At 73.7% G+C, this 54,592-nt stretch carries 60 protein-coding genes and 1 riboswitch; of the genes, 39 read left to right on the top strand and 21 right to left on the bottom strand.

Translation table 11 applies throughout. The features are described from left to right. Window positions 1-160 precede the first annotated feature (160 nt). Together rpsT and ACZ6O2_RS20655 are read right to left on the bottom strand one after the other, a co-directional pair. The gene (gene rpsT / locus ACZ6O2_RS20660; protein WP_091104033.1) at window positions 161-427 is read right to left on the bottom strand and encodes a 30S ribosomal protein S20; all 267 of its coding nucleotides are present in this window, start codon (window positions 425-427) and stop codon (window positions 161-163) included. Window positions 428-794: 367 nt separating this feature from the next. Continuing rightward, entirely contained in the window at window positions 795-2,006 is a 1,212-nt protein-coding gene (locus ACZ6O2_RS20655) for a phosphotransferase family protein (RefSeq protein WP_466023942.1), read from the bottom strand. Between ACZ6O2_RS20655 and ACZ6O2_RS20650 the strand changes: the two genes are divergently transcribed. From ACZ6O2_RS20650 to ACZ6O2_RS20615, 8 genes are all read left to right on the top strand, one after another. After that, window positions 1,888-2,424 (top strand): DUF4240 domain-containing protein, encoded by a 537-nt coding sequence (locus tag ACZ6O2_RS20650; protein WP_357460400.1) that lies wholly within the window; start codon window positions 1,888-1,890, stop codon window positions 2,422-2,424. The genes ACZ6O2_RS20655 and ACZ6O2_RS20650 overlap by 119 nt on opposite strands. Before the next feature lie 178 nt (window positions 2,425-2,602). Next, window positions 2,603-4,480, top strand: a complete 1,878-nt coding sequence (gene lepA, locus ACZ6O2_RS20645) for a translation elongation factor 4 (protein WP_350710822.1) — start codon at window positions 2,603-2,605, stop codon at window positions 4,478-4,480. Window positions 4,481-4,810: 330 nt separating this feature from the next. After that, a complete protein-coding gene (locus ACZ6O2_RS20640; protein ID WP_466023941.1) occupies window positions 4,811-5,098 on the top strand; it encodes a GlsB/YeaQ/YmgE family stress response membrane protein in 288 nt (95 codons plus the stop codon). A 359-nt stretch (window positions 5,099-5,457) separates the two neighbouring features. Next, window positions 5,458-5,745: a GlsB/YeaQ/YmgE family stress response membrane protein gene (locus ACZ6O2_RS20635; protein WP_466023940.1), complete on the top strand. Its 288-nt coding sequence runs from the start codon at window positions 5,458-5,460 to the stop codon at window positions 5,743-5,745. A gap of 215 nt (window positions 5,746-5,960) precedes the next feature. Further along, a complete protein-coding gene (locus ACZ6O2_RS20630) occupies window positions 5,961-7,250 on the top strand; it encodes a sugar ABC transporter substrate-binding protein (RefSeq protein WP_393269331.1) in 1,290 nt (429 codons plus the stop codon). Beyond that, window positions 7,247-8,233 (top strand): carbohydrate ABC transporter permease, encoded by a 987-nt coding sequence (locus tag ACZ6O2_RS20625; RefSeq protein WP_350710815.1) that lies wholly within the window; start codon window positions 7,247-7,249, stop codon window positions 8,231-8,233. Before ACZ6O2_RS20630 ends, ACZ6O2_RS20625 begins: the two co-directional genes overlap by 4 nt. A gap of 23 nt (window positions 8,234-8,256) precedes the next feature. After that, entirely contained in the window at window positions 8,257-9,087 is an 831-nt protein-coding gene (locus ACZ6O2_RS20620) for a carbohydrate ABC transporter permease (protein WP_350710906.1), read from the top strand. A gap of 102 nt (window positions 9,088-9,189) precedes the next feature. Beyond that, window positions 9,190-9,831, top strand: coding sequence for an MOSC domain-containing protein (locus ACZ6O2_RS20615; protein ID WP_466023939.1), 642 nt, complete (start codon window positions 9,190-9,192; stop codon window positions 9,829-9,831). 133 nt (window positions 9,832-9,964) lie between these two features. Here ACZ6O2_RS20615 and ACZ6O2_RS20610 read toward each other — a convergent pair whose 3' ends face one another. The 3 genes from ACZ6O2_RS20610 to ACZ6O2_RS20600 form a co-directional block, all read right to left on the bottom strand. Next, window positions 9,965-10,900 (bottom strand): phytanoyl-CoA dioxygenase family protein, encoded by a 936-nt coding sequence (locus ACZ6O2_RS20610; protein ID WP_466023968.1) that lies wholly within the window; start codon window positions 10,898-10,900, stop codon window positions 9,965-9,967. Between the two features lie 188 nt (window positions 10,901-11,088). Then, complete coding sequence (locus tag ACZ6O2_RS20605; RefSeq protein WP_466023938.1) at window positions 11,089-11,952, bottom strand: hypothetical protein; 864 nt, start codon at window positions 11,950-11,952, stop codon at window positions 11,089-11,091. A 233-nt stretch (window positions 11,953-12,185) separates the two neighbouring features. After that, complete coding sequence (locus ACZ6O2_RS20600) at window positions 12,186-12,989, bottom strand: enoyl-CoA hydratase family protein (protein WP_466023937.1); 804 nt, start codon at window positions 12,987-12,989, stop codon at window positions 12,186-12,188. 19 nt (window positions 12,990-13,008) lie between these two features. Between ACZ6O2_RS20600 and hemW the strand changes: the two genes are divergently transcribed. Further along, the gene (hemW, locus tag ACZ6O2_RS20595) at window positions 13,009-14,232 is read left to right on the top strand and encodes a radical SAM family heme chaperone HemW (protein ID WP_466023967.1); all 1,224 of its coding nucleotides are present in this window, start codon (window positions 13,009-13,011) and stop codon (window positions 14,230-14,232) included. 95 nt (window positions 14,233-14,327) lie between these two features. Here hemW and ACZ6O2_RS20590 read toward each other — a convergent pair whose 3' ends face one another. Beyond that, complete coding sequence (locus ACZ6O2_RS20590) at window positions 14,328-15,008, bottom strand: DUF4870 domain-containing protein (protein WP_466023936.1); 681 nt, start codon at window positions 15,006-15,008, stop codon at window positions 14,328-14,330. A gap of 245 nt (window positions 15,009-15,253) precedes the next feature. On the opposite strand from ACZ6O2_RS20590, the gene hrcA reads away from it, so the two are divergent. The 3 genes from hrcA (at window position 15,254) to ACZ6O2_RS20575 (ending at window position 18,326) form a co-directional block, all read left to right on the top strand. Continuing rightward, on the top strand, window positions 15,254-16,276 hold the full coding sequence (hrcA, locus tag ACZ6O2_RS20585) for a heat-inducible transcriptional repressor HrcA (RefSeq protein ID WP_350710805.1): 1,023 nt from the start codon (window positions 15,254-15,256) through the stop codon (window positions 16,274-16,276). Window positions 16,277-16,349: 73 nt separating this feature from the next. Beyond that, window positions 16,350-17,495 (top strand): molecular chaperone DnaJ, encoded by a 1,146-nt coding sequence (gene dnaJ, locus ACZ6O2_RS20580; RefSeq protein WP_466023966.1) that lies wholly within the window; start codon window positions 16,350-16,352, stop codon window positions 17,493-17,495. A gap of 96 nt (window positions 17,496-17,591) precedes the next feature. Next, complete coding sequence (locus tag ACZ6O2_RS20575) at window positions 17,592-18,326, top strand: 16S rRNA (uracil(1498)-N(3))-methyltransferase (RefSeq protein WP_466023935.1); 735 nt, start codon at window positions 17,592-17,594, stop codon at window positions 18,324-18,326. A gap of 3 nt (window positions 18,327-18,329) precedes the next feature. On the opposite strand, the gene ACZ6O2_RS20570 is transcribed toward ACZ6O2_RS20575, so the two are convergent. Then, on the bottom strand, window positions 18,330-19,091 hold the full coding sequence (locus tag ACZ6O2_RS20570; RefSeq protein WP_466023934.1) for an SDR family NAD(P)-dependent oxidoreductase: 762 nt from the start codon (window positions 19,089-19,091) through the stop codon (window positions 18,330-18,332). 94 nt (window positions 19,092-19,185) lie between these two features. Here ACZ6O2_RS20570 and ACZ6O2_RS20565 point away from each other — a divergent pair, with 94 nt between their 5' ends. From ACZ6O2_RS20565 to ACZ6O2_RS20530, 8 genes are all read left to right on the top strand, one after another. Beyond that, the gene (locus tag ACZ6O2_RS20565; RefSeq protein WP_350710800.1) at window positions 19,186-19,545 is read left to right on the top strand and encodes a histidine triad nucleotide-binding protein; all 360 of its coding nucleotides are present in this window, start codon (window positions 19,186-19,188) and stop codon (window positions 19,543-19,545) included. After that, a complete protein-coding gene (locus ACZ6O2_RS20560; RefSeq protein ID WP_466023933.1) occupies window positions 19,542-20,918 on the top strand; it encodes a serine hydrolase domain-containing protein in 1,377 nt (458 codons plus the stop codon). The genes ACZ6O2_RS20565 and ACZ6O2_RS20560 overlap by 4 nt, the downstream gene beginning before the upstream one ends. A gap of 308 nt (window positions 20,919-21,226) precedes the next feature. Beyond that, window positions 21,227-22,285 (top strand): PhoH family protein, encoded by a 1,059-nt coding sequence (locus ACZ6O2_RS20555; RefSeq protein WP_350710796.1) that lies wholly within the window; start codon window positions 21,227-21,229, stop codon window positions 22,283-22,285. 18 nt (window positions 22,286-22,303) lie between these two features. After that, entirely contained in the window at window positions 22,304-22,774 is a 471-nt protein-coding gene (gene ybeY, locus ACZ6O2_RS20550) for an rRNA maturation RNase YbeY (protein ID WP_350710794.1), read from the top strand. After that, on the top strand, window positions 22,750-24,162 hold the full coding sequence (locus ACZ6O2_RS20545) for a hemolysin family protein (protein ID WP_466023965.1): 1,413 nt from the start codon (window positions 22,750-22,752) through the stop codon (window positions 24,160-24,162). Before ybeY ends, ACZ6O2_RS20545 begins: the two co-directional genes overlap by 25 nt. Next, a complete protein-coding gene (locus ACZ6O2_RS20540; RefSeq protein ID WP_350710790.1) occupies window positions 24,155-24,541 on the top strand; it encodes a cytidine deaminase in 387 nt (128 codons plus the stop codon). Before ACZ6O2_RS20545 ends, ACZ6O2_RS20540 begins: the two co-directional genes overlap by 8 nt. A gap of 40 nt (window positions 24,542-24,581) precedes the next feature. Further along, complete coding sequence (era, locus tag ACZ6O2_RS20535; protein ID WP_350710789.1) at window positions 24,582-25,478, top strand: GTPase Era; 897 nt, start codon at window positions 24,582-24,584, stop codon at window positions 25,476-25,478. A gap of 168 nt (window positions 25,479-25,646) precedes the next feature. After that, window positions 25,647-26,831: an acyltransferase family protein gene (locus ACZ6O2_RS20530; RefSeq protein ID WP_466023932.1), complete on the top strand. Its 1,185-nt coding sequence runs from the start codon at window positions 25,647-25,649 to the stop codon at window positions 26,829-26,831. Here ACZ6O2_RS20530 and ACZ6O2_RS20525 read toward each other — a convergent pair. Next, complete coding sequence (locus tag ACZ6O2_RS20525; RefSeq protein ID WP_350710785.1) at window positions 26,818-27,648, bottom strand: DUF4097 family beta strand repeat-containing protein; 831 nt, start codon at window positions 27,646-27,648, stop codon at window positions 26,818-26,820. The two genes, ACZ6O2_RS20530 and ACZ6O2_RS20525, sit on opposite strands and share 14 nt — an antisense overlap. A 101-nt stretch (window positions 27,649-27,749) precedes the next feature. Here ACZ6O2_RS20525 and recO point away from each other — a divergent pair, with 101 nt between their 5' ends. The 5 genes from recO (at window position 27,750) to ACZ6O2_RS20500 (ending at window position 30,989) form a co-directional block, all read left to right on the top strand. Further along, the gene (gene recO, locus ACZ6O2_RS20520) at window positions 27,750-28,592 is read left to right on the top strand and encodes a DNA repair protein RecO (protein ID WP_350710784.1); all 843 of its coding nucleotides are present in this window, start codon (window positions 27,750-27,752) and stop codon (window positions 28,590-28,592) included. An 8-nt stretch (window positions 28,593-28,600) separates the two neighbouring features. After that, window positions 28,601-29,401, top strand: coding sequence for an isoprenyl transferase (locus tag ACZ6O2_RS20515; RefSeq protein WP_466023964.1), 801 nt, complete (start codon window positions 28,601-28,603; stop codon window positions 29,399-29,401). Window positions 29,402-29,465: 64 nt separating this feature from the next. Beyond that, on the top strand, window positions 29,466-29,651 hold the full coding sequence (locus tag ACZ6O2_RS20510) for a hypothetical protein (protein ID WP_350710782.1): 186 nt from the start codon (window positions 29,466-29,468) through the stop codon (window positions 29,649-29,651). Window positions 29,652-29,935: 284 nt separating this feature from the next. Next, window positions 29,936-30,157, top strand: a complete 222-nt coding sequence (locus ACZ6O2_RS20505) for a thioredoxin reductase (RefSeq protein WP_350710780.1) — start codon at window positions 29,936-29,938, stop codon at window positions 30,155-30,157. Between the two features lie 70 nt (window positions 30,158-30,227). Then, on the top strand, window positions 30,228-30,989 hold the full coding sequence (locus ACZ6O2_RS20500) for a pirin family protein (RefSeq protein ID WP_350710778.1): 762 nt from the start codon (window positions 30,228-30,230) through the stop codon (window positions 30,987-30,989). Window positions 30,990-31,030: 41 nt separating this feature from the next. Here ACZ6O2_RS20500 and gndA read toward each other — a convergent pair whose 3' ends face one another. After that, a complete protein-coding gene (gndA, locus tag ACZ6O2_RS20495; RefSeq protein ID WP_466023931.1) occupies window positions 31,031-32,470 on the bottom strand; it encodes an NADP-dependent phosphogluconate dehydrogenase in 1,440 nt (479 codons plus the stop codon). 403 nt (window positions 32,471-32,873) lie between these two features. On the opposite strand from gndA, the gene ACZ6O2_RS20490 reads away from it, so the two are divergent. After that, a complete protein-coding gene (locus ACZ6O2_RS20490; RefSeq protein WP_350710774.1) occupies window positions 32,874-33,110 on the top strand; it encodes a hypothetical protein in 237 nt (78 codons plus the stop codon). Window positions 33,111-33,255: 145 nt separating this feature from the next. On the opposite strand, the gene ACZ6O2_RS20485 is transcribed toward ACZ6O2_RS20490, so the two are convergent. Next, the gene (locus ACZ6O2_RS20485; protein ID WP_466023930.1) at window positions 33,256-33,951 is read right to left on the bottom strand and encodes a hypothetical protein; all 696 of its coding nucleotides are present in this window, start codon (window positions 33,949-33,951) and stop codon (window positions 33,256-33,258) included. A 156-nt stretch (window positions 33,952-34,107) separates the two neighbouring features. Here ACZ6O2_RS20485 and ACZ6O2_RS20480 point away from each other — a divergent pair, with 156 nt between their 5' ends. Both ACZ6O2_RS20480 and ACZ6O2_RS20475 read left to right on the top strand, forming a co-directional pair. Then, a complete protein-coding gene (locus ACZ6O2_RS20480; protein WP_350710770.1) occupies window positions 34,108-35,310 on the top strand; it encodes a sensor histidine kinase in 1,203 nt (400 codons plus the stop codon). Continuing rightward, the gene (locus ACZ6O2_RS20475) at window positions 35,307-35,966 is read left to right on the top strand and encodes a response regulator (RefSeq protein ID WP_466023929.1); all 660 of its coding nucleotides are present in this window, start codon (window positions 35,307-35,309) and stop codon (window positions 35,964-35,966) included. Before ACZ6O2_RS20480 ends, ACZ6O2_RS20475 begins: the two co-directional genes overlap by 4 nt. Before the next feature lie 55 nt (window positions 35,967-36,021). On the opposite strand, the gene ACZ6O2_RS20470 is transcribed toward ACZ6O2_RS20475, so the two are convergent. The 3 genes from ACZ6O2_RS20470 to ACZ6O2_RS20460 all read right to left on the bottom strand — a co-directional run bounded on the left by ACZ6O2_RS20470 (window position 36,022) and on the right by ACZ6O2_RS20460 (window position 39,033). Beyond that, window positions 36,022-36,822: an energy-coupling factor transporter transmembrane component T family protein gene (locus ACZ6O2_RS20470; RefSeq protein ID WP_466023928.1), complete on the bottom strand. Its 801-nt coding sequence runs from the start codon at window positions 36,820-36,822 to the stop codon at window positions 36,022-36,024. A gap of 94 nt (window positions 36,823-36,916) precedes the next feature. After that, window positions 36,917-38,332 carry an ABC transporter ATP-binding protein gene (locus tag ACZ6O2_RS20465; RefSeq protein WP_466023927.1) on the bottom strand — a complete coding sequence of 472 codons (1,416 nt, stop codon included), beginning with the start codon at window positions 38,330-38,332 and terminating at the stop codon, window positions 36,917-36,919. A gap of 110 nt (window positions 38,333-38,442) precedes the next feature. Further along, window positions 38,443-39,033, bottom strand: a complete 591-nt coding sequence (locus tag ACZ6O2_RS20460) for an ECF transporter S component (RefSeq protein WP_350710764.1) — start codon at window positions 39,031-39,033, stop codon at window positions 38,443-38,445. Between the two features lie 72 nt (window positions 39,034-39,105). After that, window positions 39,106-39,211: riboswitch (TPP riboswitch) on the bottom strand. A gap of 131 nt (window positions 39,212-39,342) precedes the next feature. Here ACZ6O2_RS20460 and ACZ6O2_RS20455 point away from each other — a divergent pair. The 7 genes from ACZ6O2_RS20455 to ACZ6O2_RS20425 all read left to right on the top strand — a co-directional run bounded on the left by ACZ6O2_RS20455 (window position 39,343) and on the right by ACZ6O2_RS20425 (window position 46,096). Further along, window positions 39,343-39,606, top strand: coding sequence for a hypothetical protein (locus tag ACZ6O2_RS20455; RefSeq protein ID WP_466023926.1), 264 nt, complete (start codon window positions 39,343-39,345; stop codon window positions 39,604-39,606). 201 nt (window positions 39,607-39,807) lie between these two features. Continuing rightward, window positions 39,808-40,806, top strand: a complete 999-nt coding sequence (locus tag ACZ6O2_RS20450; protein WP_466023963.1) for a permease — start codon at window positions 39,808-39,810, stop codon at window positions 40,804-40,806. After that, on the top strand, window positions 40,803-41,531 hold the full coding sequence (locus tag ACZ6O2_RS20445) for a TIGR03943 family putative permease subunit (RefSeq protein ID WP_466023925.1): 729 nt from the start codon (window positions 40,803-40,805) through the stop codon (window positions 41,529-41,531). Before ACZ6O2_RS20450 ends, ACZ6O2_RS20445 begins: the two co-directional genes overlap by 4 nt. Before the next feature lie 29 nt (window positions 41,532-41,560). Then, complete coding sequence (locus ACZ6O2_RS20440) at window positions 41,561-42,391, top strand: alpha/beta fold hydrolase (protein WP_466023924.1); 831 nt, start codon at window positions 41,561-41,563, stop codon at window positions 42,389-42,391. Window positions 42,392-42,456: 65 nt separating this feature from the next. Beyond that, window positions 42,457-43,206: a sugar isomerase domain-containing protein gene (locus tag ACZ6O2_RS20435; RefSeq protein WP_466023923.1), complete on the top strand. Its 750-nt coding sequence runs from the start codon at window positions 42,457-42,459 to the stop codon at window positions 43,204-43,206. Window positions 43,207-43,363: 157 nt separating this feature from the next. After that, window positions 43,364-43,867 (top strand): DUF6328 family protein, encoded by a 504-nt coding sequence (locus ACZ6O2_RS20430; RefSeq protein ID WP_466023922.1) that lies wholly within the window; start codon window positions 43,364-43,366, stop codon window positions 43,865-43,867. Between the two features lie 114 nt (window positions 43,868-43,981). Continuing rightward, window positions 43,982-46,096, top strand: a complete 2,115-nt coding sequence (locus tag ACZ6O2_RS20425; RefSeq protein WP_466023921.1) for an acyl-CoA dehydrogenase family protein — start codon at window positions 43,982-43,984, stop codon at window positions 46,094-46,096. Window positions 46,097-46,142: 46 nt separating this feature from the next. Here ACZ6O2_RS20425 and ACZ6O2_RS20420 read toward each other — a convergent pair whose 3' ends face one another. The 8 genes from ACZ6O2_RS20420 to ACZ6O2_RS20385 all read right to left on the bottom strand — a co-directional run bounded on the left by ACZ6O2_RS20420 (window position 46,143) and on the right by ACZ6O2_RS20385 (window position 50,661). Beyond that, entirely contained in the window at window positions 46,143-46,310 is a 168-nt protein-coding gene (locus ACZ6O2_RS20420; RefSeq protein ID WP_350710753.1) for a hypothetical protein, read from the bottom strand. A gap of 9 nt (window positions 46,311-46,319) precedes the next feature. Beyond that, window positions 46,320-46,925, bottom strand: a complete 606-nt coding sequence (locus ACZ6O2_RS20415; RefSeq protein ID WP_350710751.1) for a hypothetical protein — start codon at window positions 46,923-46,925, stop codon at window positions 46,320-46,322. Between the two features lie 100 nt (window positions 46,926-47,025). Then, complete coding sequence (locus ACZ6O2_RS20410; protein WP_350710749.1) at window positions 47,026-47,418, bottom strand: Fur family transcriptional regulator; 393 nt, start codon at window positions 47,416-47,418, stop codon at window positions 47,026-47,028. Next, window positions 47,415-47,714: an ArsR/SmtB family transcription factor gene (locus tag ACZ6O2_RS20405; protein ID WP_350710747.1), complete on the bottom strand. Its 300-nt coding sequence runs from the start codon at window positions 47,712-47,714 to the stop codon at window positions 47,415-47,417. Before ACZ6O2_RS20405 ends, ACZ6O2_RS20410 begins: the two co-directional genes overlap by 4 nt. Window positions 47,715-47,757: 43 nt before the next feature. Further along, window positions 47,758-48,624, bottom strand: coding sequence for a metal ABC transporter permease (locus tag ACZ6O2_RS20400; protein WP_350710745.1), 867 nt, complete (start codon window positions 48,622-48,624; stop codon window positions 47,758-47,760). Between the two features lies 1 nt (window position 48,625). Then, a complete protein-coding gene (locus ACZ6O2_RS20395) occupies window positions 48,626-49,387 on the bottom strand; it encodes a metal ABC transporter ATP-binding protein (protein WP_466023920.1) in 762 nt (253 codons plus the stop codon). Then, window positions 49,384-50,349, bottom strand: a complete 966-nt coding sequence (locus ACZ6O2_RS20390) for a metal ABC transporter substrate-binding protein (protein ID WP_466023919.1) — start codon at window positions 50,347-50,349, stop codon at window positions 49,384-49,386. The genes ACZ6O2_RS20395 and ACZ6O2_RS20390 overlap by 4 nt, the downstream gene beginning before the upstream one ends. 54 nt (window positions 50,350-50,403) lie before the next feature. Beyond that, a complete protein-coding gene (locus ACZ6O2_RS20385; protein ID WP_350710740.1) occupies window positions 50,404-50,661 on the bottom strand; it encodes a hypothetical protein in 258 nt (85 codons plus the stop codon). A gap of 26 nt (window positions 50,662-50,687) precedes the next feature. Between ACZ6O2_RS20385 and ACZ6O2_RS20380 the strand changes: the two genes are divergently transcribed. The 4 genes from ACZ6O2_RS20380 (at window position 50,688) to dusB (ending at window position 54,361) form a co-directional block, all read left to right on the top strand. Further along, window positions 50,688-51,029: an antibiotic biosynthesis monooxygenase family protein gene (locus ACZ6O2_RS20380; RefSeq protein ID WP_350710738.1), complete on the top strand. Its 342-nt coding sequence runs from the start codon at window positions 50,688-50,690 to the stop codon at window positions 51,027-51,029. A gap of 126 nt (window positions 51,030-51,155) precedes the next feature. Beyond that, the gene (locus ACZ6O2_RS20375) at window positions 51,156-51,629 is read left to right on the top strand and encodes an Rv0361 family membrane protein (protein ID WP_350710893.1); all 474 of its coding nucleotides are present in this window, start codon (window positions 51,156-51,158) and stop codon (window positions 51,627-51,629) included. 116 nt (window positions 51,630-51,745) lie between these two features. Further along, the gene (locus tag ACZ6O2_RS20370) at window positions 51,746-53,125 is read left to right on the top strand and encodes a glycine--tRNA ligase (protein ID WP_350710736.1); all 1,380 of its coding nucleotides are present in this window, start codon (window positions 51,746-51,748) and stop codon (window positions 53,123-53,125) included. 63 nt (window positions 53,126-53,188) lie between these two features. Continuing rightward, window positions 53,189-54,361 carry a tRNA dihydrouridine synthase DusB gene (dusB, locus tag ACZ6O2_RS20365; protein ID WP_350710734.1) on the top strand — a complete coding sequence of 391 codons (1,173 nt, stop codon included), beginning with the start codon at window positions 53,189-53,191 and terminating at the stop codon, window positions 54,359-54,361. Window positions 54,362-54,592 lie beyond the last annotated feature (231 nt).

Raw genomic sequence — 54,592 nt, 5'->3', positions numbered from 1 at the left:
CGCTCAGCCGTGATCATCGGCATGCTCAGCCGTGATCCTCGGCACGCCGGAAGCCCGGCCGGTTTCTCCCGGCCGGGTGGCGGTGCGGAACGCAGAAGGGCAGACAGCCGGAAGCCCCGGGGAGTGCCCGGGGCTTCCGGTCAGGTCTGAGGTCGCCGCGTCAGGCGGAGAGCGACACCACGCGCTTGGCGATCGCGGACTTGCGGTTCGCGGCCTGGTTCGAGTGGATCACGCCCTTGCTGACCGCCTTGTCCAGCTTGCGCGAGGCGTCGCGCATGAGGATGGTGGCCTTCTCGACGTCACCAGCCTCCGCGGCCTCGTGGAACTTCCGGACGGCGGTCTTCAGCGACGACTTGACCGACTTGTTACGCAGCCGGCGCTTCTCGTTCTGCCGGTTGCGCTTGATCTGGGACTTGATGTTCGCCACGCGACAGCCTCGTCTTGATAGCTCGGGTTGGTCTGCTTTTGCGCGCGACGAGCAGGCGTCATCGCTGCGCGAAAAGCCAGGTTACCAGGTCGCCCGGGACGAGCCAAAACGGCTCCGCCCAGGCCCTGGTGGGGCGGCTCCGCTCGGGCACGGGCTCGGGCACGGGCCGCTCGGGCACGGGCTCGGGCACGGGCCGCTCGGGCACGGGCTCGGGCACGGGCCGCTCGGGCACGGGCCGGACAGGCCGCTCGGGCACAGGCCGACAGGCCGGTCGGGAGCCGGACACCGGCCGGGCACGGGCAGCCGGGGCGGGGAGTCCGGCCGGCGTGTGCGGAGAGGCCCGGGTGCCGGCCGAGGGCACCGGGGGTCAGGCCCAGCCCTGCCGGCGGGCGAGCCAGGCGAGTGACTGCTCGCCGCTCCACCGCTGGTGCGCCGGCAGGTGCGGCGACGCCGTCGCGGGCGCCGAGGCGGCCGTGGTGAGGAAGTAGCCGGACAGGGCGGCCAGCGTGACGTCCAGTGCGTCCGGGGGCGCGCCCGCCGCCGCCGGATGCCGGGCGAAGAGCGCGTCGGCGTCCAGGCCGTCGGCGTACGCGGTGAGGAGCAGGCTGGCCAGGTCGAACCAGGCGGGACCGTGGCAGAGCCAGGTCCAGTCGCAGAGCCAGGCCCGGCCGGTCCCGTCGATCAGCACGTTGTCCAGCCGGAGGTCGCCGTGGATCAGGCCGCTCGCCCCGGCGGCGTACCCGGGGAGGCGGGACTCCAGCGCGACCAGGTCGGGCAGGCGGTCGCGCACCTGCTCGGGCAGCGGTGGCGACGGCTCCCGGCCGGCGGCCACCTCGTCCCACCAGAGGATGTCCTCGCGGGCCAGGTCGGCGAGGTGGGGCAGCCCGAGCGCGGCCAGCGGGGCCGGGGGCGCGGCCAGCGCGGCGGCGACCTCGGCGTACCCGGCGAGGGTGGCGGTCAGCTCGGCCGGGTCCCAGGGCAGCCGGGGCGTGTGGCCGTCGACGGCGTCCAGGCAGAGCGCGAACCAGCCGGCCTCGTACAGCGTCCAGCGGGGGCGGGGAGCCGGCAGGCCGTCCGGCAGCCGGTCGAGGATCGCGGCCTCCCGGGCGTACCAGTCGACCAGGCGCGGTTGCTCGGCGGCGGACGCGGCCTTGACGAAGGCCCGGTCCCCGGCGGCGGTGGTGAGGACGGCGGCGAAGCCCCGGGTGAAGCCGGCGCCGGCCACGCGGGCGGCGACCACCGGGGCGCCGATCCGGGCGGCGATCGCGGTGCGCAGGGCCGCGGGCAGCGTCTCCCACGCCGGCCGGCGGGCGGTGGCGTGGTACGGCACCGGGGGCGGGAACGTCGGGGTCACGTCACCATGCTGCACGAGGCGCGGGGCACCGTGACCCGGGCCGCGACTCGTCGGGGTGTTCCCGCTGCGGCGGGACGGGCGGCGCGGTCTGCCAGACTGCCAGGCCATGAGGACCGACGACTTCTGGCAGTTGATCGACCGGGCCCGGGCGGGCGGCGGGGGAGAGCCGCACGCGGTCGCCGCGCGGGCCGTCGCCCTGCTCGCCGAGCGCGACCCGGACGACATCGTCGGGTACGCCCGCCACCAGGCCCGGGTGCTGTCGGCCTCGCACAAGGCCGACCTCTGGGGTGCGGCCTACCTGATCAACGGAGGGGTGTCCGACGAGGGCTTCCACCACTTCCGGGGCTGGCTGATGGCCCAGGGCCGCGAGGTCTTCGCCCGCGCCGTCGGCGACCCGGACTCGCTGGCCGGGCTGCCGCAGGTGCGGGCGGCGTCGCTCAGCGGCGAGGAGTTCTCGGCCGAGGAGATGCTGGCGGTGCCGTGGGACGCCTACCGCAGGGCCACCGCCACCGAACTGCCGGCGGACCGGGAGCCGGCGCCGGTGCCGGACCTCAACGACCTCTGGGACTTCGACGACGAGGAGGAGGCCAGGCGGCGGTTGCCCCGGCTCGCCGCCCTCTTCGTCGAGCCGCCCGCCGAGTGACGTCGGCCGGGGCGTCGGCGCAGTGACGCCGTGCGCCGGCGTGCCCGGCGTGGGGTCCGTAGGTGATCCTCGGCGGCGGGGATCGCCCGCGCAGTGGGCGCGCGGCGGGGACGTGGGAGCATAGAGGGGGCCGGCGTCGTGCCGGCCCGCTCACGTCAGCCGACCAGAACGGACCGCTGTGCCACCGACGCTCGATTCCGGCGCGAACGCTCCTGGTGCCACCGACCCGGCGCGCATCAGGAACTTCTGCATCATCGCCCACATCGACCACGGGAAGTCGACCCTGGCCGACCGGATGTTGCAGCTCACCGGCGTGGTCGACCCCCGGCAGATGCGTGCGCAGTACCTCGACCGGATGGACATCGAGCGCGAGCGCGGCATCACGATCAAGAGCCAGGCCGTCCGGATGCCCTGGACCGTCCGGGAGGGTGACCGGGCCGGCGAGACCGCCGTGCTCAACATGATCGACACTCCGGGCCACGTCGACTTCACCTACGAGGTGTCCCGGTCGCTGGCCGCCTGCGAGGGCGCGATCCTGCTGGTCGACGCCGCGCAGGGCATCGAGGCGCAGACCCTGGCGAACCTCTACCTGGCGCTCGAGAACGACCTGCACATCATCCCGGTGCTCAACAAGATCGACCTGCCGGCCGCCCAGCCGGAGAAGTACGCCGAGGAGCTGGCGCGCCTCATCGGCGGCGACCCGGCGGACTGCATCAGGGTCTCCGGCAAGACCGGCGAGGGCGTGCCGTACCTGCTCGACGAGATCGTCCGGCAGTTCAAGCCCCCGGTCGGCGACGCAGAGGCGCCCGCCCGCGCGATGATCTTCGACTCGGTCTACGACGTCTACCGGGGCGTGGTCACCTACGTCCGGGTCATCGACGGGCGGATCAGCGCGCGTGACCGGATCAAGATGATGTCCACCGCCGCCGTGCACGAGCTGCTGGAGATCGGCGTCATCTCGCCGGAGATGGTGAAGGCCGACGCGCTCGGCGTCGGCGAGGTGGGTTACCTGATCACCGGCGTGAAGGACGTCCGCCAGTCCCGGGTGGGTGACACGGTCACCATCAACTCCCGGCCGGCCGCCGAGGCCCTGGGCGGCTACAAGGACCCGAAGCCGATGGTCTACTCGGGCCTCTACCCGATCGACGGCTCCGACTACCCCAACCTGCGCGAGGCGCTCGACAAGCTCAAGCTCAACGACGCCGCGCTCGACTACGAGCCGGAGACGTCGGGTGCGCTCGGCTTCGGCTTCCGCTGCGGCTTCCTCGGCCTGCTGCACCTGGAGATCATCCGGGAGCGGCTGGAGCGCGAGTACAACCTCGACCTGATCTCGACCGCGCCGAACGTGGTCTACCGGGCCATCACGGAGGACGGCCAGGAGATCGTCGTGACGAACCCGAGCGAGTACCCCACGGGCAAGATCGCCGAGGTGTACGAGCCGGTCGTGCGCGCCACCGTGCTGACCCCGAACGACTACGTCGGCGCGGTGATGGAGCTCTGCCAGGGCCGCCGGGGGAGTCTGCTCGGCATGGACTACCTCTCCGCCGACCGGGTGGAGCTGCGCTACACGCTGCCCCTCGCGGAGATCATCTTCGACTTCTTCGACCAGTTGAAGAGCCGCACCAAGGGCTACGCCTCGCTGGACTACGAGCCCTCGGGCGAGCAGTCGTCCGACCTGGTCAAGGTCGACATCCTGCTGCACGGCGAGCCGGTGGACGCGTTCAGCGCGATCGTGCACAAGGACAAGGCGTACAACTACGGGGTCACCATCGCGGCGAAGCTGCGCAACCTGATCCCGCGCCAGCAGTTCGAGGTGCCGATCCAGGCGGCCATCGGCAGCCGCGTGATCGCGCGGGAGACCATCCGCGCGATCCGCAAGGACGTGCTCGCCAAGTGCTACGGCGGTGACATCAGCCGCAAGCGCAAGCTGCTGGAGAAGCAGAAGGAGGGCAAGAAGCGGATGAAGATGGTGGGCCGCGTGGAGGTCCCCCAGGAGGCCTTCATCGCCGCGCTCTCGTCCGACTCCGGGGACGGCAAGGCCCCCGGCAAGAAGTGACGCGCCGCCGGTCCGCCGGCGGATGACGACGTACGACGGCCGGCGCCCCGGCCGGGCAGCGGACCTCGGTGGTCCCGCCCGGGCCGGGGCGCCGGCCGTTCGCGTCCGAAGAGTTTCGCGGTCCGCCCCGAGGGCGGTCCGGCCCGCGACGGGACGGGCCGCCACCTGCGCGGACGGTTCCGCGGCGGTATTCACCGCGGCGCGCCATTGACGGCCGACGCCGCCTGTCCGGGTACGAGCCGGTTTGGCTTTTCGACGCTTCGGGCACATTGCGGTCACGACAGGAACACCACAGACCGTGGAATTGATTATCCGCAGAAGGAGGGCGACGTGGAGCTCACCGTTTGGGGCATCATCATTGCGCTCATCGTTGGTCTGATCGTCGGCGCTCTGGGTCGCCTGATCGTGCCGGGCCGCCAGAACATGCCGATGTGGCTGCACATGCTGATCGGTGTCGGCGCCGCGCTGCTGGGCACCGTCCTGGCTCGGGCGATGGGCATCGCCACCGAGACCGCCGGCATCGACTGGGGGGAGTTGCTGGTCCAGGTCGTGCTGGCCGCCATCGCCGTGGCGCTGGTCGCGGGTGTGGGTCGTCGCCGCAGCGTCACCCACCGGTAACCCCCGCACCGCGTTCGACGGGCGTCCGACCACCGGGTCGGGCGCCCGTTTCGCGTCCGCCGACGGTCCGGTCGGCCTCCCGTACGCCTGGGGTGGGGGCCGACCGGCGGGGGCGCGGGCCGCGTGAGCAGGTGTCCGGACTCCGCATTCCGGGGCGTACACGATGCCCTGGTTGAGCACCGACGGTTCGTTGACGTCGCCCGCCCGGCCTTTTTCCGCGTCGGCGTCCCGTCTGGGCGGGCGGGCCATCCGGTGTCCCGGAAAGCCGGTTTGGGGCTGTGGCGGGCAGGGAACCTATCGGTCACGACAGGAACACCACAGATCGTGGAACTCATTTCTTTCATCCGAAGGAGGGCGACGTGGAGCTCACCGTTTGGGGCATCATCACTGCGCTCATCGTTGGTCTGATCGTCGGCGCTCTGGGTCGCCTGATCGTGCCGGGCCGCCAGAACATGCCGATGTGGCTGCACATGCTGATCGGTGTCGGCGCCGCGCTGCTGGGCACCGTCCTGGCTCGGGCGGTGGGCATCGCCACCGAGACCGCCGGTATCGACTGGGGGGAGTTGCTGGTCCAGGTCGTGCTGGCCGCCATCGCCGTGGCGCTGGTCGCGGGTGTGGGTCGTCGCCGCAGCGTCACCCACCGGTAACAATCACAGCCTGAACTCGACGGGCGTCCGACCGACAGGTCGGGCGCCCGTTCGCGTGGGTACGACCGGATTCGCCCCGGTGCCAACCCCCGCAGGTTCCTCCCCTGCGGTACCGTCGCCTCTCTTCCGCCGAACCGCCCACTGTCGTAAAGGATTTTTTCCTACTAAGGTGCGGCGGAGAAGGTTAGTGCCAAGTGGCGCGAGGGAGATATGGCGTGAACAGGTGGAAGCGGCTGGCCCCGGTCACCGCCGTCGTGGCCTCGGCCGCGATGGTGCTGGCCGGCTGCGGTGGCTCCGATGACGAGAAGGCCGCAGACAACAGCAAGCTGACGGTCTGGATGATGGGCGAGGGAAGCGAGGCCCAGACCAAGTTCCTCGACGGCGTCGAGGCCGAGTTCCGGCAGAAGCACCCGGACACCGACGTGGTGGTCCAGTACATCCCCTGGCTCGAGGCGCCGAAGAAGTTCCAGGCCGCCCTCGCCGGCGGTGAGGGGCCGGACGTCACCGAGCTGGGCAACACCGAGACCCAGGGCTGGGCGGCGCAGGAGGCGCTGGCCGACGTCACCGACAAGATGAACGGCTGGGCCGAGGGCAAGGACATCCTCCCCGACCTGGTGAAGAACGCCCAGCTCGACGGCAAGCAGTACGGCGTGCCGTGGTACGCCGGCGTCCGGGCGATGTACTACCGCACCGACTGGTTCGCCGAGGCGGGCGTGAAGCCGCCGACGAACTGGGACGAGCTGGTGGCCGCCGCCAAGGCCGTGCAGGCCAAGAAGCCGGGCAAGTACGGCATCGCCCTGCCGGGCAACTCCGAGCTGCCGTTCTACTCGTTCCTCTGGGGCGCGGGCGCCGAGATCGCCACCCAGCAGGGCGACACCTGGAAGTCCGGCTACACCACGCCGGAGGCGCAGAAGGCCGTCAAGTTCTGGACCGACCTGGTGACGGTGCACAAGGTGGCGCCGCCGGCCGCCGCGGGCTGGAACGAGATCGACGCCCGGACCCAGTTCGCCACCGGCAACGCGGCGATGGCCTTCGGCGGCAGCTGGCAGCAGGGCGCCATCAAGAAGGACAACCCGGAGATCGAGAAGGTCTGGGGCACGTTCCCGATCCCCGGCCCGGACGGCAAGGCCGCGCCCGGCTTCGCCGGCGGCTCCGACATCGCGATCTGGAAGGACAGCGAGCGGCAGAGCCTCGCGTGGGACTACCTGACCGTGCTGCTGAGCAAGAAGAACGACCAGGCCTTCGCCGACAGCCTCGGCTTCTTCCCGGTCTACAAGGACCTGGTCGGTGGCGACAAGTACGCCAGCGACAAGATCATGGCGGCGTTCGCCACCACGATGCAGAACACCAAGCTCACGCCGCTCACCCCGAAGTGGGTGGAGGTCAGCCGCACCAAGACGGTGACCCAGGCGATGAACAGCTCGGTCATGAAGGGTCAGAAGACGGTCGAGAAGGCTACCGCCGACGCGGCCGCGGAGATGGAAAGCATCCTCAACGCCAAGTGACCACGCTGACCGAGGCGCCGGAGGCGGCCGCCGCGCGGGAGACCCCCGCGCGGCGGCGCCGCCGGGTGGACCGCCTGCCCTACCTGCTGCTCCTGCCCTGCCTGGTGATCATCGGCGTGCTGCTGCTCTGGCCGCTCGGCCAGGTGGTGGTGATGTCCTTCCACCAGCTCAACAACGTCCGCCAGCTGCGCGGTGACCGCGAGTGGCCGTGGGTGGGGCTCGGCAACTACACCGAGATCCTCGGCGACCCGTTCTTCCTGACGGTGCTGCGCAACACCGTCCTCTTCGCCGCCGCCAACGTCGTGCTCACCATGATCCTGGGCACCCTGGTCGGGCTGCTGCTCAACCGGCTCGGCAAGCGGATGGCCACCTTCGTCGCCAGTTGCGTGATGCTCGCCTGGGCCACCCCGGCGCTGACCGGCACGATCGTCTGGAAGTGGATCTTCGACGACACCAGTGGCCTGGTCACCTGGCTGTTCAACGCGCTGCCCGACGGGCTTTCGCAGAGCCTCTTCGGGCGCAGCGACTGGACCGGGTACGGCTGGTTCAACTCGCCCCTGTTGTTCTTCTCGATCCTGACCCTGGTGGTGGTCTGGCACTCGTTCCCGTTCATCGCGGTGAGCGTGCTGGCCGGGCTGAAGAGCGTGCCGAGCGAGCTGCACGAGGCGGCGCGGGTCGACGGCGCCGGGCCGTGGCGGGTGTTCTGGAAGATCACCTTCCCGTTGCTGCGGCCGGTGTTCGGGATCCTGATCGTGCTCTCCACCATCTGGGACTTCAAGGTCTTCACCCAGCAGTTCGTGCTGGCCGGCGGCACGCAGGACCGGCCGACGTTCATGCTCTCCATCTACTCGTACGCGGAGGCGTTCTCGCCCCCGCCCAAGTACGGCCTCGGCGCGGCGATCGCGGTGATCCTCACCCTGATCCTGCTGGTGGTGACCGGCCTCTACGTCCGCATGGTGCTCAAGCAGGAGGAGGACGCGTGACGCGACGTGGAGGCGGTGCAGGCGTGAAGCGGATCGCCCTCAACGGCGCGGGGCTGCTGGTCGCGCTCTTCGCCGCGTTCCCGGTCTACTGGATGATCGCCACCTCGCTGAAGCCGAGTTCGGAGATCTTCTCGTCCACGCCCCGGCCGGTGCCGTCCGAGCCGACGCTGGAGCACTACCGGCAGATCCTCACCGGCAACCTGATCCCGGGCGTGACCTTCGCCGACTTCTTCCTCAACAGCGCGCTGGTCGCGGTCTCCACGGTGCTGCTCAGCGGCCTGGTCGCGCTGCTCGCCGCCACCGCCGTGGCCCGGTTCCGGTTCAAGCTGCGGACGTCGTTCCTGATCATGCTGCTGGTGGTGCAGATGATCCCGCTGGAGGCGCTGGTCATCCCGCTGTTCCTGATGATCCAGCGGCTCGGGCTCTACAACACCCTGCCCAGCCTGATCCTCACCTACCTCGGCTTCTCGCTCCCGTTCGCGGTCTGGATGCTGCGGGGCTTCGTCGCCGCCGTGCCGAAGGAGCTGGAGGAGGCCGCCGCCATCGACGGGGCGAGCCGGGCGCAGACCTTCCGGAAGGTCCTCTTCCCGCTGGTGGCCCCCGGCCTGGTGGCGACGAGCATCTTCTCGTTCATCACCGCCTGGAACGAGCTGATCTTCGCGCTGACCTTCATCAACGACCAGGAGAGCTACACCCTGCCGGTCGCGATGACGTTCTTCTTCGGCCGCGACGACACCGCCTGGGGGCCCGTGATGGCCGCCTCCACGCTGTTCACCCTGCCGGTGATCATCTTCTTCCTGCTGGTGCAGCGGCGGATGGTCTCGGGCCTGGTGGCCGGCGCCGTCAAGGGCTGACGCCCGCGTGAGGAAGGGTCCCTGGTCAACGCACAGCGTCGACCAGGGACCCGTCTTTTGCCCCCTCGGGGCGCGTCCGCGGGGCGGGCTAGGCTGACCGCCATGACGGGCAGGCTGGCAGCGGTGAATCTCGGCGGTGTGACCGAGGCGGAGTGGGCGGGCGACGCGAGCGGGCGCACCGGCATCGACAAGCGGCCGGTGGACGGCCCGGTGCTGCTGCGCGCCGACGGGGTGGCCGGCGACTTCATCGGCGAGCGCGCCCACCACGGCGGCCCGGACCAGGCGGTCTACGCGTACGCCGAGGAGGACGCCGGCTGGTGGGCGACCGAGCTGGGCCGCGCCATCGGTCCCGGCGGGTTCGGCGAGAACCTGACCACGTACGCGGTCGACGTGACCGGAGCGGTGATCGGCGAGCAGTGGGCGGTCGGGTCGGCGCTGCTCCAGGTGACCAAGCCCCGGACGCCGTGCACCACCTTCGCCGGCTTCTGGGGCGTGCCGGACCTGATCAAGCGGTTCACGGTGCGGGCGAAGCCCGGGGCGTACCTGCGGGTGCTGCGCGAGGGAGAGGTCGGCGCGGGTGACCCGGTCGAGGTGGTCGACCGGCCCGCGCACGGGGTGACGATCGGCGAGGTGTTCCGGGCGTTGAACCTGGAGCCCGACCTGCTGCCCCGGCTGCTCGACGCGCCGGAACTGCCCGAGCCGATCCGGGAGAAGGTGCGCCGCCGCCTCGCCCGCCGCCGCTGACCCGCCGCCTCGGCGGCTGGCCTGCCGCCTCGCCGGCGGTACGGGTGCCGGAGGGGTGGGAACGCGGAACGGGCCCCGTCCCGTGGGGGAGGGGCCCGTCCGGTGTCGCCTCGGCGGGAGCCGGGTTACCGGCTCAGCGGAGCCAGGGGATGCTGCGGTCGAGCAGGCCGCGCTGCTTGAGCTCCTTGCGCAGCGGGATCTCGTCGTCGATGTAGCCGTCCCAGTTGATGCCCCAGTAGTTGGCGGTGTGGGTGCCCTCGCCGCAGAGCTGGCGCTGCACCGGCGTGCGGTTGGCCCACCACTCGCCGTCCTTGTCGATGTGCAGCTCGTCCAGGGGGCGGATCCACCGGTAGGTGTAGCCGACGAAGAGCATCTTGCGCGTGATGGTCGACAGGTTGGTCGACCGGGAGTGCCACTGGCGGCGGTCGAAGATGAAGGCGTCACCGGGGTTCGCGGTGATCTCCACCGTGCCCTCCGGGTCCGGGTTGTGCACGGAGGTGTCCTCCGGGCGCGGCAGCGAGTTCCACAGGTGGCTGCCCGGGATCACCTTGGTGGCGCCCCGGCCGTTCTCCGACAGGTCGGAGAGCACGTAGGCCACCTTGAGGGAGAACATCGGCCGGGGGAGGTTCGGGTCCATCGTCTCCGGGTCGGAGTTCTGCCGGTACCCGTCCTGGTGCCAGCCCCAGTACGGCTTCTCCGGCTCCAGCGCCGGCGGGGTGACGTCCAGGTGGTTGTGGTGGGTGTAGATGTTCCAGCCGGCGAGGCCCCACATGTACGGGAAGGCGATCGGGTGGGTCAGCAGTTCGCCGAAGAGCTCGTCCCGCTCCAGGAAGCCCAGCAGGTGCAGGGTGCCGTCCTTGGTGGTGTTGCCCTTGGCCTTCTCCTCGGCGTAGACGCGGTCGACCGCCGCCTCCAGCGCCGCCCGGTGGTCCTCCGTCAGGACGTTGCGCAGCAGGAGGAAGCCCTGCTCGTGGAACTCCTTGCGGTCGGTGTCACTGATCGGTTCGTAACCGGTCCGGTCGCCGTAGTCGAACACCTCGACGTCCCCTCCCCATCGGGCGAAAACCATTGCTGGCACAGGCCGCCGATCGTAACGCGCTGGTTCCGGTGCGAGGTACTACCCCGCGTGATATGCGACCGTTGCCCGAACCGTGAGGAGTTGAGCCGCTACAATCCGTTGCCCTGAGGGGGCTCGCCGGGCCTTCTGTCCTGTAATGACGGATTGTGCGGTGACTGCCGGTAAGGAGATGGGAGTCCCTACGCCTCGGCGAAGACCTCGGCGACCACCCGGTCGCCGGCGGCCGCGTCGTCGCCGACCTGGTTCCAGGTGCCGTCGCGGGCGGTCCACTCCAGGCCGCCGAAGCGCACCCGCTTCACCCCGTGGTCGTGCGCGTGGGAGACGAGCCAGTGCGCGTAGCGCCAGCCCCGGCGCTCGTCGGCGGCGGGGACCGTGAGGCCGGTCAGGTCCGCCGCGGAGGTGGCGGCGGCCAGGCCCCAGTCCAGCGACAGCCCGCGGGTCAGCGCGGTCGCCGCAGCCGCCCCGCGCATCGCCGGGTCGCGGCCCACCGTGCAGGCCACCGCGCCGGTGGCGTGCCCGAGCAGGGCCCGCGTCAGCACCTCCGACTCGTCCGCCCACTTCTGGTACGCCTCCGGGAAGGCGGAGCGCTGCACCTTCTGCGCCGCGTCGGTGACCCGCATCCGCTCCCAGCCGCGCACCTTCTTCAGCGCGGCGTAGAACCGGTTCGCCGCGTACCGGGGGTCGCGGATCTCCTCCGGGCTGCCCCAGCCCTGGCTCGGGCGCTGCTGGAACAGCCCCACGGAGTCGCGGTCGCCCCCGGCGAGGTTGCGCAGGCCGGATTCCTGGTACGCGGTGGCCAGCGCCACCACGACGGCCCGCTCGGGCATCTTCCGCTGGATGCCGATCGCCGCGATCGTCGCCGCGTTGGCCATCTGGTCGGCGTCCAGGGCCACCCGGCCGTCCGCCTGCACCGTGCACGTCCGGCTGGACAGCGGCAGGCGCAACTGCCCACCCACCTGCCGGATGACGAGCCAGATTCCGACCACGGCGACGAGGACGAGGACGACGCCGCCCGCCACGACTGCCCGAGTTCGCACCCACACCCCCTGTTCGACAGTCCGACAAGCGTACGTCCCCCGTGGTGCCTGCCGGGTCGTCCGACCGGTTCCCGCCGGCCCGCCGCGCGTGGCACCGCCCGGCGGGGCGCGCCCGCGAGCGCCGAACGGCCCCGGGGGCGGGCCCGGATGTTCCCGTTTCCCGCGCGGCCTCACCTATCCCGAACGGCCGCGGCCGACGGCGTTCCCCACCGCCTACCGGTCGACGTCGTCCCGCCCGCCTACCGGCCGACGGCGTCGCCGTCGGCGGCGGGAACCCAGCGGGCCGGCCGCTTCTCCCGGAACGCCAGCACGCCCTCGCGGCCCTCCTCGGAGAGGAAGTACCCGGTCGAGAGGGTGGACAGCCCGGCGATCTCCTCCCGCAGATCGGTCGCGGGCGGGCGGCGCAGCAGTTGCTTCGCCCCGGCCAGCGCGCCCGGCGCGCCCCGGACCAGCGAGTCGCAGTAGGTGGCGACGGCGGCGTCCAGCCCGTCGGCCGGCACGGCGGCGGTGACCAGGCCGATCTCCGCGGCACGCCGGCCGTCGAAGGTGTCCCCGGTCAGGTAGAGCTCGGCCGCCGCGCGGGGGTGCAGCCGGGGCAGCACGGTCGCGGAGATCACCGCCGGGATCACCCCGATCCGCACCTCCGTGAAGGCGAACGTCGCCTCCTGCGCGCACACCGCCAGGTCGGCCGCCGCGATCAGGCCCAGCCCGCCGGCCCGCGCCGGGCCGGCCACCCTCGCCACCACCGGCTTCGGGCACTCCCAGACCGCCGCGAGCACGTCACCCAGCATCCCGGCCGGCACGCTCCCGCTGGCGTACGCGGCGGCGGTCTCCTTGAGATCCGCGCCCGAGCAGAAGACCGGCCCGGTGTGGTCCAGCACGACCACGCGTACGGCGTCGTCGGCGACCGCCTCGGACAGGCCGGCCAGCAGCTGGGTCATCAGCGGCGTGGAGAGCGCGTTGCGGTTGTGCGGGCTGTCCAGGGTGAGGGTGGTCACCCCACGGGCCGTGGCGGCCCGCACGAGCACGTCGGGAGAGGTCATGCCGGGCACACTAGTGGCCATGCCCGGCGTCCTTCCAGAAGGCGAATCCGTTCCCGTCGACGGCTCGCTGCCCGCCGCCGCCACCCGCGCGGTCGGCGCGCGCGGCTTCGGCGTGTACGTGCACGTCCCGTTCTGCGCCAGCCGCTGCGGCTACTGCGACTTCAACACGTACACCGCGGCCGAGCTGGGCGGTGGGGCGAGCCGGGAGGGCTACGCCGACACCGTGCTGGCCGAGCTGGCGCTCGCCGGCCGGGTGCTGGGCGACGCCCCGCCGCCCCGGGTCGACACGGTCTTCGTCGGCGGCGGCACCCCGACCCTGCTTCCCGCCGACGACCTGGCCCGGATCCTCGACGGCATCGACCGCACCTGGGGGCTCGCGCCCGACGCCGAGGTGACCACCGAGGCCAACCCGGAGTCGGTGACCCCGGAGTCCCTGCGGGCCCTGCGGGCGGCCGGCTACACCCGGATCTCGCTGGGCATGCAGTCCGCCGCGCCGGGGGTGCTGGCGATCCTCGACCGGACGCACAGCGCCGGCCGGGCCACCGCCGCCGCCCGGGAGGCCCGCGACGCCGGGTTCGCGCACGTCAACCTCGACCTCATCTACGGCACGCCGGGGGAGAGCGAGGACGACTTCGCCGCCTCCCTCGACCAGGTCGTCGCCGCCGGGGTGGACCACGTCAGCGCGTACGCCCTGATCGTGGAGGACGGCACCCGGCTCGCCGCCCGGATGCGGCGCGGCGAGCTGGCGTACCCCTCCGACGACGTCGCCGCGGACCGCTACCTGGCCGCGGAGGCCGCCCTCGACGCGGCCGGTTTCTCCTGGTACGAGGTGTCGAACTGGGCCCGCGGCGACGCGGCCCGGTGCCGGCACAACCTGCTCTACTGGACCGGCGCCGACTGGTGGGGACTCGGCCCGGGGGCGCACAGCCACGTCGGCGGCGTGCGCTGGTGGAACGTGAAGCATCCCACGACGTACGCGAAGCGGCTGGCCGGCGGCGAGTCGCCCGGCCTGGCCCGGGAGGTGCTCACCGCCGACGAGGCGCACATGGAGGACGTCATGCTCCGGCTGCGGCTCGCCTCCGGGCTGCCGCTGGACGCCCTGGACGCCGCCGGCCGGGCCGGCGCCGAGCGGGCGCTCGCCGACGGCCTGCTGGCCGGCCCCGACCACGCGGCGGGCCGGGCCGTGCTTACCCTGCGGGGGCGGCTGCTCGCCGACGCGGTCGTCCGCGACCTGCTGCCCTGAGGCGCGGAGGCCCCGCCGTGCGGTGGCGCGGGCGGGGAGGCCCCGCCGTGTGGCGGCGCGTGGCCGGGCCCGGCCGGGGGAGCGGCCGGCCCGGCTCACCTGGTGAAGCTGTAGGCCATCGGGTAGCGGTAGAGCAGGCCCTCGTTGGCCTTGACCCCGGCGACGATCCCGAAGATCAGCGGCACCAGCCAGACGAGCATCGGGACGAAGAACAGGATCCCGCAGGTGATCAGGGTGAGCACCCAGCTCAGCACGCCCACGATCGCCCAGGTGATCTGGAAGTTCAGCGCCGCGACGGCGTGCGCCCGGACGGTCGGCGACTGTTGCCCCCGGGCCATCAACGCGATGAGCGGCGCGACCCAGCCGAGCAGGCCGCCGCCGACGATCACCCCGGCCGCGCCGCCGAAGTGGGCGATCAGGGCCCAGTTCTTGTCCTCGTTGTTGGTGTAGCCGCCGGTGGGCGCGCCGTAGCCGCCGCCGGTCGGATAGCCGGCCCCCGGCGGGGGGTAGCCGCCCGGCGGGGGATAGCCGCCCGGCGGGGGATAGCCCCCGGGCGGCGGGTAGCCACCCGGCGGAGGGTAGCCGCCCGACGGCGGTTGGTCACCGGTGGGCGGCGGATAGCCGCCGGGCGGGGGATAGCCGCCCGGGCCCGGTGCCCCGGACAGTGGTGCGGTGGGTTCGTCGGAGCCGGCCGGCCCGGGAACCCCCGACGGAGCGGCCGGGTCCGGCCGGTCGCCGGGGTCCCCCGCTCCGGGAGGGCGAGGTGGTTCAGTCATGGACGTCACGGTAGGGGCCGCGGGCAAGGTCGCACCAGAGCGACTCCGACCGGGATGTCCGGATGATCGGCTCTGGCGCCGCCGCCTTCGCGGGCCGTGTGGCGCCGGTCGGATCGCCGTCCCAGGTTGATCATCGCGTCGGCGGGCGCGCCGACGTAGACTGGCACTCGTCCGTAGCGAGTGCCAGCAACCCGCCCGCCCCTCGGGGCGCGGGGGGTCCGACGTGCGACAGGAGGTGGGGAACGATGGGTCTCGACGACCGCAAGCTCGCCGTGCTGCGCGCGATCGTCGAGGACTACGTCGCCACGCAGGAGCCCGTCGGCAGCAAGTCGCTGGTCGAGCGGCACCAGCTCGGGGTCTCCCCGGCGACCGTCCGCAACGACATGGCCGTGCTGGAGGAGGAGGGCTACATCCGCCAGCCGCACACCAGCGCCGGCCGGGTGCCCACCGACCGCGGCTACCGGCTCTTCGTGGACCGGCTGTCCCGGGTCAAGCCGCTCAGCCCGGCCGAGCGCCGCGCGATCGAGCGCTTCCTGGTCGGCGCGGTCGACCTCGACGACGTGGTGCACCGCACCGTACGACTGCTGGCGCAGCTGACCCGGCAGGTCGCCGTGGTGCAGTACCCGAGCCTGGCCCGCTCCTCCGTCCGCCACCTGGAGCTGGTGCCGATCTCCACGACCCGGCTGATGCTGGTCATGATCGCCGACACCGGCCGGGTCGAGCAGCGGCTGGTCGAGCTGCCCGGGCCGATCCCCGCCGACGACGTCACGGACCTGCGTCGGCTGGTCAACGAGAAGCTGGTCGGCACCCGGCTGTCCGAGACCCCGCCGCTGGTGCAGGCGCTGGTCGACGAGTCGGTGCCGCACCTGCGGCCGGCCATGACCACCCTCTCCACCGTGCTGCTGGAGACGCTGGTCGAGCGGCACGAGGAGCGGATCGCGTTGGCCGGCACGGCCAACCTCACCCGCGGCGGCCTGCTCGACTTCCAGGGCTCGCTGCGCCCCATCCTGGAGGCGCTGGAGGAGGAGGTCGTGCTGCTCAAGCTCATCGGTGAGGCGGAGCCGAGCACGACCCGGGTGCTGATCGGCGACGAGAACGAGATCGACAACCTGCGCGCCGCCTCGGTGGTCAGCACCGGCTACGGGCCGGGCGCGACGATCGTGGGCGGGCTCGGCGTGCTCGGGCCGACCCGGATGGACTACCCCGGCACCATCGCCACGGTGAGGGCCGTGGCACGCTACGTGGGCGAGCTGCTGGCCCAGAACTGACCAGTCAGGGCCGACGGCCGGCTCCGGCCGACGACCGGCGCAACGCGAGACGAACATGAGGACACGGAACGCAGTGGCCAGGGACTACTACGGCATTCTCGGGGTGAGCCGGGAAGCCTCCGACGACGAGATCAAGCGCGCCTACCGGAAGCTGGCGCGGCAGTTCCACCCGGACGTCAATCCGGACCCGGAGGCACAGGAGAAGTTCAAGGACATCAACGCCGCGTACGAGGTCCTCTCGGACGACCGGAAACGGCAGATCGTCGACCTGGGCGGCGACCCGCTCGCCCCCGGCGGCGGGGGCGCGGGCGGTCCGGGCGGTCCCGGCGGCGCCGGCCCGTTCGTCGGCTTCCAGGACATCATGGACGCGTTCTTCGGTGGCGCGGCCGGCGGGTCGCGGGGCCCGCGACCGCGGACCCGGCCGGGCGCCGACGCGATCCTGCGGCTGGAGCTGGACCTGAACGAGACCGCGTTCGGCGTCGAGGCGCCGATCACCGTCGACACCGCCGTGCTCTGCACCACCTGCTCCGGCGCCGGCACCGCGGCCGGCACCCACCTGGCCACCTGCGAGGCGTGCGGCGGCCGTGGCGAGGTGCAGTCGGTGCAGCGCACCTTCCTCGGTCAGGTGGTCTCCGCCCGCCCGTGCACCGTCTGCCAGGGCTGCGGCACCACCATCCCGCACCCCTGCCCGACGTGCGCCGGCGACGGCCGCGTCCGCACCCGGCGTTCGCTGACCGTCAAGATCCCCGCCGGGGTCGAGGACGGCATGCGCATCCGGCTGGCCCAGCAGGGCGAGGTCGGCCCGGGCGGCGGCACCGCCGGCGACCTCTACGTCGAGATCCACGAGCGGCCGCACGACGTCTACTCCCGCAAGGGCGACGACCTGCACTGCCGGGTCACCGTGCCGATGACCGCCGCCGCCCTCGGCACCCGGCTGACCATCAAGACGCTGGACAGCGAGGAGACGGTCGACGTCAAGGCCGGCACCCAGCCGGGCAGCACGCTGCGGCTGCGCGCCCGAGGCGTGCCGCACCTGCGCGGCACCGGCCGGGGCGACCTCTACGTCCACCTCGACGTGCGCACCCCGACGAAGCTCGACGCCGACCAGGAGCGGATGCTGCGCGACTTCGCCAAGACCCGGGGCGAGGAGGTCGCCGAGCTGACCAAGCAGGGCGGCTTCTTCTCCCGGATGCGCGACGCCTTCAACGGCCACGCCTGACGCCCACGCCCCCGGGCCGCCGCGCTCCGCGGCGGCCCGGTCGGCTCCGCCGCCCTCGCCGCCCCGGCGGTCGCCGGGGCGGCTAGCCTGATCGTCGTGTCCGCGCCGCTGTTCCTGGTCGAGTCGCTGCCCACCGCCGGCCGGCTGACCCTCGACGGCCCCGAGGGGCATCACGCCGCCACCGTGCAGCGGCTCCGCGTCGGCGAGGAACTGCTGCTCGCCGACGGGCGGGGCGGCACCGCCGCCGCCGTGGTCACCGCCGTCGGCCGCGGCTCCCTCGACCTGGAGATCACCTCCCGGGGGTACGTCGACGCCTCCGTCCCGCGCCTGGTGGTGGTGCAGGGCATCGCCAAGGGCGACCGGGGCGAGCTGGCCGTGCAGGCGATGACCGAGGTCGGGGTGGACGAGATCGTGCCCTGGGCGGCGGCCCGCTCGGTCACCCAGTGGCGCGGCGACCGGGGCGTACGGGCGCGGGAGAAGTGGGCGGCGACCGCCCGGGAGGCGGCCAAGCAGGCCCGCCGCGCCTGGCTGCCCGTGGTGGCGGGGACGCCGGACGAGTCCACCGCCCGGGTCGCGCGCCGCATCGGCGGGGCCGCCGCGGCGTTCGTGCTGCACGAGGAGGCGCAGGAGCGGCTGACCACCGCCGAGCTGCCCGCCACGGGCGAGATCGTGCTGGTCGTCGGGCCGGAGGGCGGGATCGCCGACAGCGAGCTGGACACCTTCACCGGGGCCGGGGCCCGCGCCGTCCGCCTGGGCCCGTCGGTGCTGCGCACCTCGACGGCCGGCGTGGCCGCCCTCGCGGTGCTCGCCACCCGCCTCGCCCGCTGGTGACGCTCAGCTGCGCAGGTAGGAGGCGCCGTTCAGGTCGACGATGGTGCCGGAGGCCCACTCCGACTGCGGGGAGGCGAGCCAGTGCACGGCGGCGGCGATCTCCTCGGGGCGGGCCACCCGGTTGAACGGGCTCTGCGCCCGGATGGCGGCGCCCCGCTCCCCGCGCAGGTGCTCCGTGGTCATTTCGGTCTCCACGAAGCCCGGGGCCACCGTGGCGACGGTGATGCCGTACGGGGCCAGGGCCACCGCCAGCGACTGCCCCAGCGCGTTCAGCCCCGCCTTGCTCGCCCCGTACGCCGGCTGCTCCGGCTCGCCCCGGAAGGCGCCCCGGGAGGAGACGTTGACGATCCGGCCGCCCCGGTCGCGCATGTGCTGGGCGGCGCACCAGATGACGTTGCCCGCGCCGGTCAGGTTGGTCTCCAGCACCTGCCGCCACTGCGCGCGCCACTGCGCGTAGGAGGCGCCGAAGACCGGGTGCGGGGCGTTCCGGTCGCCGTACACCCCGGCGTTGTTGACCAGCACGTCCAGCCCGTCCAGCAGGCCGGCCGCCTCGTCCACCATGGCCCGTACGGCGTCCGGGTCGGTCAGGTCGGCGCGGACCACCACGTGCCCCTCGCCGGGCAGTTCGGCGCGCAGCCGCCCGGCCGCCTCCGCCGAGTCGCGGTGGTGGATCGCCACCCGGTCCCCGCTCGCCGCGAACGCCGTCGCCACCGCCCGCCCGATGCCGCCCGAGGCCCCCGTCACCAGTACCGCCCGTGAAGTCACGCCGGCCATCATGCCGCGCCGCCCCGTCCGTCGTGCTGACGGGCCCCCTCGTCCACGGCGGGCGTGGGCAGGGGGCCTTCCTTACACTGCCCCGATGGGAACCGACTGCCTGTTCTGCCGCATCGTCGCCGGGGAGATCCCGGCCACCGTCGTGCGGGAAACCGCCACCACGCTCGCCTTCCGCGACATCGGCCCGAAGGCGCCGGTGCACGTGCTGGTCATCCCGAAGGAGCACTACGCCGACGTGGCGACGCTCGCCCAGGGCGACCCGGCGCTGGCCGGCGAGGTGCTCGCCACGGCCGCCGCGGTGGCCGAGGACGAGGGGCTGCTCGGCGACGGCTTCCGGCTGATGTTCAACACCGGCGCGTACGGCGGCCAGGAGGTCTTCCACGTGCACGCGCACGTGCTCGGCGGGGCGCCGCTGGGCCCGATGCTGGCCCGGGACCTCGCGTGACGGCGGTCGACGACCGCCTGGCCCGGCTGGTGCGCACGGTCCAGGCGCAGGCCCGGGTGCCGGCGGTCTCGGCGGCCCTGCACCGGGCCGACCGCCCGCTGTGGACGTGCACGGCCGGCGGCACCGGCAACGACACCGAGCTGGGGCCGGGCACGCGGTTCCGGATCGGCTCGGTCACGAAGACGTTCACCGCCGTGCTGACGCTCCAGTGCCGCGACGACGGCCTGCTCGACCTGGACGACCCGCTGGGCCGCCACCTGGACCTGCCGGCCCACGGCGAGCTGACCGTGCGCCGGCTGCTGTCGCACACCGCCGGTCTGCAACGGGAGCCGTACGGCGACGTCTGGGACAGCTTGCGCGCGCCCGACGTCGACGAGTTGGTCGCGGACCTCGCCCGGGCCGAGCGGGTGCTGCCGCCGGGCCGCCGCTACCACTACTCCAACCTCGGCATGGCGCTGCTCGGCCGGCTCGTCGGCCACCTGCGGGGCGGCACCTGGGCGGAGGTGCTCGCCGAGCGGGTGCTGACCCCGCTGGGGCTGGCCGACACCTCGGTGACGCCGGGCCCGCACGCCGCGACCGGTTTCCTGGTCGACGCGTACTCCGACGAGGCGCACCCGGAGCCGCCCACGGACTTCGGCGCGGTGGGGCCGGCGGCCCAGCTCTGGAGCACCGCCACCGACATGGCCCGCTGGGCGGCCTTCCTCGCCGACCCGGCGGCGCTGGACCCGGCGGGCGCGGTGCTCGCCCCGGCCACGCTCGACGAGATGCGCTGGCCGGCGACGGTCACCGACGAGACGCTCTGGTCCGGCGGCTTCGGGCTGGGGCTGATCCTTGTGCCGCAGGGCAAGCGGATCATGCACGTCGGGCACGACGGCGCGATGCCCGGCTTCCTGGCCGGCGTCTACGGCCGGCGCGGCGGCGAGGGGACTCCGGGCGCGATGGGCGTCGCCGTGCTCGGCTCCTCCGGCACGGCCGGCGAGGTCCTCGACCTGCCGCACCGGTTGCTGGCCGCCGCCGTCGAGCACGACCCGGCCGACGTCGCGCCGTGGCGGCCGGGCCCGCCCGCCCCCGAGGGCGTACGCGGGCTGCTCGGCCGCTGGTGGGGCGAGGGCTTCGAGTACGTCTTCTCGTGGCACGACGGCGCGCTGCGGGCCCGGGGCGCCGACGACCCGGCGGGGAAGTCGCCGGCGGTCTTCGCGCCGCTGCCAGACCGGCCGGACGTGTACCGCACGGTCGCCGGGCGCGAGGTGGGCGAGCTGCTGCGGCTCACCCGGGACGAGCACGGCGCGGTGGTCCGGATGCACTGGGCGACCTACCGGTTCACCCGTACCCAGGAGACCTTCGACCGGTACGACTTCCGCGCCGGCTCCTGACGGCGGCGCGCACGGGCGGGGCGGGGCCGACGCGGGCCGCGTCCCGTCCGTGCCGTCGTGTGCCGTCCCGGCGTCGAACGGCAGCGTCCCGCACAGGATCGCGGCGCGTGCCCGGCCGGCCGGTGTCGTCGTGCCCCGGCGTGCCCGGTCCGGGGCGGTCACGGCGGGCGGGCCGTCCCGTGCGCGCGGAAATGGGCGCGGTGCCGCCGCTGTTGAGCAGATACGATGGGAGCAACGTCAGCGCGCCGCGCCAGCAGGCCCGGCGCCGAGATCGAGAGCAGGTGGCGCAGGGCCCCTCGGCCCGACCTATGACCGGCACCCCACCTCCCGGCCCGCCCCGGGTGCAGACCAGGATCACCGTTCCGGATTCCAAGATCATGGTCAACCTGCTCGGCGCGGGTGACGAGATCCTGCGACTGGTCGAGCGCTCGGTCAACAGTGACGTGCACGTCCGGGGCAACGAGATCACCATCACCGGCGCCCCCGCCGACAACGCCCTCGCCGAGCGGATCTTCAGCGAGCTGCTCGAACTCATCGAGAAAGGCGAGACCCTGACCACTGACGCCGTCCGGCGTACCGTCGGCATGCTCGAGCAGGGCGGCGCCGAGCGGCCCGCCGAGGTCCTGACGCTCAACATCCTCTCCCGGCGCGGGCGCACCATCCGCCCCAAGACGCTGGGGCAGAAGCGCTACGTCGACGCGATCGACGCGCACACCATCGTCTTCGGCATCGGCCCCGCCGGCACCGGCAAGACCTACCTGGCCATGGCCAAGGCCGTCCAGGCCCTGCAGGCCAAGCAGGTCAACCGGATCATCCTCACCCGGCCGGCGGTCGAGGCGGGGGAGCGGCTCGGCTTCCTGCCCGGCACGCTCAACGAGAAGATCGACCCCTACCTGCGCCCGCTCTACGACGCGCTGCACGACATGCTCGACCCCGACACCATCCCCAAGCTGATGGCGGCGGGCACGATCGAGGTCGCGCCGCTGGCGTACATGCGGGGGCGTACCCTCAACGACGCGTTCATCATCCTCGACGAGGCACAGAACACCACGCCCGAGCAGATGAAGATGTTCCTCACCCGGCTCGGCTTCGGTTCCAAGATCGTCGTCACCGGTGACGTCACCCAGGTCGACCTCCCCGGCGGCACGACCAGCGGCCTGCGGGTGGTCCGGGAGATCCTGGAGAACGTCGAGGACGTGCACTTCGCCCAGCTCTCCAGCTCGGACGTGGTCCGCCACCGGCTGGTCGGGGAGATCGTCGACGCGTACGCCCGCTGGGACGCCGAGCGGGAGAACCAGCAGGCGCAGAGCGTGCACGCCGTGCCCGGGCGGACAGCCCAGGGCGGCCGGGCCGGCCGGCGCCGCTAGACCACCGAGGGAAGACTGTTGTCCATCGAGATCGCCAACGAGTCCGGCGTCGACGTCGACACCGACGCCGTGCTCGCCGTCGCCCGGCACGCCCTCGACGAGATGGGGGTCAACCCCCTCGCCGAGCTGTCCGTGCTGCTGGTCGACATCGACTACATGACCGAGCTGAACCACCGCTGGATGGGCGGCGACGGCCCGACCGACGTGCTCGCCTTCCCCATGGACGAGGGCAGCGTCGACCACGGGCCCGGCGAGTCGAACGCCGCCGGCGAGCCGGCGCTGCTCGGCGACATCGTGCTCTGCCCGGAGGTGGCGGCCAAGCAGGCGGCCACCGCCGGCCACTCCGCCGCCGACGAGCTGCACCTGCTCACCGTGCACGGCGTGCTGCACCTGCTCGGCTACGACCACGCCGAGCCGGAGGAGGAGCGGGAGATGTTCGCGCTCCAGGCCCGACTGCTGGCGAGCTGGCGGTCGACCCGGTCCCGGTGATGGACACCCCGACACTGGCGGCCGGCGCCACCGGCCTGCCCGACCTGCAACTGCTGGTCTCCGCGGCCGGCCTGGTGGTGCTGGCCGGCCTGATCGCGATGACCGAGGCGGCCCTCGCCGCGGTCTCGCCCGCCCGCGCCGCCGAGCTGGCCCGCGACGGCGTACGGGGCGCGCGCACGCTCCAGGCCGTCGCCGGGGACGTGGTCCGCCACCTCAACCTGCTCCTGCTGCTGCGGCTGCTCGCCGAGCTGACCGCCACCACGCTGGTGGCGCTCGTCGCGGTGGACACCTTCGGCGCGGGCTGGCGCGCGGCACTGGTCACCGCCGGCGCGATGACCGTGATCAGCTTCGTGGTGGTCGGAGTCGGTCCGCGCACCCTCGGCCGGCAGCACGCGTACGTGGTCGGGCGGTCCGTCGCGCCCCTGGTCCGCTGGCTGGGCCGGGCGCTGAACCCGCTCGCCTCGCTGCTGATCCTGATCGGCAACGCGGTCACCCCGGGGCGCGGCTTCCGGGAGGGGCCGTTCGCCACCCAGGTGGAGCTGCGCGAGCTGGTCGACCTCGCCGAGCAGCGCGGCGTCGTGGAGCACGGCGAGCGCCAGATGATCCACTCCGTCTTCGCGCTCGGCGACACGATCGCCCGCGAGGTGATGGTGCCGCGCACCGAGATGGTGTGGATCGAGGAGCGCAAGACGCTCTCCCAGGCGCTGGCGCTCTTCCTGCGCTCCGGGTTCTCCCGGATCCCGGTCATCGGCGAGAGCGTCGACGACGTGCTCGGCGTGCTCTACCTCAAGGACCTGATCCGGCGCACCCAGGGCGGCGCCCCGGAGGACCGCCAGCTCCCGGTCGCCGAGCTGATGCGCCCCGCCACCTTCGTGCCGGAGTCCAAGCCGGTCGACGACCTGCTCTCGGAGATGCAGGCCGCCCGCAACCACCTGGTCATCGTCGTCGACGAGTACGGCGGCACCGGGGGGCTGGTCACCATCGAGGACATCCTGGAGGAGATCGTCGGCGAGATCACCGACGAGTACGATGTCGAGCGCCCGCCGGTCGAGCACCTCGACGACGGGGCGGTGCGGGTCACCGCGCGGCTCCCGGTGGAGGACCTGGGCGAGCTGTTCGACACCGAGCTGCCCACCGACGAGGTGGAGACCGTCGGCGGCCTGCTCGCCCAGTCCCTGGGCCGCGTCCCGATCCCGGGGGCGCAGGTCGAGGTCGCCGGGCTCCGGCTGGTCGCCGAGGGCACCACCGGCCGACGCAACCGGATCGACACCGTGCTGGTGAGCCGGGTGGAGTCGACCGACACGCAGGACGGCCCGGGCCGCGGCGAGCACGCCGAGCCCCGGGGCGACACGAACCGATCCGAGGAGAGGCAACCCGCCGATGCCTGAGTCACCCGCCGTACCGGCCGCCCGGCCCACCCCGTCCGACCCGATCGAGCTGAGCGCCGAGGACGGCAAGCTGGTCGTCCTGGCCCGGGGCGCGCGCGGCCGGGTGGGCGCCGTGGAGGGCGCGGCGGTACGCGACCAGGACGGGCGGACGTACGCCGCGGCCAGCGTCTCGCTGCCCTCGCTGACGATCACCGCGCTCCAGCTCGCGGTGGCCTCGGCGGCGGCGGCCGGCGCGAGCCGGCTGGAGGCCGCCGTGGTGGTGACCGAGGCGTCGACGCTGGACGGCGCCGGGCACGCGGCGGTGCGGGACCTCGCGGTCGACGCGCCGATCCACGTGGCCGCGCCGGACGGCACCGTCCTGGGCACGGTGGTCGAGTGAGCGGGCGGACGGCGGCCGGCGAGCGGGGCGGGGTCGCGGCGTGAGCGACCTGGAGCAGCGCCCCTACCGGGCCGGTTTCGCCTGTTTCGTCGGCCGCCCGAACGCCGGGAAGTCGACGCTGACCAACGCGATCGTCGGGCAGAAGATCGCCATCACCTCGAACAAGCCGCAGACCACCCGGCACGTCATCCGGGCCGTCCTGCACCGCCCGGACTCCCAGCTCGTGCTGGTCGACACCCCGGGCCTGCACCGCCCCCGCACGCTGCTCGGCGAGCGCCTCAACGACCTGGTCCGACAGACCTGGAGCGAGGTCGACGTGATCGGCCTCTGCATCCCCGCGGACGAGCCGATCGGGCGCGGCGACCGGTTCATCACCGGCGAGCTGGCCGAGCTGAAGGCCACGGTGCTGGCGGTGGTCACCAAGACCGACCTGGTGGACCGCAGGCGGCTGGCCGAGCAGTTGCTCGCCGTCAGCGAGCTGGGCGAGTTCGCCGAGGTGGTGCCGGTCAGCGCGGTCTCCGGGCACCAGGTGGACACCCTCGTCGAGGTGATGACCCGCTACCTGCCCGAGTCGCCGCAGCTCTACCCGGACGACATGCTCACCGACGACCCGGAGCAGGTGCTGGTCGCCGAGCTGATCCGGGAGGCGGCCCTGGAGGGCGTCCGTGACGAGCTGCCGCACTCCATCGCGGTCGTCGTCGAGGAGATGGTCCCCGAGGGCAAGCTCATGAAGATCTACGCCGACGTGTACGTCGAGCGGCCCAGCCAGAAGGCGATCGTGATCGGCCACCGGGCCAGCCGGCTCAAGGAGGTCGGCACGACCGCGCGGCGGCAGATCGAGGAGCTGCTCGGCACCCGGGTCTACCTCGACCTGCACGTCCGGGTGGCGAAGGACTGGCAGCGGGACCCGAAGCAGCTGCGCAAGCTGGGATTCTGACCGGTCGCCGGGCCGGGCGCGCCCCGGCCCGGCGACCCGGGCATGATCGATGTCGGTCGGCCGGGTGGAAGATGTCACGTTCACGTGGGGTGCTGGCGGTTTGCCGGGGCCGCTCCGGAGGGTAGGGGAAGGACCAGCCCCCGTGCCCCCGGACATAGATGCAGGCTGATGCGAAACCGATACCTTGACCTGCTCCGCTTCCTGGCCATCGTTCGAGTCGTGGTCTACCACGTCACCGGATGGGCCACCCTGACCCTCGTCTTCCCGGCGATGTCGGTGATGTTCGCGCTCGCCGGCTCGCTGATGGCCGCCTCGCTGCAACGGTGGGGGCCGGGGGCTGTCGTACGCCGGCTGCGTCGCCTGCTGCCGTCACTCTGGGTGGTCGCCGCGGTCTTCGTACCCGCCATGCTGCTCACCGGGCTGCCGCTGAGCCCGAAGGTGCTGCTCTGGCTCTTCCCCGTCGCCGATCCGCCGGCCAACGGCTGGGGGGCGATCGCGCTGAGCGTGATCTGGTATCTGCGCGACTACCTCTGGTTCGTGCTCGCCTCCCCGGTCGCCCTCTGGCTGTTCCGGCGCGCCCCGGTGCCCACGCTGGTCGCCCCGTACGCCATGCTCGCCGCGGCCGAGCTGGGCCTGCTGCCGGCGCTGCCGGGGGCGCTGCACCACTTCGGGCTCTACTTCGGCGCCTGGCTGCTCGGCTTCGCCCACCAGGCCGGCATGCTGCGTCGCCTGGCCACCCGGGTGCTGGTGCCCGTCGCGCTGGCCCTCGCCGCCGCCGGGGCCGCCTGGATCGTCACCCACCCCGGACCCCGCGGGTACGACCTGAACGACAACCCCCTGGGCAACGCCCTCTGGTCGGCGGCCTTCATCCTCGTCCTGCTCGGGCGGGCGCCGGCGGGCGCGCGATGGGTGGACCGCAGGGCCGTGTTCGGTCGGGTCGTGACCGTGTTCAACCGGCGGGCGCTCACCGTCTACCTGTGGCACATGCCGTTCGTGGCGGTGCTCACCCCGCTGGTGGACGTGGTGGGCTGGTCGCACCAGGATCCGCTCGGCCTGGCGGTCCGGGTGGTCCTGGTCTTCGCCCTGGTCGCGGTGGTGACCGCCCTGGTCGGCTGGGTGGAGGACGTGGCGGCCCACCGGCCGCCGGAGCTGTTTCCCGGCGGCTCCCGCCCCGCACCGGCCCGCACCGGGCCATCCGCCCCGACCGGCGCCGGTTCACCCGCCCCGACCGGCGCCGGGGCGCCGCCCGCCCCGGCCCCCGCCGCGCGGTCCGGTCCGGCCACCGGGCGGGCCGGCGTGCCGTCGCCGCGCGCCGCCCGGGATCCGCAGACCGTCGAGATCAGCGCTGGGTGACCGTCTGGTCGCCGCCGCCGGTGGAGATGTCGAGCACCAGCGAGGCGGTCGGATCGTGGGTCACGCCCAGCCGGGTCTCGCCGCCGCCGGCCGCGGAACGGATCTGGTAGCGGGCCGTGGGTACGACGAGCTTGATGTCGCCGCTGGAGGTGTGCGTACGCGCCGAGGCGGGCGCGGCCAGGTCGACGGTGATGTTGCCGGAGCCCGCCTCGGCGTCCACCCCGGCGCCGAGGCGGCGCCCGGTGATGTCGCCGGAGCCGGCGCGCAGGGTCACGGCGCCCGGGGCGCCGTCCACGTCGATGTTGCCGGAGCCGGTCGTGACGGTGACCGCGCCGGCGGCGCCGGTCACCCTGACGTCACCCGAGCCGGTCTCCGCCACGACGGGGCCGTCGGCGCCGGTCACCCGGACGTTGCCGGAACCGAGCCGGATCTCCACCGCGCCGACCTTGGTCAGGTGGACGTCACCGGAGCCGGTCTCGCCCGTCACGCTCACCCCCTCCGGGGCGGTGACGTCGTAGGAGACGCTGCAGTCCTTGCCGCAGTCGGTGTCCAGCATCAGTTCGGTGCCGTTGATCTCGTACGTGGTGTCGGGCTGGCCGCCGTGGTAGCGCACCACCCGCTTGATCCGCACCTCGTCGTCCGTGCCGGTGGTGCGGACGGTCACGTCGCCGGACCCCGGAAGCACCCGGATGGCGGTGATCCGGGCCGCTTCGGTGTTGTCGTAGTCGAGCCGACGGGAGGCCAGGTTGTCGCACCCGGCGACGACGATCAGGGTGGCGGCCGCGGCGAGCGCCGCGGCGGTCCGGTGGAGAGCCATGCGAGCACGCTACGAGGCACGGCGCGCGCCGCGCATCGGGGGTTCTTCGCGCGTCCACCCCGAGCCGACCCTGATTTCGCACCCCGAGGGAGAATGGTCCGATGGCCGGGTACCGCCGACAGCTCTACCGCGACGACGCGGTGGTCCTGCGCGTGCAGAAGCTCGGCGAGTCCGACCGGATCATCACCCTGCTCACCCGCCGGCACGGCCGGCTGCGGGCCGTGGCCCGCGGGATCCGCCGCACCACCAGCAAGTTCGGCGCCCGGCTGGAGCCGTTCGGGCACGTCGACCTCCAGCTCGCCGGCGACCCGAAGGGCAACCAGGGCAGCTCGCTGCACACGGTCAGCCAGGTCGAGGGCATCGACCTCTACGGCAAGCGGTTCCTCGGCGACTATCCCCGCTACACGGCCGCCAGCGCGATCGCCGAGACCGCCGAGCGGCTCACCCCGGTGGAGCGGGAGCCGTCGCTGCGGCTGTTCCAGCTCACCCTCGGCGCGCTGCGGGCGCTCGCCGAGGGCAGCCACGACACCACCCTGGTGCTCGACGCGTACCTGCTGCGCGGGATGGCCCTCGCGGGCTGGGCGCCGGCGCTGACCGCCTGCGCCGTCTGCGGCACGCCCGGGCGGCACCGGGCGTTCTCCGTACCGGCCGGGGGCGCGGTCTGCCCGGACTGCCGGCCCCCCGGCGCGGCCCATCCCGCCCCGGCCACCATCGACCTGATGTCCGCGCTGACCAGCGGCGACTGGCGGGTCGCCGACGCCACCGAGACCGGCGTACGCCGGGAGTGCAGCGGCCTCGTCGCGGCGCACCTGCAGTGGCACCTGGAGCGCGCGCTACGCTCGCTGCCGCTGGTCGACCGGGGTGCCCCGGCGGCCGGCCCGGTCCCGCCGCCGCGGGGCGTGGGGGCCGGAGCGGATGGCGTGAGCAGGGAGAGAGCCGAGTGATCCGATCGATGAGGGCCGGCCGGCGCGAGCCGGTGCCGCCGACACCGCACCCCTCGGGCGCCCGGCCGCCGGCGTTGCCCGCCGAGGCGGTGCCCCGGCACGTCGCCGTGGTGATGGACGGCAACGGCCGGTGGGCCAAGGAGCGCGGGCTGCCTCGCACCAAGGGCCACGAGGCGGGGGAGCACTCCCTGTTCGACACCATCGAGGGCGCCATCGAGCTGGGCATTCCCTACCTGTCGGCGTACGCCTTCTCCACGGAGAACTGGCGGCGCTCGCCGGACGAGGTCCGGTTCCTGATGGGCTTCAACCGGGACGTCATCCGCCGCCGCCGCGACCAGCTGGTCGACCTGGGGGTGCGGGTGGTCTGGTCCGGCCGGGCCGGCCGGCTCTGGAAGAGCGTCATCTCCGAGCTGCAGACGGCGGAGGAGATGTCCCGGGGCAACTCCACCCTGACCCTCCAGTTCTGCGTCAACTACGGCGGGCAGGCCGAGATCGCCGACGCCGCCGCCGCGATCGCCCGGGACGCGGCCGCGGGCAGGCTCGACCCGGCGAAGGTCACCGAGAAGACGGTGGCGAAGTACCTCTACCACCCGGAGGTCCCCGAGGTGGACCTCTTCCTCCGCCCCTCCGGCGAGCAGCGGATCTCCAACTACCTGCTCTGGCAGACCGCGTACGCCGAACTGGTGTTCCTCGACACGCTGTGGCCCGACTTCGACCGCCGGCACCTCTGGTACGCCTGCGAGCTGTACGCCCAGCGGGACCGCCGCTTCGGCGGCGCGCTGCCCAACCCGGTCGCCCCGCCGTCCTGAGGCTTACCGCTCCGCCGCGCGGGGTACCTCTCCGGTCAGCAGCCACTGACGGAGGTGAACCCACATGATCCAGAAGCGTATTGCCCAGTGGGCGTTGATGGCGGTCGCGGTGCCGCTGGCGGCGGCCGGCGCGCGTCGGCTCAGTCACACGCTGGAGGCCCGCCGCGGCCCGTCCGGGGTGAGCCGCCTGCTCACCAAGGGTGCCGACATGCTCCGCCCGCGGAAGGCGAAGCGCCGCCGCTTCTTCTGACCCGGCCGGTCAGCGTCGCTCCCCGCGACGCTGACCTCCCCTCCCCGTCCGCCCCGTCCCCGCCGCCACCCCGCCTGGCGACCATGCGCTTGTGGTGCCTCGCGAGAGCGTCCTACCGGGCCGTCGCCTGGGTGCGATCTTCGCCTTCGCCGTGGAGGCGGCCACCGGAACCGGATGCCCGGCTGGGGGCGGGTTCGGGGGTTTCGGGGTGGGTGAGGGGTGGGGGTGCCTAGGATCGGGGACGGGGTGGGTGCCCCGGACCGCGTCGAGCCTCGGGGGTGGGGATGCGGGATCTCCGGTACAAGATGATCATGGCGCTGAACGCCGCCGACCTCGGTGACCCGATCTGCGCGCAGGTGGCCGAGATCTGCGCCGAGATCGCCGAGCAGCACTGCCACGAGCTCGGCCACGCGCCGCAGCCGCGCTCCGGCGAGATCGGCGAGCTGGCCACGGGTGAACCGGCGCTCACCTGGGCGCCGACCGAGACCGGGCAGCGTGCCTGGTGACGCCTCCCGCCGACCCACCGGCCGCGCCGGTCGATCCCGGGGCGACGTCGGGCCGCCGACCGGTGACGCGGTGACCGCCCCCGCTCCGGCCGTCGACGTCCGGCGGGCCGACGACCGCTTCGCCACCCGGATCTCCTGGCTCGACTCGAAGCACTCGTTCTCGTTCTCCCGGCACTACGACCCGGCCAACACCCACCACGGTCTGCTGCTGGTCAACAACGACGACGTGGTCCGGCCGGGCGCCGGCTTCGAGACCCACCCGCACCAGGACATGGAGATCGTGACCTGGGTGTTGCGCGGGTCGCTGGTGCACCAGGACTCCACCGGTCACTCCGGCGTGATCTACCCGGGGCTGGCGCAGCGGATGAGCGCCGGCACCGGCATCCTGCACTCGGAGAAGAACGACTCCTGGCGGCTCGACGGCCGCGACCCGCACACCGATCCCGTCCACTTCGTGCAGATGTGGGTGCTCCCGGACGAGCAGGGCATCGACCCCGGCTACGAACAGCTCGAGATCCACGACGAGCTGCTGCGCGGCGGCCTGGTGCCCGTCGCCTCCGGGATGGACCGCCACGACGGTGCCGCGGCGATCCGGATCCGGAACCGCTTCGCCGCCCTGCACGCCGCCCGGCTCCGCCCCGGCGACGAGGTCGATCTCCCGGACGCGCCCTTCGTCCATCTCTACGTGCCGACCGGCGCGGTCACCCTGGAGGGCGCCGGCCTGCTCGGCACCGGCGACGCCGCCCGACTCACCATGACGGGCGGGCGACGGGTCACCGCCACCGAGCCGGCCGAGATCCTGGTCTGGGAGATGCACGCCACCATCGCCTGACCGGCCACCTCCGCCACCCCTTCTCGCCGGGGTGGGGTGGGTCAGGCCTGGATTTCGGAGCGGTCGCCGGACCAGAGGGTGTGGAAGGTGCCGTCGCGGTCCACGCGGTGGTAGGTGTGCGCGCCGAAGTTGTCCCGCAGCCCCTGGATCAGCGCCGCCGGGAGTCGCTCGGCGCGCAGCGCGTCGAAGTACGCCAGCGACGAGGCGAACGCCGGCGCCGGCACCCCGGCCCGGGCCGCCTCGGCAACCACCCTCCGCCAGCTCGGCACGCCGTCGTTGACGGTGTCGGCGAACCACGGCGCGACCAGCAGCGTCGGCAGCTCCGGCTGCTCGTCGTACGCCTGCCGGATGTGGTCGAGGAAGCGGGCGCGGATGATGCAGCCGCCCCGCCAGATCGTCGCGGTGCCGCCCAGGTCGATGCCCCAGTCGTACTCCCGGGAGCCGGCCCGGATGTGGTCGAAGCCCTGCGCGTACGCGACGATCTTGGAGGCGAGCAGCGCGCGGCGGACGTCCTCGACGAAGGTGTCCCGGTCGCCGACCTGCCACGTGCCGCCCGCGTCCGGGAACACCCCGCGCGCCGCCGCCCGCTGGTCGGCGTGCCCGGACAACGACCGGGCGAACGTCGCCTCGGCGATGCCGGTGATGGGGATGCCCAGATCGAGGGCGCTCTGCACCGTCCAGCGGCCGGTGCCCTTCTGCTCGGCGCGGTCCAGCACGACGTCCACGAACGCCCGCCCGGTGGCGGAATCGGTGTGCGCCAGCACGTCCGCGGTGATCTCGATGAGGAAGGACTCCAGCTCGCCGGAGTTCCAGTCGCGGAAGATCTCCGCGATCTCCGCCGGCTCCGCGCCCAGCCCGGCCCGCAGCAGGTCGTACGCCTCGGCGATGAGCTGCATGTCGGCGTACTCGATGCCGTTGTGCACCATCTTGACGAAGTGCCCGGCGCCGTCCGGCCCGATGTGCCGGCAGCACGGCACCCCGTCCACCTGCGCGGCGATCCTCTCGAAGATCGGGCCGAGCGTGCGGTAGGACTCCGCCGACCCGCCGGGCATGATGCTCGGGCCGCGCAGGGCACCCTCCTCGCCGCCGGAGACGCCGGTGCCGACGAAGTGCAGCCCGTGGGCCCGCAGCGCCTCCTCCCGCCGGCGGGTGTCGGCGAAGTGCGCGTTGCCGCAGTCCACGACGATGTCGCCGGGGTCGAGCAGTGGCACCAGTTCGTCGATCACGGCGTCGGTGGGCCCGCCCGCCTTGACCATCACGATCACCGCCCTCGGCCGCTCCAGCGAGGCGACGAAGTCCGCCATCGACTCGGCGGGCAGGAAGGTCCCCTCGTCGCCGTGCTCCGCGACGAGGCTGCGGGTGCGCTCCGGCGAGCGGTTGTGCAGCGCCACGGTGAAGCCGTTCCGGGCCAGGTTCCGGGCCAGGTTCCGGCCCATCACCGCCAGCCCGGTCACGCCGATCCGCGCCGCCCCCTCGGCCATCCGTCTGCCGCCTTCCGTCGTCCACAGCCGCCGCTGCGACCGTATCGCGGCGGGAGGCGGGCGCGGTGCGGATGTGCGACAGCCCGACACCTCCGCGTCGCGGTGCGTCACCGGGCGAGCATGCCGCTCGTGCCGGTAATTCGGATGCGCGGGGCCGTGCCGTGGGGTTAGCGTGTGGGCATGCGCAACTGACGCCCCATCTCCGAGCCGGCCCGCCGCCCTGCTGCCGCGGGTCCGCGTGCTCCCGGGCGTCCGCATTCCCACCCTGCCGCCGAGGCGGCGGTGTCCTTCGTGGTCGCACCCGGGGAGCAGTCCCGATTCCGCCCGACCGTCGCGCGACGGTCACCGACCCGCGGCCCGTCCGATCAGACGACGGGACGGTCCGCAGACCGAGGAGGCCCGGATGCCCGCCAAGCGCAACCCGAAGAAGTCCCGCACCGTCACGCCGAAGCCGACCGTCGCGGACCTGACGCCGATCGAGATGGACGCGATCGCGGTCGCCCCGGCGTCGGTCCCGGCGCTGCCCGCGACGCCGCCGACGAAGGCCGGTCCGCCCGCGCGGGGTGCCGGGGCCCGCAACCCCGGGGGCCGGAGCCAGCAGGCACCCCAGGCCCGCCGGTACGCCTTCCGGCGCAGCTGACGAGCAGGCCCACCGCCAGGACGACGTCCAGAAACCAGCAGGCGGAGCCGGATCCTGCCGTTGGCGCGGCCGACGACGGCGGGCCGGGAAACCCGGGGGCGGGGCCGCGGATGACGCCGCGACCCCGCCCCGTCACCCCGGCCGGTCAGGAGTGCGCGGCCACCGGTGCCTCCGTCCGGCCCGCCGCGTCGGCCGGGCGCTGCCGGCCGACGCCGAGCGCCAGGCCGGACAACCCGACCGCCATCAGCACGCTCACCACGATCTTGAGCGGAACCCCCTCGCTGACCAATTCGAGGACCTGCCCGCCGGTGAGGACGAGCGGCACCCACAGCGACACCAAGCCGGCCCGCCAGGCCCCGAAGGCCAGCACCATGAGGCCGATCATCCAGCCCAGCAGCCACATGGCGAACGACGCCATCACGAACGGGTCGTTGTCGAGGGCGTCGACGACCGGTCGGACGGCCTCGGCGTCGACGTCGGCGGCGGCGAGGGCTCCGAAGAAGGCGTTGTAGTGCCAGAGGTGGACGGTGGAGAAGTAGAGGCCGAGCAGGGTGATGCTGCCGCCGACCGTGGCGACCAGCGGCCTGTGTCGGCCGAGCGCCACGGTCAGGCCGGCCATCGCCGGCAGCAGCAGCAGGTGCGCCAGGGCGAACAGGACGGTCTCCACCCGCCACGCGCCGAGGTTCCCGGCGGCCACCGCCACGTTGCCGGCGGTTTCGGACACGTCGTCCGGGAACATCACCCAGTAGAACGCGTTCGCGACGCCGTAGAGGACGCCGGCCGCGGCCAGCGCGACCGCCGTCAGCCGCCGGCCGTACCGTCGCCCGGTCCTGTCATCCATCGTGTCTCCCCTCGAGAAGTGTGTGGTGGACGGTAGGAGCCGGCCCGGGGCCCGATCGTCGGCCGACGGGTTGAGCCGAGGGTGGAGGGTTCTGCCAGGCCTTCTACACCCGTGGGTGGACGCCCGGCCTCGGGCGTCGCCGATACCCTTCGCACCATGTCCGCCGTCCTCGACAACCGACGTCTCCCGCGGGGTCTCGTCGTCGCCACGGTCGCCGGTCTCGCGCTGTTCGGGTTCGGCCTGGCCGAGCTGTACGTTCCGATCGCCGGCTACGTCGAAGGCCAGGGGCCCGACCTCGCGGCGCTGCCGGCCGGCTGGCTCGCCGTGCTCACCGTGCTGCTCGCCGGCTACGGCCTCGCGGTGGCGGTCTGCACGACGTACCCGCGAGCGGCGGCCGTCCTCGCCGGCGCCTGTTTCACCGCGCAGAGCTTCACGCCCGTCCTCCCGGAGTGGCCCGTCGTGCCGCTCCTGGCGCTGCTCCTCGCCTGCTTCGGCTGCGTCGCCGTGGGGGGACGCGCCGCACCGACCGTCGCCACGGTCAGCTACTTCGTCGCACTCGGCGTCGAGAACACCGCCGCCGGGGACTCGGACTGGGTGTTCATCGTGTTCGTCGCGCTCGCGGTGCTGGGTCCGGGCTACGCGGTCCGGATGCGCCGCGCGCAGGCGGTGCGTCTGGTCGCGTTGGCCGCCGAGCGGGAGGCCGCCGCGCGGACGGACGAACGGCTGCGGGTGGCCCGGGAACTGCACGACATCGTCTCGCACGGCGTCTCGGCGATGGTGCTGCAGGCCGGCGCGGCCGAGGCCGTGCTCGACTCGGACACGCGCCAGGCCCGCGAGTCACTGGAGGCGGTGCAGGACGTGGGGCGCGATGTGGTCACCGAACTGCGCCGGCTGCTGGTCATCCTGCGCGGCTCGGAACCGGTGCCGGAGGGACTGCCCTCGCTGCGGCAGCTCGACGCGTTGACCACCGCGGTACGGGTCGCCGGCGGGCGGGTCGAGGTCACCGTCACGGGCGATCTCGGCCCGGTCCCGGTCGCCGCCGACGTCAACGCCTACCGGATCCTCCAGGAGGCGCTGACGAACGCCGCCAGGCACGCCCCCGGCGCGACCGTCGACGTCTCGATCGACGTGGGCGACACCCGGCTCCGGCTGCACGTCGTCGACGACGGGCCCGGTCCCACCCGCCGTGGCGTCGGCACCGGCCACGGGCTGACCGGCATCCGGGAACGGGCCGAGCTGTTCGGCGGCACGGTCGTCGCGGGCCCGCGCGAGCAGGGCGGCTTCGAGGTCCGTGTGGAGCTTCCGTTGGGTCTCGACGGCTCGGCGCCCGCGCTCTCTCCGACGGGCACGACGGCGTGACCCGGGTGCTCATCGCCGACGACGAGGCCCTCGTCCGCGGCGGACTCCGGATGATCCTCGGCGCGCAGCCCGACATCGAGGTGGTCGCCGACGCGGCCGACGGCGAGGACGCCGTGCTGCTCGCGGCACGCCTCAAGCCCGACGTCGTCCTGATGGACATCCACATGCCGCGGCTGGACGGCATCGCCGCGACGGAGCGGATCCTGGCGGAGTGCGCCGACATCCGGATCATCGTGCTGACCACCTTCGACCTGGACGAGTACGTCTACCGGGCGCTGCGGGCCGGCGCGTCCGGATTCATGCTCAAGACCACCCCGCCGAAGGATCTCGCGGGCGCCCTGCAGGCCGCCGCGCGTGGCGACGCGCTGCTGTCCCCGTCGATCACCCGCAGGCTGATCGACCACTACACGGCGACGGCGCCTGCGGCGACCGCGGGCAGCCCGGGCCTGGCGGAGCTGACCGCCCGGGAGACGGAGGTGCTGCGGATGATGGCCGACGGCCTGTCCAACCGGGAGATCGCCCACCAGCTCCTCCTCGGCGAGGCGACGGTGAAGACGCACGTCAACCGCATCTTCGCCAAGCTCGGGGTGCGCGACCGGGTGCAGGCCGTCGTGTTGGCGTACCAGACCGGCGTGGCCCAGCTCCGGCGCCGGTAGGGCGACAGACCGCTGGGCCTCGCCACCGTGGCCGCGGCGCCGGCAGCCGCCGCCCTCAGCCGATCAGCGGCCGGAAGGTGCCCGCCAGGACGCTGACCGCCAGCGCCGCGCCGGCCAGCAGCGCCGCCCCGGCGATCAGCAGCCCGTCGGCGGCGACGAAGCGCTGCCGCCGGGCGACCGTACGCGGGGTGCCGGCGTCGAAGCCGCGGGCGTCCATCGCCACGGCCAGTCGGGTGCCCCGGCGGATCGCCCCGACCAGCAGGGCGAAGGCGGTGGAGACGAACAGCCGCAGCTTCGCCAGCGGGTTGCGTCCCGCCGCCACCCCGCGGGCGCGGCGGGCCATGGCGATCATCTGCCACTCCTGCCCGAGCAGCGGCACCAGCCGGAACGCCGCCAACGCCCCGATGGCGAACCGGGCCGGCGCCTTCGCGTTCTGGATCAGGGCGTCCGCCAGGTCGGTGGGGTCGGTGGTGGCGAACACGATCACGCCGGGCAGCGCCACGGCGAACATGCGCAGCACCAGGCCGAGCGCGGTGAGCAGCACCCCGGAGGTGACCACCGCGGGGCCGGCCTCGACCAGCACCCGGCCGGAGCGCTCGGCCGCGAAGAGCACCAGCGTCACCATGATGCCGACCGCGCCGACCAGCAGCGGCCAGGCCCGCCGGGCCAGCACCCGGAAGCGGACCCCGAACAGCGGCAGCACGGCCAGCTCGACGGCGATGGCGATCGCCGGGGCCACCGGGTCCAGGGTGGCGACGAGGATGAACGAGAACACCAGCGCCGCGGCGAGCTTGGCCACGGGGTTGCGCCGGGCCAGCGGCGCGTCGGGTGCGGCGACCGGTTCGAGGGTGATCACGGCCGCTCCGGGACGGGACGGGCGGGGCGCGCGGCCCGCGCCGGAACGGCCGGGCGACGCTGCGGGTGGGCGGCCGGCGCGGTAGGTGAGCTGGTCACGGCCGCTCCAGGGTGACGCGCCGGTCGGCCAGGGCGGCGACGAACTCCGGGTCGTGGGTGACGGCGACCACGCCGTGCCCGGCGTCGCGCAGCTCGGCGAAGAGGTCCACCAGCTCCAGCCAGGTCCGCCGGTCCTGACCGAAGGTGGGTTCGTCGCAGACGAGCAGGCGGGGCGCGGTGGCCAGGGCCGTCGCCACGCTCAGCCGCCGCGCCTCCCCACCGGAGAGGGTGTACGGGTTGGCCGCGGCGAGCTTCGTCAACCGCAGCCGGGACAGCAGGTCGTCCACGGTGGACCGGACCGCCGTCTCGGGCTGGCCGGTGCGGCGCGGGCCGAGGGCCAGCTCGTCGAAGACGGTGGTGGCGACGAACTGGTGCTCCGGGTCCTGGAAGACCGAGCCGATCCGCCGGGCCAGCGCCGGGGCGCGCCAGCGGTGCGGGGGAGTGCGGGCGTCGGAGCCGGCCAGTGCCGCCGTCGCCACGACCCGGCCGGTTCCCGGCTTGAGCAGCCCGCCGAGCAGCAGCGCGAGGGTAGACTTCCCGGCCCCGTTCGGGCCGAGCACGGCGAGCGCCTCGCCGGCGCGTACCGCCAGGTCGACGGCGGCCAGCCGGGGCGGCAGGCCGAGCCGGTCGGCGGTGAGCAGCAGGTCGCCGGCCGGCGCGGTGGCGTGGCGGGGCGGCACGGGCCGGCCGGGCACCCAGACGCCCGCGGCGGCGAGCGCGTCGCCGTGGGCGCCGAAGACGGCCTGGGGCGTGCCGTCCGCGCGGACGCCGCCGCCCGGTTCGAGCACGACCACCCGGTCGACCAGCGGCAGCGCCTCGGCGACCCGGTGCTCGACCAGGATCAGGGTGGTGTCGGCGTCCAGCGCGCCGGCCACCGCCGCGCGGACGAGCGCGGCGCCGGTCGGGTCGAGGTTGGCGGTCGGTTCGTCGAGCAGCAGCAGCCCGGGCCGCAGGGCCAGCACCCCGGCCAGGGCGAGGCGTTGCTGCTCGCCGCCGGAGAGGGCTGCGGTGGGCCGGTCCCGGTGGTACGGGAAGCCGACCCGGGCCAGCGCCTCGTCGACGCGGGGCCAGATCTCCTCGGCGGGGACCCCCCGGTTCTCCAGGCCGAACGCCACGTCGTCGCCGCTGCGGGCCATCACGAGCTGGGTCTCCGGGTCCTGGAAGACGATGCCGACCCGTTCCCGGCCCTTGCGGGGGTCGAGCCCGTCGATCTCGACGGTGCCCTCCTGCTCGCCCGAGTCCTCGGGCAGCAGCCCGGCCAGCGCGGCGAGCAGGGTGCTCTTGCCGGCGCCCGACGGCCCGAGCAGCAGCACCCGCTCGCCGGCCTCGACGCGCAGGTCCACCCCGCGCACGGCCCACGCCCGGCGCCCGGCGTGTCGCCACCCGAACCCCCGCAGCGTCACCGCCCCCACGTCGTCCCCCTTCCGGCCCACGTGCGGGCGTCGATCATGAGGTTGGCGGCACCCACGGAGATCCACGTCGCCGTTCCCCTCATGATCAACCCCGATTCCGGTGGTGCGGGTCAGACGGCGGCGCGTTCGCGGCCGGCGGGGAAGCGGTCCAGGACGCCGGTGCCCGCCAGGGCGCGGGTGAGGGCCCAGCCGCCGGCACCGGCGACGGCGGCGGCGCTGACGACGGTGAGCAGGGCGTACGGGACCCGGTAGCTGCCGAGCGCGTAGTCGACGTTCCAGACGAAGAAGTCGAACAGCGCCGCGCCGAGGCCGGTCAGCGCGCCGGCGAGCAGCGCGGTGGGCAGCCGGAACGAGCGGTACCGGAACGCGGCGAAGGCCACCTCGGCGCCGAGCCCCTGAATGAGGCCCTGGACGATGGTGATGCCGCCCCACTCCGAGCCGAGCAGCGCGGAGACCGTCGCCGCCACCGCCTCGCAGAAGAGCGCCGCGCCGGGCTTGCGGATCACCAGGCCGCCGAGCACGGCCGGGACCAGCCAGACGCCGTACATGATCGCCTGGCCGGCCGGGAAGAACGCGAACGCCGGGTCGACGGCCCGCCACAGCAGGCCCCAGGCCCAGAAGATGACGCCGAACGCCACCGCGATCACCGCGGCGATGACGACGTCGAGTGTGCGCCACCGGGTGGTCGTGTTGTCTCGCATGATTGCTCCCAGTCCTGAACGCGAACCAGGAGAAGACGCACGCCGCGCCCGGTGTGCCCGGACGGCGGCGCGGCTGGAGGTCGACCGAACTCCCTGCGCTGGCATTACCCAGATCAGGTTCGAGGGTCTGCGGGCGGTGCCCGCACTCTCAGCGCTGTGCGCTCCCCTGTCGGATGTGAAGTTGTCGCGCCGACGCTAACACCTTTGAAGATCATCGGGCAAAGTGATCTTTCCGCAGGTCATCCCGGACGCGGCCGGCGACCGGCTTGCCCACCGTCCGTGCTTGCGCCCTCGTGCGAGGCTCCGCTCGTGGCCACCCCTGAGAAGCCGGAGCGCACCCTCGCCCTGACCCTGGCGGGAACGGTGGTCGGCGTGCTGCCGATCGCAGTGATCGTGATCGTGTCCGCGGCGGGTCGGGGCGACCTCGGCACCGTGCTCTGGTTCTTCCTCGTCGTGCTGGGCCTCGGCGCCTCGGCGTCGCTGGCTCTCTACGCCAAGCTGCGGGCCCGGGCGGCCTGGGACCGGGACTTCCCGGACGGGCGGGCGCCCTGGTGGCGGCGGCCACGACCGTGACGCCGGCGGCGCGACCGTCACCGGCGCCAGGAGAAACCCCAGGGTCGATGGATACGGCGGGGAGCCCGCCGTATCCATCGAGACATCCCAGTCGGCAGGTAGTCTCAGGCGGCCAGTCGGGACGGGCGGAGGGACGGGTGCGTGACGGGGCGGACCGACCACCACACCGCGCCGGCGGCCGGGCCGCGGCGACGGGAGCGCGTGGCCGCGTCGGACGTACCCCCGCAGGAGCCGGCGGGTGGCGGGAGCGCCTGGCGGGTCGGGTCGGTCGAGGTGCTCGCGGGCCTGCTGGTCCTGCTGGTCGTCTTCCGTGAGCCGCTCGCCGGGGCCCTGTCCGCGCCCCGGCTGCAGACCTGGACCACCGTCTTCGTCTCGGTCATGGTGCAGGCGGTGCCGTTCCTGGTCTTCGGGGTGGTCCTCTCCGCCGTGATCGCGGTCTTCGTGCCCCGGTCGTTCTGGGCCCGGGCGCTGCCCCGGCACCCCGCGCTCGCGGTGCCCGTGGCGAGCGCGGCCGGCGTGGTGCTGCCCGGCTGCGAGTGCGGGTCCGTGCCGATCGCCGGGTCGCTGATCCGGCGCGGGGTCACCCCGGCCGCCGCGCTGGCCTTCCTGCTCGCCGCCCCGGCCATCAACCCGATCGTGCTCACCGCCACCGCGGTGGCCTTCCCCGACGCCCCGGAGATGGTCCTCGGCCGCGGCGTCGCGAGCCTGGTCGTCGCGATGGTGATGGGGTGGCTGTGGCTGCGCCTCGGCCGGGCCGACTGGATCCGGCTGCCGCGCCGGCCGGAGCTGGACGACGGCCCGCGCGGGCGGGCGTTCTGGGCGGCGGTCCGGCACGACGTCACCCACGCCGGCGGGTTCCTGGTGGTCGGCGCGGCGGCCGCCGCCACCATCAACGTCGTCGTGCCCGAGCGCTGGTTGCAGACGCTCGCCGAGCACCCGGTGCTCTCGGTGCTCGCGCTGGCCGTGCTCGCGGTGCTGCTCTCCCTCTGCTCGGAGGCCGACGCCTTCGTGGCCGCCTCGCTGTCGCAGTTCTCGCTGACCGCCCGACTGGTCTTCCTGGTGGTGGGGCCGATGGTCGACCTCAAGCTCATCGCGATGCAGACCGGCGTCTTCGGCCGCCGGTTCGCGCTGCGGTTCGCCCCGGCCACCTTCGCGGTGGCCGTCGCGGTCGCCGCCGCGACCGGGGCGGTGCTGCTGTGAACCGGCAGGCGCAGGCCGTCGTCCTGCTGCTGCTCGGGGGCGCCGTGGTCCGGGCCAGCCTCACCGACCTCTACCTGCGCTACGTCAAGGAGGGGCTGCGTCCCTTCCTGGTCGCCGCGGGCCTGCTGCTGGTCGTCGCCGCGGTCATGACCCTCTGGTACGAGCTGCGTCCCGCCCTCCGCCGCGCCGGCTGGGACGACGCCGCCGACCACGGGCACGGCCACCACGAGCCGCGGATCGGCTGGTTGCTGATCCTGCCGGCGCTGGGTCTGCTCCTGGTCGCCCCGCCCGCCCTCGGCTCGTACGCGGCCGGGCAGGCCGGCACCGCGCTCTCCGCCCGGCAACAGCCGTCCGACTACCCGCCCCTGCCCGACGGCGACCCGGCGCAGGTCGGCGTGCTCGACTACGCCTCGCGGGCGCTGTTCGACCGGGGCGCGTCGCTCGGCGGGCGCCGGGTCCGGCTGACCGGTTTCGTCACCACCGGCCCTGACGGCCGACCGCTCCTGGCCCGGATGGTGCTCTCCTGCTGCGCGGCCGACGGGCGGCCGGTCAAGCTGGGCCTGACCGGCGCCGTCCCCGAAGGGCTCGCCGACGACACCTGGATCGAGGTGACCGGCCGCTACAGCGACCGCATCGCCCGGGACCCGGTCAACGACGCCGAGATCCCCTACCTCGACGTGGAGTCCTGGCGGCAGGTGCCCACCCCCAAACGCCCGTACGAGTGACCCCGCCCGCCCTGGGTAGGCTGGCGATCATGCGGATCGAGGCGCGCGGGCTCACGTTCGACGTACGCGTCGGCGGTCCCGAGGGCGGCGCGCCCGTCCTGCTGCTGCACGGCTTTCCCCAGCACGGCGGGGAGTGGGACGACGTCGTCCCGCCGCTGCACGCCGCCGGCCTGCGCACGTACGCGCCGGACCAGCGCGGTTACTCGCCGGGCGCGCGGCCTGAGGCGGTCGAGGCGTACCGGATGCCGGAGCTGGTGGCCGACGCGGTGGCCCTGCTGGACGCGCTGGGCGTCGACGCGGCGCACCTCGTGGGGCACGACTGGGGCGCGCTGGTGGCCTGGGACCTGGCCGCCCGCCACCCGGAGCGGGTCCGGACGCTGACCGCGGTCTCCGTGCCGCACCCCGCCGCGATGGCGCACGCGCTGGCCGAGGACCCGGGGCAGCAGGCGCGCTCGGCGTACATCGTGCTGTTCCGCAAGCCGGGCCGGGCGGAGAAGGCGCTGCTGGCGCTGGGCGCGACCGGGTTGCGCCGGATGCTGCACGGGGTCGGCGACGCCGAGCGGGTGGCCGCGTACGCGGACCCGATGCGCGAAGCCGGCGCGCTGACGGCGGCGCTGAACTGGTACCGGGCGATGTCCCGGCGGGAGATGGCGGCCACCGGGCCGGTGCCGGTGCCGACCACCTTCGTGTGGAGCGACCGCGACATCGCGATCGGCCGGACCGCGGCCGAGGCGTGCGCCGGCCACGTGAGCGCCGACTACCGCTTCGTCGAGCTGCCCGGGGTGAGCCACTGGATCCCCGACGAGGCGCCCGCCCCGCTGGCCGAGGCGATCCTGGCCCGGGTGCGGGGCCCGGTCTGACCGGTGCGGCGTCGCCCCGCCGGGGGGCGTTCCCGACGGACGTACGACATGGACGGAGGAGAGACATGACGGTGAGCGCCGAGGACTACCTGGCCGTGGTGACCGAGACGATGCGGCGGGTGGCCACGAGCCAGCGCGAGGCGGTGGGGCGGGCCGCCGACCTGATCGCCGACGCGGTGCGCGCCGACGGGGTGGTCCACGCGTTCGGCACCGGCCACTCGGAGGCGCTGGCGATGGAGATCGCGGGCCGGGCCGGCGGGCTGGTGCCCACCAACCGGATCGCCCTGCGGGACCTGGTGCTGGTCGGCGGCGCGCCGGCCGACGTGCTCGGGCCGCTGCTCGAACGCGATCCGTCGGTGGCGCACCGCCTCTACGAGCTGGCCCCCGTCAGCCCCGGGGACGTCTTCGTGCTGGCCTCCAACTCCGGCGTCAACGGCGCGATGGTGGAGTTCGCGTCCCTGGTCAAGGAGAAGGGGCACGGGCTGGTCGCGATCACCTCGGCGCAGCACTCCGGGCAGATGACCTCGCGCCACCCGTCGGGGCGCAAGCTCGCCGACGTCGCCGACGTGGTGCTCGACAACGGCGCCCCGTACGGCGACGCGACGCTGCCGCTGCCCGGCGGCGGCGCGGTCGGCGCGGTCTCGTCGATCACCGCGGCGCTGCTGGCGCAGCAGATCACGGTCGAGGTGGTGGCCCGGCTGCTCGCCGCGGGGCAGCGGCCTCCGGTCTACCTGTCGGCCAACATCGCCGGCGGCGACGAGCACAACAACGCCCTGGAGGCCCGGTACGCCGGCCGGATCCGCCGCGGCTCCTGAGCGGAGCGGGCCGGCGTCCGCCGGGCACTCCCGGGCGTCCGCTCGTCCAGCTCGCGCGGGCGACGTGAGCCGGTTTCGCGGCTCCGTCGGTGGGGCATCAGCGTTGCTGCCGACGGGCGCACCCCCGTCGGCAGTACCGTCTGACCGGAGGTAGCCCGTGTCCAAGGAAACCGAGCGGCAGCGCTGGCAGCGCAACTTCGCCGACCTGTTGCAGGAACTGCGGGTCGCGCAGACCGGTGTGCAGATCCTCTTCGCCTTCCTGCTGACCCTGCCGTTCAGCAACGGGTTCACCAGGACGAGCGGTTTCCAGAAGGACGTCTACATTGTCTCGTTGCTCGCGGCCGCCGCCGCGACCGCGATGATCATTTCCCCGGTGGCGTTCCACCGCGCGCTGTTCCGGCAGGGCCGCAAGCCGGAGCTGGTCCGGTTCGCCCATCGGATGGCCAGCGTCGGCCTCGCCTTCATGCTGATCTCGATGGTCAGCGCGGTGCTGCTGATCACCGACTTCGTGCTGGACCGGGGCGTCGCCCTGCTGCTCAGCGGCGCCACGGCGATCTGGTTCCTCACCTTCTGGGTGTTCCTGCCGTTCGCCCGGCGCAACTGGGGCGAGGACGACATCGACGACGAGGACGACGACCCGCGGCACCTACCCGGCGACTGACCCGGGTCGACGAAACTCGATCTTTACCGAACGCTACCCCTGGGTAACACCCGGGGGTAGCGTGCTGTTTGTCGAGCACGTCGAACAGCCGGACCGAGGTTCGAGGGGGCAGCCGTGACCACGACGCAGAACAGCCGACCCACGCCGGACGGATCCGGCGCCGACCAGCCCGCGGCGAAGGACACCGCAGGCGTGCCGGCGGCCGCCGTCGACCGGCCCGCACCGTCCGGGGGCGCGGCGGCCGGCACCGGGCAGGCCGCGACGGCCGCAGCCGAAGGCAGGTCGACGGCCGGCGCGGCCGGGCCGCTGCCGAAGGAGGCGGGACAGGTCTCCGAGAAGGAGGCCCGCCAGGTCGCCGAGGCGGCCCGCGAGTCCTCGTGGGACCGACCCAGCTTCGGCAAGGAACTCTTCCTCGGCCGCCTCCGACTCGACCTGATCGACCCCTGGCCGCGCCCGGACGCGGCGGACGTCGCCCGGGCCGACGAGTTCCTCGGCCGGTTCCGCGAGTTCCTCACCGCCGAGGTGGACGGGGCGGCCATCGAACGGGACGCGTCCATCCCGGACGACGTGTTCCACGGCCTGGCCCGGCTCGGCGCGTTCGGCATGAAGGTCGACCGGTCGTACGGCGGGCTCGGGCTGAGCAACCTGCACTACTGCCGCGCGCTCATGCTGGCCGGCTCGGTCAGCCCGGCGATCGGCGCGCTGCTGTCGGCGCACCAGTCCATCGGGGTGCCGCAGCCGCTGAAGATGTTCGGCACCGCCGAGCAGAAGCAGCGCTTCCTGCCCCGCCTCGCCGCCGGCGAGGTGTCCGCGTTCCTGCTCACCGAGCCGGACGTCGGCTCCGACCCGGCCCGGCTGGCCACCACCGCCGAGCCGACCCCCGACGGCACCGGCTACCGGCTCAACGGGGTGAAGCTCTGGGCCACCAACGGCACCGTCGCCACCCTGCTCGTGGTGATGGCCCGGGTCCCCGCCGCCGAGGGGCGGCGTGGCGGCATCACCGCCTTCGTCGTCGAGGGCGACGCCGAGGGCATCACGATCGAGCGGCGCAACGCCTTCGTCGGCCTGCGCGGCCTGGAGAACAGCCTCACCCGCTTCCACGACGTCTTCGTGCCGAAGGAGAACGTCATCGGCGGCGAGGGCAAGGGCCTGAAGATCGCGCTGACCACCCTGAACACCGGGCGGTTGTCGCTGCCGGCCATGTGTGTGGGCGCCGGCAAGTGGGCGTTGAACGTGGCCCGGGAGTGGGCCGCCGACCGGGTGCAGTGGGGCCGGCCCGTCGGCGAGCACGAGGCGGTGGCCCAGAAGCTCTCCTTCATCGCCGCGACGACGTACGGCATGGAGACCATGCTCGACCTGTGCTGCCTGCTGGCCGACGACGACCGCAACGACATCCGGATCGAGGCGGCGCTGGTCAAGCTCTACGCCAGCGAGATGGCCTGGAAGATCGCCGACGAGCTGATCCAGATCCGGGGCGGTCGCGGCTACGAGACGGCCGACTCGCTGGCGGCGCGGGGCGAGCGCCCGGCCGCGGTCGAGCAGTTGCTGCGCGACCTGCGGATCAACCGGATCTTCGAGGGCTCGACCGAGATCATGCACCTGCTGATCGCCCGGGAGGCGGTCGACGCGCACCTGTCCGTCGCCGGCGACATCATCGACCCGGACGCCGGGCTCGGCCGCAAGGCGAAGGCCGGCGCGCGGGCCGGCGTCTTCTACGCGAAGTGGCTGCCCACCCTGGCCGTCGGCAAGGGCCAGCGCCCGTCGGCGTACGGCGAGTTCGGCCCGCTCGCCGGCCACCTGCGGCAGGTCGAGCGCGCCTCGCGCAAGCTGGCCCGGTCGACGTTCTACGCGATGTCCCGGTGGCAGGGAAAGATGGAGCGCAAGCAGGCGTTCCTCGGCCGGGTGGTGGACATCGGCGCGGAGCTGTTCGCGATGTCCGCGGTCTGCGTGCGCGCCTACGCCGAGCGGGACACCCGGCCGGAGAACGTCGAGCTGGCCGACCTGTTCTGCCGGCAGGCCCGGGTCCGGGTCGACGCGCTCTTCACCGCCCTGTGGGACAACACCGACTCGGTCGACACGGCCGCCGCGAAGCGGATCCTGGCCGGGCGCTACGCCGGCCTGGAGGAGGGGGTGGTCACCCCGGCCGACGACCTGCCCTGGGTGGCGCGCTGGTCGCCCGGCCCGTCCGCCGCCCCCGACGTCCGCCGCCGCATCCCGCCCTCGGCGTGACACCCGCCCGGGTGCCGGGTCGGTCGGACCCCGGCACCCGGGCGGGTCAGCGGGCGATCGCCCAGGCCAGGATCGCCGCGAGGATCAGCCCGTTGAGCACGGCCAGCCCCAGGTACGCCGCCGGTGGGATCTTGCGGCCCTTGCGGACGAAGTTGACCAGGACGGCGGCGTAGCCGAGCAGCAGGATGGCGATGACGACCAGGAAGTAGAACACCCGACGACCTTAACGGCTGGCCCGCAGGCCGAGTTGGCGCAGCTCCAGTGCGGCGAGCGCGTCGACGGTGGCGTCGTCGCCGCGCCGCCACGCCTCGGCCACGTCGGGCGCGATCCGGGTCAGCCGCCCGAGCGGCTGGGTGGCCAACGCCCGCAGGGCGAGCAGGTCCCGGCCGGCCGGCACGGCGGCCAGCCGGGCCGCCGAGGCGGCCCGGCGCATCCAGCGCACCCGCAGCGGCAGCCAGCCGAAGAGCACCAGGCCGAGCGGGAAGACCAGCACGGCGACGGCCAGCGCGAGGGCGAGCTGGTCGACCAGCTCCTGCTGGTCCCGTCCGGCCTCGGCCAGCGACCGGGCGGCGCCGGCGGCCCGCTCGAAGGGTGCGGTCAGCTCGTCGCCCACCAGCGGCACCCGGCCGACCTTGCCGCCCGCCTCGGCCAGGTTGTCGGCCAGGCCGCCGCCGGCCCCCTCCAGCTTCTGGCCGGGTACGGCGAGCTTCTGGACGAGGTCGTGCAGCCACAGCGCGCCGCGGACCGCGCCGTACACCCAGGCGACGACGAGCAGGTCGGTGATCAACTGTCGGACGGCGGTCGGGAAGCGATCGGCGTAGATCTTCACGCCGGACAGCGTGCCACGCGCGACCGTTCCGGGCATCCGGCGCGGCCGGCCGGCACCGCCGTGCCCGTCCGGCCCCGCTACGGCTTCTGCCTGGCGGGTCTCAGCGGGCGCAGGCCGGGCAGGTGCCGAAGATCTCCAGGGTGTGGCTGACGTCGGCGTAGCCGTGCTGCGCCGCCACCCGCTCCGCCCAGCTCTCCACCGCCGGCCCGGCCACCTCCACGGTGCGGCCGCAGCCGCGGCAGACCAGGTGGTGGTGGTGCCCCTCGCTGCACCGGCGGTAGAGGTGCTCGCCGCCCGGCGGGCGCATCACGTCGATCTCGCCCGCGTCGGCGAGCCCCTGGAGGGTGCGGTAGACCGTGGTCAGCCCGACCCGCTCGCCGCGCTCGCGCAGCATCGCGTGCAGCTCCTGCGCGCTGTGGAAGCCCTCCACCTCGGCGAGCAGCGCGCTGACCGCCGAGCGCTGCCGGGTGTTGCGGACCGCCGAACTCGTCATGACCCCTCCCCGGCGTGGCTGACCGCGTCGGCCACGATGTGCGCGACGTGCTCGTCGACGAGGGCGTACGCGATCTCGCGCCCCCGCCGCGAGCCGCGCACCACGCCGGCGCCCCGCAGCACCCGCAGGTGCTGGGAGACCAGCGGCTGCGCGGCGCCGAGCTTGTCCACCAGCTCGTGCACGCAGCGTTCGCCCTCGGCGAGCTCGCTGACGATGGCCAGCCGGATCGGCGCCGACAGGGCACGCAGCAGCTCGCTCGCCCCCTCGAAGGCGTCGTAGCCTGATCCGCTGGTCACCCTGTAACGGTAACCAATCCCATCGGCACCTCGCCGACCAGGATCAGCGGAGCACGACCTCGTGCGGCTCGGGGGCCGGGGCGGCGGCCGGCACGCGCCGCCGGCGCACCGCCCGCCAGCCCGCGCCGAGCATCGCGACGACCGCGAACGAGGCGATCGCCATCAGCACCACCGACGCGCCGGGGGCGGTGTCGGCGTTGGCGGCGACCCAGACCCCGGAACCGGCGGCGAAGAGGCCGAGCGTCATGGCCGCCGCCATCGTGCTGCGGAACCCGCGCGTGACCTGCTGCGCCGTGGCCACCGGCACGACCATCAGCGCGCTGATCAGCAGCACGCCGACCGCCCGCATGGCGATCGTCACGGTGACCGCGGTGGCCACCGCGAGCAGCAGGTTGAGCGTGCGCACCGGCAGCCCGGAGACCCGCGCGTACTCCTCGTCGTGGCAGACCGCGAAGAGCGCGGGACGCAGCCCCAGCATGGTGACCAGGATCGCGCCGCCGAGCACCGCGATGGTGACCAGGTCGCCCGTGGGGATGGTGCTCAGCGATCCGAAGAGGTAGGAGTTGAGGCTGGAGCTGGTGCTGTCGGAGAGCCCCACCAGCATCACGCCGCCGGCTATGCCGCCGTAGAAGAGCAGGGCCAACGCCAGGTCGCCGGAGGTGCGCCCGCGCGAGCGGACCACCTCGATGGTGATCGCGCCGACGGTCGCCACGACCACCGCGACCAGCACGGGGGACCGGTTGAGCAGCAGGCCCGCGCCGACGCCGGTGAGCGCCACGTGCCCTACCCCGTCGCCGATCAGCGCGAGCCGCCGCTGCACCAGGTAGATGCCGAGCGCCGGCGCCGCCAGGCCGATGACCAGCGCGCCGATCAGGGCGCGCTGCATGTAGGGGTACTGGAAGAGTTCCATCTCAGCTGCTCCACAGCCCGGCGGGCTCGTCGGGACCGTGCGGGTGCACGTGGTCGTGGTCGGGCTCCGCGTGGTGGCCGGCGGGTTCGGGCACCGCGCCGTCGTGGCAGATCCCACCCTGGTGTACGACGACCGCCCGGCTGATCAGCGGCCGCAGCGGCCCGAGCTCGTGGGCCACCAGCAGCACCGTGCCGCCGCCGCCCACGAAGTCGTGCAGCGCCCCGGCGAACGCCTCCTGGCTGGCCGCGTCCACCCCGGCGGTCGGCTCGTCGAGGACGAGCAGCTCCGGCTGGCCGGCCAGCGCCCGGGCGATCAGGGTGCGCTGCTGCTGCCCACCGGAGAGCGTGGCGACCGGGTCGCGGGCCCGGTCGGCGAGCCCGACCGCCGCCAGCGCCGCGTCGACAGCGGCCCGGTCGGCGCGACCGGGCGGGCGCAGGACGCCCCGGCGGGCCAGCCGGCCGGAGGCCACCACCTCGCGGACGGTGGCCGGTACGCCGCTGCCGGCGCCGAGGCGCTGCGGGACGTACCCGGCGCGGTGCCACTGCCGGAACCGGCGCAACGGGCGGTCGAAGAGGGTGACCGACCCGGAGCTGAGCGGCACCAGGCCGAGCACGGCGCGGATCAGGGTGGACTTGCCGGAACCGTTGGCGCCGAGCACCGCGACCACCTCGCCGGCGGTCACGGTCAGCGAGACGTCGCGCAGCACGGGGCGGCCGTCGTAGCCGACCACCCCGTGCGTGACGGTGATGACTGGGGATGTCACGAGCAGCTCAACGCCGTCCTGAGGGTCTGCAGGTTGGTGCGCATCACCGAAAGGTAGTCGCCGCCGTCGGTCGACAGCCCTTCCAGCGGGTCCAGTACCGCGGTCTTCGCGCCGACCTGGTCGGCGATGGTCTGGGCCACCTTCGGGCTCACCAGCGTCTCGAAGAAGATCGTCGTGGCCTTGTGCTTCCGGGCCTCCTCGATCACCTCGGCGAGGCGCTGCGGGGACGGCTCGTTCTCCGGGCTCAGCCCGGTGATGCCGATCTGCTCGAGCTGGTAGCGCTCGGTCAGGTAGCCGAACGCGGTGTGGCTGACCACGATCTCCCGCCGCTGGCAGGTCTTCAGGCCGGCGGTGAAGTCGGCGTCCAGCTTCGCCAGCTCGGTGCGCAGCGTCGCGGCGCGGGCGGTGTAGTCGGCGGCCCGCTCCGGGTCGGCCTTGCCGAGCCGCTCGGCGAGCCTGTCGCCGACGGTGGCCAGGCGGGTCGGGTCGAGCCAGAGGTGCGGGTCCTTGCCGCCGCCCTCCTCCTCGGCATGGGGCTCCCCGGTGGCCTCGCCCTCGTGCCCGTGGTCGTGGTCGTGCCCGCCGGCCGCCGCGTCGCGCAGCGGCTGCACAGTGGCCACGTCGAACGCGCGCTCCCCGGCGTTCTGCTCGACGGCCTCGTCCACGTTCGGCTGGAAGCCCTTCAGGTAGACGACCAGCTCCGCCTGGCTGACGTCGCCGACCTGCCCCGGGTTGAGCTCCAGGTCGTGCGGCTCGGCGCCGGGCTTGGCCAGGTTGGTCACCTTCACCGCGTCGCCGCCGATCCGTTCGGCGAGGAACTGCAGCGGGTAGAAGGCGGCCACCACGTCGACCCGCTGCGGGTCGGTGCCGGCCGCGTCGTCGGAGCAGGCCGCGACGCCACCGAGGGCGAGCAGGGCGGTGGTGGCGGCGGCCAGGGTGCGCGGGGCGGAGCGGATGTTCATGACATGAACTCTCCGCGACAACGACAATGATTGTCAAAAACGCATGCTTGCATGTCAGAGCAGCTTCACCAGGCCCGCGGTGACCAGCAGGGTGAGCACCACCAGCCGGATCACCCGGGTCGGCGCCGTCTGCACCGACCAGGTGGTGACCAGCAGCGCGGCGACGGCCGCGGCGAGCAGCAGGGTGAGCAGCCCGCCCACCACCCCCGGGGTGAAGAACGCGACCAGCGCCAGCACCAGGGTGACCAGGAACACCGTCGTCGGGTTCGCCCGCGCCAACCGGGCCGGCAGGAAGCTCTGCGTACGCTGCATCCCACAGACTCTACGAGGAGGAACCCGTGCTGGTGACGAACCGGTTCGTGGTGGACGTCGATGTCGCCGACGACTTCACCGAGCGGGCGCACGCCGCCCTCGCCGCCCTCGCGGCCCGTCCCGGTTACCTGCGCGGGCAGCTCGTCCGGGCGCTGGACGACCCGCGCCACTGGTGCCTGGTCACCGAGTGGGAGTCCGTCGGCACCTACCGGCGTGCCCTCGGCGGCTTCGACGTCAAGGTGACCGCAGTGCCGCTGCTCGCCGAGTCGGTCGACGAGCCGTCCGCGTACGAGGCGCTCGCCACCGCGGCGCCGGGCGGGGACGTGGTCGTGGCGGCCAGCGATCGGGCCGCTGGTCCGTACCGCTGAGCCCGCGGGCACTAGATTGCTCTCATGACCGCTCCCGGATCGGCGGCACCGCCGCCGTACTCTTCGCTGCCCGGCCAGGAGGGGGCGCAGCCGCCCGTCGTGCCCGGCCCGCCGGCGGATCCGGGCGTGCCCGCCCCGCCGCCCGGCCCCGGGGTGGCCCCGCCGTTCGCGGCGCCGCCCACCGAGGGGCGCAACACCCGGCTCTGGCTCGGGCTGGGCGCCGGGGCGCTCGCCGTGCTGCTCTGCTGCGGTGGCGGCGGCGCGGCCGTGGTGGGCTTGGCGGTGACCGGGGTGCAGGCCGTGCGGGAGCAGGGGCGCACCGTCTCCACCGACTACTACCAGGCGCTGGTCGAGCGGAAGTACGGTGCCGCGTACGACCAGCTCTGCGACGACGCGCAGCGGCGCGAGTCGCGGCGGGAGTTCGAGCGCCGGGTCGCGGCCGAGCCGCAGATCGCCGCCTTCCGGGTGGGCGACGTGGACGCCACCACGCTGACCGTGCCGGTGGACGTGACCTACACCGGCGGCCGGCAGGACCGGCAGGAGGTCGTCCTGGGGCAGGACCGGCAGACCGGCGGCATGGAGGTGTGCGGGGTCAACTGACCCGCCCCCGGTATTCTCCTGGGCTCGGGCTGGTGCTGGTCGTACCGTTGTCCCGAACTGCTCGTTCCGTCCTTCACCGCGTCCCCGCCGACCGCCAGTCGGCGTAGGAGGAAAACATGCCAGCCGACCGTATCGACGCCGTCGTCAGCCTCGCCAAGCGCCGAGGCTTCGTCTTCCCCTCCAGCGAGATCTACGGAGGCACCCGGTCGGCGTGGGACTACGGTCCGCTCGGCGTGGAGCTGAAGGAGAACGTCCGCCGGCAGTGGTGGAAGACCATGGTCCAGCAGCGCGACGACGTGGTCGGCCTCGACTCCGCCGTCATCCTGGCCCGGGACGTCTGGGCCGCCTCCGGCCACCTCGACGCCTTCGTCGACCCGCTGACCGAGTGTCAGTCCTGCCACAAGCGGTTCCGGGCCGACCACCTGGAGGAGGCGTACGAGGCCAAGCACGGCAAGCCGCCGGCCTCGCTGACCGAGCTGAACTGCCCGAACTGCGGCAACAAGGGCACCTTCACCGAGCCGAAGATGTTCAACGGCCTGATGAAGACCTTCCTCGGCCCGGTGGAGAGCGAGGAGGGCATGCACTACCTGCGGCCCGAGACCGCCCAGGGCATCTTCGTCAACTACAAGAACGTCGAGACGGTCGCCCGCAAGAAGCCGCCGTTCGGCATCGCGCAGACCGGCAAGTCGTTCCGCAACGAGATCACCCCGGGCAACTTCATCTTCCGCACCCGCGAGTTCGAGCAGATGGAGATGGAGTTCTTCGTCGAGCCGGGCTCCGACGAGCAGTGGCACGAGTACTGGCTCCAGGAGCGCTGGAACTGGTACCTCGACCTGGGCCTGTCGGAGGACAACCTGCGCTTCTACGAGCACCCCAAGGAGAAGCTCTCCCACTACTCGAAGCGCACCGTCGACATCGAGTACCGCTTCCAGTTCGGCGGCACGGAGTTCGCGGAGCTGGAGGGCATCGCCAACCGCACCGACTTCGACCTGTCCACGCACAGCAAGCACTCCGGCGTCGACCTGTCCTACTTCGACCAGACGAAGCAGGAGCGCTGGGTGCCGTACGTCATCGAGCCGGCCGCCGGCCTCACCCGGGCGGTGCTGGCCTTCCTGCTCGAGGCGTACGACGAGGACGAGGCGCCGAACACCAAGGGCGGCGTGGACAAGCGCACGGTGATGCGGTTCGACCCGCGGCTGGCACCGGTCAAGGTGGCGGTGCTGCCGCTGTCGCGCAACGAGGCGCTCTCGCCCAAGGCGAAGGGCCTCGCCGCGGACCTGCGCAAGCGCTGGGTGGTGGAGTTCGACGACTCGCAGGCGATCGGCCGCCGCTACCGTCGTCAGGACGAGATCGGCACGCCGTTCTGCGTGACGGTCGACTTCGACACCCTGGACGACAACGCGGTGACCGTGCGGAACCGGGACACCATGGCCCAGGAGCGCATCTCCCTGGACCAGGTCGAGCGCTACCTGATCGAGCGCCTTCCCGGCTGCTGAGCCGCGTGGCGGGGCCCCGGTCGGCGCGGAAGAGCGCCGGTCGGGGCCCCGTACACTTGTGCGGTGACCGTGCCGACCGTTCCCGCACCGCGCCCGCTGACCCTCGGGCGGCACCAGGTGTGGCCGCCGGTGGTGCTCGCCCCGATGGCGGGCATCACCAACGTCGGCTTCCGGCAACTCTGCCGGGAACAGGGCGGCGGCATCTACGTCTGCGAGATGATCACCACCATCGCGCTGGTGGAGCGGAACCCGAAGACGCTGCGCATGATCGCCTTCGGCGAGGACGAGCGCCCCCGCAGCCTCCAGCTCTACGGCACCGACCCCGAGATCACCGCCGCCGCCGTGCGGATCGTGGTCGAGAAGGATCTCGCCGACCACATCGACCTCAACTTCGGCTGCCCCGTGCCCAAGGTCACCCGCAAGGGCGGCGGATCCGCGCTGCCGTGGCGGCGCCGGCTCTTCGCCCGCCTGGTCAGGGCCGCGGTGGACGCCGCGTCGCCCGCCGGGGTGCCGGTCACGGTCAAGATGCGCAAGGGCATCGACGACGACCACCTGACGTACGTCGAGGCGGGCCTCGCCGCGCAGGACGCCGGCGTGGCGGCGGTCGCCCTGCACGGTCGTACGGCGGCGCAGCGCTACTCGGGCACCGCCGACTGGGACGCCATCGCCACGCTCAAGCAGGCGCTCGACGTGCCGGTGCTCGGCAACGGCGACATCTGGGAGGCCGACGACGCGCTGCGGATGGTGGCGCACACCGGCGTCGACGGGGTGGTGATCGGCCGGGGCTGCCTGGGTCGCCCCTGGCTCTTCGCCGACCTGGAGGCCGCGTTCAACGGCAGCCCCGAGCGCCGGCTGCCCAGCCTGGGTGAGGTCGCGCAGACCATGCGCCGCCACGCCGAGCTGCTGGTCGACCAGTTCACCGCGGGCGCGCGCAACCCCGCGCGGGGCGAACGGGACGGCTGCACCGACTTCCGCAAGCACGTCGCCTGGTACCTCAAGGGCTTCCCGGTGGGCAGCGAGCTGCGCCGCGAGCTGGCGATGATCGAGAGCCTGGCCCAGCTCGACGACCTGCTCGGCAAGCTCGACCCCGCCGAGCCCTTCCCGGTCGCCACGCTCGGCCAGCCGCGCGGGCGCACCAACTCGCCCGGCAAGGTCTTCCTGCCCGACGGCTGGCTCGCCAGCCGCGACGACGACACCGTGCCCGAGGGCGCCGAGCTGGCCGACTCCGGCGGCTGACCGGACCGGTACGACAAGCCGCGCGGCTGCGGCTCTACTGAGGTCTGCTGCTGGTCAGGCATCGCGCTGCCGTGTCTGCCCGGGCGGTATCCGGGCCGGCGGCCGTGTTCCGCGTGCCGGGTACGGAGACGACGACAAGGGCCGGCCCCGTTCGGGGCCGGCCCTTGTCGTTGGTGGTGTGTGGATCAGGCGGCGTAGCCGCGGGTGGCGATCCAGTCGGCGAGGGCCTCG

This window comes from Micromonospora sp. NPDC048040 (assembly GCF_055587185.1).
Note: the sequence above shows the minus strand (reverse complement) of the source record. Positions and strands in the feature narration are given on the sequence as shown.

What these genes read in the sequence shown, in the direction of transcription:
- ACZ6O2_RS20650 (WP_357460400.1), top strand. Translation starts at nt 1,888, where the DNA reads ATGAGGACCGACGACTTCTGGCAGTTGATCGACCGGGCCCGGGCGGGC.
- ACZ6O2_RS20655 (WP_466023942.1), bottom strand. Translation starts at nt 2,006, where the DNA reads ATGTCGTCCGGGTCGCGCTCGGCGAGCAGGGCGACGGCCCGCGCGGCG.
- ACZ6O2_RS20615 (WP_466023939.1), top strand. Translation starts at nt 9,190, where the DNA reads ATGACGGGCAGGCTGGCAGCGGTGAATCTCGGCGGTGTGACCGAGGCG.
- ACZ6O2_RS20610 (WP_466023968.1), bottom strand. Translation starts at nt 10,900, where the DNA reads ATGGTTTTCGCCCGATGGGGAGGGGACGTCGAGGTGTTCGACTACGGC.
- ACZ6O2_RS20600 (WP_466023937.1), bottom strand. Translation starts at nt 12,989, where the DNA reads ATGACCTCTCCCGACGTGCTCGTGCGGGCCGCCACGGCCCGTGGGGTG.
- hemW (WP_466023967.1), top strand. Translation starts at nt 13,009, where the DNA reads ATGCCCGGCGTCCTTCCAGAAGGCGAATCCGTTCCCGTCGACGGCTCG.
- ACZ6O2_RS20590 (WP_466023936.1), bottom strand. Translation starts at nt 15,008, where the DNA reads ATGACTGAACCACCTCGCCCTCCCGGAGCGGGGGACCCCGGCGACCGG.
- hrcA (WP_350710805.1), top strand. Translation starts at nt 15,254, where the DNA reads ATGGGTCTCGACGACCGCAAGCTCGCCGTGCTGCGCGCGATCGTCGAG.
- ACZ6O2_RS20565 (WP_350710800.1), top strand. Translation starts at nt 19,186, where the DNA reads ATGGGAACCGACTGCCTGTTCTGCCGCATCGTCGCCGGGGAGATCCCG.
- ACZ6O2_RS20555 (WP_350710796.1), top strand. Translation starts at nt 21,227, where the DNA reads ATGACCGGCACCCCACCTCCCGGCCCGCCCCGGGTGCAGACCAGGATC.
- ACZ6O2_RS20540 (WP_350710790.1), top strand. Translation starts at nt 24,155, where the DNA reads ATGCCTGAGTCACCCGCCGTACCGGCCGCCCGGCCCACCCCGTCCGAC.
- ACZ6O2_RS20530 (WP_466023932.1), top strand. Translation starts at nt 25,647, where the DNA reads ATGCGAAACCGATACCTTGACCTGCTCCGCTTCCTGGCCATCGTTCGA.
- ACZ6O2_RS20525 (WP_350710785.1), bottom strand. Translation starts at nt 27,648, where the DNA reads ATGGCTCTCCACCGGACCGCCGCGGCGCTCGCCGCGGCCGCCACCCTG.
- recO (WP_350710784.1), top strand. Translation starts at nt 27,750, where the DNA reads ATGGCCGGGTACCGCCGACAGCTCTACCGCGACGACGCGGTGGTCCTG.
- ACZ6O2_RS20515 (WP_466023964.1), top strand. Translation starts at nt 28,601, where the DNA reads ATGAGGGCCGGCCGGCGCGAGCCGGTGCCGCCGACACCGCACCCCTCG.
- ACZ6O2_RS20510 (WP_350710782.1), top strand. Translation starts at nt 29,466, where the DNA reads ATGATCCAGAAGCGTATTGCCCAGTGGGCGTTGATGGCGGTCGCGGTG.
- ACZ6O2_RS20505 (WP_350710780.1), top strand. Translation starts at nt 29,936, where the DNA reads ATGCGGGATCTCCGGTACAAGATGATCATGGCGCTGAACGCCGCCGAC.
- gndA (WP_466023931.1), bottom strand. Translation starts at nt 32,470, where the DNA reads ATGGCCGAGGGGGCGGCGCGGATCGGCGTGACCGGGCTGGCGGTGATG.
- ACZ6O2_RS20490 (WP_350710774.1), top strand. Translation starts at nt 32,874, where the DNA reads ATGCCCGCCAAGCGCAACCCGAAGAAGTCCCGCACCGTCACGCCGAAG.
- ACZ6O2_RS20485 (WP_466023930.1), bottom strand. Translation starts at nt 33,951, where the DNA reads ATGGATGACAGGACCGGGCGACGGTACGGCCGGCGGCTGACGGCGGTC.
- ACZ6O2_RS20480 (WP_350710770.1), top strand. Translation starts at nt 34,108, where the DNA reads ATGTCCGCCGTCCTCGACAACCGACGTCTCCCGCGGGGTCTCGTCGTC.
- ACZ6O2_RS20460 (WP_350710764.1), bottom strand. Translation starts at nt 39,033, where the DNA reads ATGCGAGACAACACGACCACCCGGTGGCGCACACTCGACGTCGTCATC.
- ACZ6O2_RS20440 (WP_466023924.1), top strand. Translation starts at nt 41,561, where the DNA reads ATGCGGATCGAGGCGCGCGGGCTCACGTTCGACGTACGCGTCGGCGGT.
- ACZ6O2_RS20435 (WP_466023923.1), top strand. Translation starts at nt 42,457, where the DNA reads ATGACGGTGAGCGCCGAGGACTACCTGGCCGTGGTGACCGAGACGATG.
- ACZ6O2_RS20410 (WP_350710749.1), bottom strand. Translation starts at nt 47,418, where the DNA reads ATGACGAGTTCGGCGGTCCGCAACACCCGGCAGCGCTCGGCGGTCAGC.
- ACZ6O2_RS20400 (WP_350710745.1), bottom strand. Translation starts at nt 48,624, where the DNA reads ATGGAACTCTTCCAGTACCCCTACATGCAGCGCGCCCTGATCGGCGCG.
- ACZ6O2_RS20390 (WP_466023919.1), bottom strand. Translation starts at nt 50,349, where the DNA reads ATGAACATCCGCTCCGCCCCGCGCACCCTGGCCGCCGCCACCACCGCC.
- ACZ6O2_RS20385 (WP_350710740.1), bottom strand. Translation starts at nt 50,661, where the DNA reads ATGCAGCGTACGCAGAGCTTCCTGCCGGCCCGGTTGGCGCGGGCGAAC.
- ACZ6O2_RS20370 (WP_350710736.1), top strand. Translation starts at nt 51,746, where the DNA reads ATGCCAGCCGACCGTATCGACGCCGTCGTCAGCCTCGCCAAGCGCCGA.